Below are 56759 nucleotides of genomic sequence, written 5' to 3'. Positions count from 1 at the left end.
AATTCCTGGGAACCCAATCAAATCGGAAACGCGAAATTCGAAGAAGGCGATCCGAAAATCAAAGGCGGCATGTTCGCCGTGTGGAACGACCACGTCGGCAACGGCATTTCCGAAAAGGATGTCCACCACCGCGTCTTCCCCGCCATGCAAACGCTTGCCGTCAAGATGTGGACGGGAGGAAGAGGACTGCGACCCTTTGAACAATTCGAATCACTCCGCCAAAATCTCAGCGAAGCCCCCGGTGTCAATATCATGGGCCGAGTCAGAAACGGCAAGGGTATCATCCTGCAAAAAGAAACCCTCGCTTCCGGGGAAAGCACCGGGATGAAGGAAATCGGTTATGGATACCGCGTAGACTTCACATTGAAAGCGGCAGACAATCCCAAGGGAACCATCCTCTTCCAGTCCCCGAATGCCATGGTTTACCTCAGTGACCCGAAGGAAGGAAAACTCGGTTTCGAGCGCGACGGTTATCTGTACACCTTTGACTATACGGTACCTCTGGACAAGGAGGTCCAACTGGGTATCGAAGGAGATAGCCGGAGCACCAAATTGTATGTAAACGGACAATTGAAGGAATCTCTCGACATCATCCGTGTTCCACGCGGAGGCAAAGACAAGGCGATCGCCTGTGTTCGCACCCTCGTCTTCCCGCTTGAGAAAACAGGAAACTTCAAGGGCGAGATCAAAAATCTTACAGTTATCGTTCCGTGAATCATTCAGGATTTCCGCTTGTCCCGGGAGCCGTCGATTAGTCCAGCTACGCCGGTTTCCGGGAAAACTTTCCTAGAAGAGGAGGAACAGAGGGAACCTTACTTCCAAAATGAGGAAGGAGATAAATCCGAGGGGATTTCCGTCCCTTCGTGCAAAAAAGCGGCCAGTGCCGCAGCTGTCCACGGCGCAGTCGTCACACCCTTGCTGCCCAGCCCCGAGAACACGTATTGCCCGGCCAATCCCGGGATAGGGCCGGCAACCGGCTGGCTGCGGCGGATAATCGGACGGACGGCGGCCCGAGCCCTCAAATAACCAAGATCGCTGCCTTTGTATCTGCGAACGATACTGAGCATTAGCTCTTGTATGGCTGGAGCCTCCGGAACGCCCGGATCATCCCAAGACCACGCATAGGTGGCACCGAAACGCCAGATACCGTCCCTGTGTACCAGCCAATGACCAAAATGCAGAATACCCGATTTCCACTCCAGTTCAGGCAGTGCCAAATCGAGAATCGTCCCCTTGGACGGTCTGCCCTTCAACGGAGCCATGGCTGGGTGAAGTCCGGCCTCCCAGCCCGTACACCAGACGACATGGGTATATCTGCCTCCATCCCACAGCCACGCATCGCCATCCGACACGACAGATTCTGGCGTTACCACACCTTCCTTCAATCTGCCTTCGGAAACCCACAAGGCACGAGCTGCATTCACAAATCCTTCCACATGGAGAACAGCAGCGCCGCGCGTATAAGCCGCGCTACCCTTGCCATTCCAACCTTCCGGCCACGGAAACAAGGGACCGGCATAAGCGGATGAAGCTTCGTCCATCTGGCGTTCTTTCCAGATTTCAAGCTGATCCTCCGTTTCCAATTCCCGGAAAATAGGGGTCTTCTGCCACCATGATCCGTGAAGTTCTCGTTCCGTTTCAGGATAAAATCCGGCAGCGGCAGACAAACACTCAGCCTGCCTCCAGCCCGGACGAAAAGCTCTACCCGTCATCGGATTGACAAGACCGGCAGCCACGCGGGAGGCCGTCTCGCCCAAGGGCTTGTCTACTACCATGAAGTTCACGCCTCGTCTCTGCAATTCCCATGCAAGACAGGTGCCGGCAATGCCTTGACCGATAATTAGAACATTCATGGAAGTAGACGGAATCATCATGAAAGGATCAGGCAAGAGCCGCAACGACGGCATCGCCCATGCCGGACGTATTGACGCGGATTTCCCCCGGAGCTCCTGTCGCGAGATCGCCCGTACGATATCCGGCGGAAATCACCGAACGCACGGCTTTGTCGATGGCATCGGCTGCTTCGGTCTCACCCAAAGAATAACGCAGCAACATGGACAGGGAAAGAATCTGGGCGATCGGGTTGGCAATGCCCTGACCAGCAATGTCGGGAGCAGAACCTCCGGAAGGCTCGTAGAGGCCGAAGAACCGCCCTTCTTCTCCACGTCCCTGGCAAAGGCTGGCACTCGGCAACATACCGAGGGAACCGCAGATGATAGCCATTTCATCGGAGAGAATGTCTCCGAACATGTTTTCCGTAACCAACACATCGAACTGGGATGGGTTCTTCACCAGTTGCATGGCCGCATTGTCTACATACATGTGGTTCAGGACAATATCAGGGTAGTCTTTTGCCACTTCAAGAATTGCATCACGCCACAACAGGGAGCTGGTCAACACATTCGCCTTGTCCACACTCGTCACTTTTTTCGAACGACCACGGGCAGCTTCAAAGGCGACTTTGGCAATACGAATCACTTCGCTTTTGCGGTACCGGAGCGTATCCACAGCCACTTCATCGTCGCCTTCCGCTTCACGAAAACGAGGAGTGCCGAAATAGAGGCCGCCAGTCAGTTCGCGGACGCAGAGTATATCGAATCCATGGGGAATAATCTCGTTCTTAATCGGAGAGGCATGCGTCAATTCCGGCAGGCATACACCGGGACGCAAGTTGGCGTACAAGCCGAAATGCTTGCGGAGAGGAAGCAAAGCGCCGCGTTCCGGTTGCTCGTTGGGGGGAAGATGTTCCCATTTAGGGCCACCGACGGAACCAAACAGGATGGCATCCGCTTGTTCACAGGCAGCCACCGTTTCATCCGGAAGGGCCTTACCGCAATTGTCGATGCCGGCACCTCCGACAAAATGTTCTTCATAACTCACGGAAAAACCGTAACGGGAACTCGCCGCCGCAAGGACTTTCAGAGCTTCAGCCATGACTTCCGGGCCAATGCCATCGCCAGCCAGCACGGCAATATGGTGCTTGTGATCGTTCATACGCCGACCAGATTGCTAGCAGCAGGACAGAAGGTCAAGTCCGTGAATCATAATCCTGGAAATAATGTTCACTTTGTCACAGACTGGAAAAAATGTTGCCATCTTAGCGCAAATGTCTATGCTGAACCATGTTCCGGCGGGAACGGAAGAGGTTTTACGGTTATCTTGCGAATGCTTACTCTTCGGCACATGTTCGATGTAGGATGACCGGCGCAGCTTCTGGGGCACGAGCCATTGTTCACGACCCCATGCAACGGAAACGAGCCTTTCGGCCCTTCACGTGTCCCGCCCGTTCTCAAACAAACCTATTCAATACTATGTCCGGACATAATAAATGGTCCAAGATCAAATATACGAAGGCTGCCGCCGACGCTAAAAAGGGGAAAATCTTCGCTCGCTACGCCCATGAAATTACGCTTGCCGTTAAACAGGGAGGCAGCGACCCGGATATGAACCCGCGTTTGCGGGCCGCAATCGACGGAGCCAAGTCGGTATCCACTCCCAAGGAAAACATCGAGCGCGCCATTAAAAAAGGTGCCGGAGATATGGGGGGAGCCGCAATCCAGGAAATCACCTACGAAGGCTATGGCCCGAACGGCACAGCTCTTCTCATTGAAATTGCCACGGACAACACCAACCGTTCCAATTCGGAAATCCGCACGATCTTCACCAAAAACGGCGGTTCCATCGCCACTCCCGGCTCGGTCGCCTACCAGTTCGACCGCAAGGGAGAAGTCCGTCTCCTCTCCGAAACTTTGGACGAAGATTCTTCAATGGAACTTGCCATGGACGCAGGTGCCGATGATGTGGAACCCGGCGAGAACGACAACGAATGGGTTTTCACCACTCCTCCCACGGAACTTGGCAATGTAGCCTCAGCCCTGCGCGCTGCCGGTCACATGTTGACATCCATGAAGCTCATCTACGTTCCTCAGAACGTCACAGTCATCACGGATCTGGAAGTCGCCAAAAAAGCAACCAGACTTTTCGAACTTCTGGACGATTATGACGATACGCTTAATGTCTTCTCCAATTTTGACATTGCTGAAGAACTCCTTGAGCAACTCGACGCTTAAAACGGGGACTTCCCCATTTCCCCCCACATTTTTTCATGTCTGATACTCTCCCTGAAGGGACGGCTGAAGGTTCCGAACCCATTCCCGCCCCTAAAAAGAGGGTTGTCCGCAAATCGGCAACTCCGGCATCCGTCCCGCGCAAAACAACCGGTCGTAAAAAAACGGCCGATACGGAAAAACAGGCCTCTGCAACAACAGTAAAGGCTACGGATTCCCTTGCCTTGGAAACAGCTTCAGCCGCCGAAGAGCCAACTGTTCCCCCCAAACCCAAGGCAGTCGACCGCCGCAAACGTACCGTTAAAGCCTCCAAGGAAGGAGATCAGGCTCAAACAACTGCGGATCTTCTCCCTGCCCCGGTTCATGAAATTCCGGCGGGAGAAGGAGAAGTCCCGGTCAAATCCGTCCGGAAACGCGTCGTCCGGAAAAAAACCGTAACGGTAGAAATCCCCGAACAACCGGATCAAACTGCCTCATCCGTGTCCGAAGATGCATCCCCGGAACCTAAACAGCCATCCAACGAACAAACGAAGGACGCAACCGTAGCCCGGGAACAAGAAGAATCGCAGGAAAACAGCCGCCAGGATCGAGATGGCTTTCCTAAACAGCAGGGGCAGGGCTTCAACCGCAATAACAAATTCCGGAACAACAATAACAACAAAAGAGGACGCCGCGACAACAACCGCAATTACCAGCAGGGTGATCGCCCCTCCGTCCGTGAAAATCTGCGTGACGCCCGTACCCGCAAGAACAACAACAACGACGACAACCGCGAACAGTTATCCCCCCGTCAGCCCATCGAATACGGCCCTCCGGAAGAAGTCGACGGTTTGCTGGAAATCACGCCCAAAGGATTTGGGTTCCTCCGTACTCAGGAAACGGGGTTCGAGCAGGCAAGGGATGCCGTGTATGTCTCCAACGAAATTATACGCACCCATGGCCTCCGCCATGCCGTCTGGCTTCACGGGATTGCCCGTCGCCATCCCAAAGGCATCCAACTCACGGAAATCACCTCTGTCAACGGTAAAAACTGGGAAGAAGCCCGCCTCCTGCCCCATTTTGACGAACTCAAAGCAGTCAATCCCAACAAACGCATCATCTTTGAAACGACGCCCGAGCGCTATACCACCCGGACACTCGACCTGATGGCCCCAGTCGGTCGCGGCCAGCGCGGACTGATCGTCGCCCCGCCCCGCACCGGGAAAACGACTTTCCTCCAACATATGGCGGAAGCTATCCGCGAGAATTACCGAGACTCGATGCATTTAATGATCCTTCTGGTTGACGAAAGACCGGAAGAAGTCACCGAATTCCAGCGCAACATCCAGGGAGCCGAAGTCTATGCATCCTCGAACGACGGCAAAGTCCGCGATCACTGTCGTCTGGCCGAACTTTGTATCGAACGTGCCAAACGCCTCGTCGAAGCCGGAGAACATGTCTTCCTCCTGATGGATTCCATCACCCGCTTGGCACGAGCCTACAACAATGCCGATAAAGGCAGTGGTCGGACGATGTCCGGCGGGATCGATGCCCGTGCCCTTGAAATGCCGCGCCGCCTTTTCGCTGCCGCCCGCAATACGCGGCAGGCAGGTTCTCTAACGATAATCGCCACTGCCCTGATCGAAACGAACAGTCGTATGGACGATCTGATCTTTCAGGAATTCAAAGGGACGGGCAACATGGAACTCGTTCTCAATCGCCGCATCGCGGAGCAGTACATCTATCCCGCTGTAGATATACTGAAGTCCGGCACGCGCCGGGAGGAACTCATCCTGCCGGAAAACTGGTTGTACAAGATCCATCTGATCCGTCGTGCCCTGGCTGGACACAAGCCTGTTGAAGCAATGGAGCGTTTCCTCTTTTTCCTGAGGAAATACCCCAGCAACACACAGATGCTCATCGATCTCAAGCAAAGGGCTTAAAAAACCTTACTCAAGTTCTTTATCGCCATCTCGACCACCGTGTCGGGATGGCGATTTTCGTTAAAAAGAACCTCCGGTAAAGATCCAGCAAGATCACCCGGCGGACGACGCCAAAGTCTCTCTCACATAATACTCTTGCGAGTCAAACGAGTCAGGCTCAACACCCAGACCAACGCCAGAGAGATAGCAAAAGCCACACAGGCAATCAGCGGAATCTTCACATAGGCAGCCAGGGGAATCCCGATCAGCAGGTCATAGGAACACTGTACCAGCACGAAGTGGCACAAATAAATACCGAATGTCAAAGCCGCCACTTTAGTCAGGAACGGATTGGGAAATATCCTGATCTTTTGCACGACGATAAACATGGCGTAAGTCATCATGAAAACATTGATGCCTGAAAAGTACCAGCAGATCTCCAATTTCGCAGCATCTCCGGGGAAATTCTTCTGGATTTCCAAAAAACCGAAAAGCGTAATGGCATAGCCTGCCAGAAACAAAGATCCGGCTACGGACAAAGTCTTCGTCCAACTCCATTTCAAAGGATATTTGACCAAATAATGGGCAAGAACCATGTAGCCAATGAAACCGGAGAAGTAATAGAATGTACCGTATGGGTTCCAGTCACACACCCCCAAAATTCCCATGTTGCCGAAGTTTCCCTCATAGCCCAGGAACGGAGCCAGCATCTGAACATAGGGAAGGCACATGCTACACACCCAAAGCTTCAGGAACAATTGAATGTCCTTGCGGCTCGCTTGGTTCAACCAACCTCCGATAATCGGCATAAACAGGTAGATGCCCGCAAGCATGTAAAGGTACCACAGAGGCGTTGTATCATAATTGAAGTTAAAGATGAACGTGTACAACTTCGATAACGTCGCTTGCCAGGTGTAAGTGGACATGTCGATATTGGGATTGCTCGTCTGAATACCGGTGGAAAAATAGCCATAGTACATCAGCGGCAGAGCCAATGACCAGACCACCAGCGGAATCAGTATCCTCTTCAAGCGTTTGGAGTAGAACGTCGCCGTATCGCCGGTTATCGGGAACAGGAGAACTCCCGAGATCATCGCAAAAAGAGGAACGCACGGTCTAACCATGCTGCCCCAAAAAGCTCCGCATTGAAAATCAAACATATCGTTGGAGGCATTGCCGACAAAAGGATCACAGCAATGAGCCAGCACAACAAGGAAACAGGCAAAGATACGCAGAACATCAACCCATGCCACGTGAGAGCCATGGGATTGCGGGAGAGGGGTATTATTCATAAATGGTCAAAGGTATATAGAACCACAGGAGACTTCTTTCTCTATACGAAATCTCCTGTGCCAATCTATCAATATTCATCCACAGACGGGAACAAAACTTTATGGCACCGCCACTTTTTTCAGGATAGGATATCTGGACTTATTGGTAGGTGACAAGGCGTAAAGCCGCTCTCCCACACGTACCATGTAAACCAACTCGTCCCCATCACCTGCAAATGTATGGACATGTCCACTCGGAGACGATGAACGGTAGGAAAGGAACTTGCGGACTCTGATATTACCGGGATCCCATGTTTCCAGCTGCTTCTTGTTTTTCAAGGAATACATCCAGTGCTTGCCTCCTTCCTCCTGCCAGACACCGGCAAGATCGGCGCCAACGGAAGAATGTGCATCAGAAACAGGTCCTCCGGAGGAAAGAGTATTAATGTACCGTCTCAACTTCTCGGCCGTATCAATTTCTCCTGCCTCCAAAACATCCCGAAGAACCTTGCCCAAGTAGTTTACATATTTGACCGTGTCGGCATTGCATGCTCGGACATAGCGGGTTTTGTACATCGCTCGGGCTTTTTGGAACTGATCCGCCAATGTTGATCCCTGCGTGCTCTCGGCCATCTTGAAAAGCATGAGATCCACCGCCTTGTTCGACGCCGTATATTGGACAAGCGTTGTCGGATCGACAAAAGCCCAAACTCTCTCCCCGCCCTCCAGAACAAGAACCTCCGGATTGGACAAGTTCATATCCACCTTGCCAAGCGTCTTCGTCCAACGTTTCTTGGAATCATGAGCATACATATACAACTGAGGATGGATATAATGTGACCAGAGATTGGGAGAAACCCAGGCCCCTTTCATAAAATAAGACATGGGAGAAACTCCGCCCTCCTCTCCCGCCGCTGGTTCGGGATTGTTCTTCAATGCCTCGCAATATGCCTGAATAGCCTTGGCAGTCTCAAAGTCGGACATCTCTATGCATTTCATCTGTAATCCCTTCATCTCAGTCACATGCGAAGCAATAAGCGGAGCACAGACAGTCCGTATCCGCTCCCGGTACTTGGCATCCATGCCACGGATGCGCTCGGGGAGCTCATCCGAAAAACAAATTCCTGAAAAAATGGCCGCAGCCAAAAGGAAAAATGAAACTATACGGAAATACATTCTACTCAGTATATAGGCTTTTCCTCCCCGAAGAACAATCACCTTTTCATCCATAGCGGAAAATCATTGCCTCCATACCCCGAATATGACAATTAATTACCAAACTACGGCAAACCAACCACACCTCTTCTCCCTCCTCCCCCCAAAAAACAGGGTAACCGACGCTCCATGCAATCGGCTACCCTGAAATTCAATAGTCAATCCTGCAAAAAAACGCAGACTTAACGATTAATACACATCGCGCTGATAACGCTTTTCCTTGCGCATGGCATCAACATAGGCAACAGCCTCCTCCGGAGACTTTCGGCCCCATACTTCCACCACCTTGACAAGGGCGGCGTCCACATCCTTCGCCATGCGGGAAGCATCGCCGCAAACGTAGAAACAGGCTCCGTCTTCTAGCCACTTCCAGAGGGTTTCCCCTTCGCGTTCCATCAAATGCTGGACATACACCTTCTCAGCCTGGTCGCGGGACCATGCCACCGAAAGCTTGAGCTTGCCGGCTTCCACCAGTGCCGTCAATTCGTCTTCATAGCAGAAATCCGTCGCCTTATACGGGTTTCCGAAGAAAAACCAGTTGCCGCCCGTTGCTCCGGATACGACCCGTTCCTCCAAAAAGGCACGGAAAGGCGCAATACCCGTTCCAGGCCCCACCATAACAACCGGCTTGGAAAGATCCTCCGGCAGACGGAAATTCTTGTTGCTGTGCACAAACACGCGAGCCGTATCGCCCGGATGCACGCGATCCGCCATAAAAGTAGAACACACACCGCCACGCTTGCGACCATGCGTCGTATAGCGCACCGCGCCCACGCACAGATGCACTTGGCCGGGATGAGCATTCGGACTGGAAGCAATCGAATACAACCGGGGCATCAGCTTCTTCAGACAGGCGACCAGAGCTGATCCGTCTTCAAAAGAAACCGGGTAATCGGATGCCAGATCCAACACGTCACGACCCCAGCAATAGTCGGCAATTTTCTCCTTGTCAGCAGAGTCGACCAACGCCTGTAAATCGGCATTGCCGGCAACTGCGGCCCATTTGCCAAGCAAAGATTTGTTAAGATTCGTAATGTCGTAGCCGGAAACAAGAGCATCGCGGAGAGAAGCAGCCCCTCCGTCGGGCATCGACACCTCGCAGCCGGGGCAAAGACCAAGCCGGGCAATCAGGGCATCAACCAACTCGGGATCATTCGTGGGGATCACGCCCAAAGCATCGCCCGTCACGTATTCCAGCCCGGAGCCGGTCAAGTCATATTCAATATGGATGGTTTCCTTAGGGCTGCCTTCACCCGTGATATGTTTGACAGCAAGGACGGGAGCCGGGAACGGATTCTTCTTTCCGTAAGGTTCGGTAGTCATATGTGGGAACAATAATAGATACTGTAAAGAGAGAGAAACAAAAAAAGAGATATATTACCAGCGAATCGCCGCAGCAGCCCAAGTCAACCCCGCGCCAAAGGTCACGATAATAATGTGATCCCCCTTCTTGAAACGTCCTTCGCGATGCGCCTCATCCAAGGCAATCGCACAGGCGGCGGCAGACGTATTGCCGTATTTCTGAAGGTTGACAAACACCCTTTCCTGAGGAATGCGGAGCCTTTGGGCAACGGCATCAATAATACGCAAATTGGCCTGATGGGGAATAATCAAAGCAATATCGTCCGGAGTCAACCCGGCTCGCTTAATCACCGTTTCCGCCGCAGCCTTCATATGCAATACAGCATGACGAAACGTCTCATTACCACGCATCGCCAGCGTCGCCAGGCGTTCATGAGCGTTTTCCGGCGTAATCGGACAAGCGGAACCGCCACCAGGAATACGAAGCAAATCGTGCAAGGAACCGTCCGTGCCGATATCCGTCGCCAGAATAGCGCCGTCATCCGGCTGGTCGCCAAGGCGCAGAATCGCCGCCCCGGAACCATCGCCAAAAAGCACGCACGTCGAACGATCCTCCCAATTAACCACAGTAGAAAGCTTTTCCGCGGCAATAATCAACGCCGTCTTCGCCTGCCCCGTACCGATAAACTGCACAGCCGTTTTCATCGCATACATAAACCCGGAACAGGCTGCGGAAATATCAAAAGCAATCGCATTCTTCGCTCCCAGATTATTCTGGATGTAGCACGCCGTTGCAGGAGTAAACGTATCGGGCGTCACCGTCGCCACAATGATCAAATCCAGATCTTCGGCCGTAATCCCCGCATTCTCCAGGGCACGTTCGGCCGCTTTCGTCCCCATATGGGACGTAAACTCACCCGGGGCGGCAATGCGGCGTTCCTGAATCCCGGTCCGTTCAATAATCCATTCATTTGACGTCTCAACCATCTTCTCCAAGTCGGCATTCGTCAAACGGCGTTCGGGAACATAGGAACCCGTACCGATAATGGTCACAGGCAATCTTTTGAATGGGGTGTCTGATGTGGCTTCCATAGCAGTAAACCTTGCTGAGAACACGTTACAGATATGCAACGTGAGCGGATTCTATGCCATCCGCCCCGTCAAGGCGAGCAGAAAAGACACCATCGCCCGGGCAGACACACTTGAACGTTCTCATTTCAACCAAATTTTCCAAGTCCAACCGGATATCCGACCCGAAAAACCACAACCGGACAACACAGCAGAAGAATAAAACGAATACGTGCAACCACCCCCAGTTCCTCTCTGTCGACAACCTAAAGCAGCCACGCTTGCTGGCCGTCGCGAGGAAGAGCCGCCCCCACCTTCTCATAGGCCGAAGGCATCGCCACACGACCGCGCGGCGTCCGGGAAATATATCCCTGCATAATCAAAAACGGTTCATGGACATCCTCCAGCGTCGATGCATCCTCACCCACAGCAACCGCAAGCGACGACAAACCGACCGGTCCTCCATTAAACTTATAGATCATCGCCTCCAAAAGGCGCTTATCCATCTCATCCAGACCATCGGCATCAATCTCAATCATACCCAATGCCGCCACGGCCACCTCCGAAGTAATCACCCCATTCCCCCTCACCTGCGCAAAATCGCGAACCCAGCGCAACAAAGAATTAGCCACGCGGGGAGTTCCGCGCGACCTCAACGCTATCTGACGAACCCCCTCATACTCCACCGGCACATCCAACAACCCCGCCGAACGAGTAATAATCGTACACAACTCCTCCGCCGTATAATAATCCAGGCGGTTCACCAACCCGAACCGGGAACGGAGGGGACTCGTCAACATCCCTGCACGAGTCGTCGCCCCGACCAACGTAAACTTCGGCAAATTCAATTGGATCGATCGAGCACTCGGGCCCTGGTCAATAATAATATCCAACCGGAAATCCTCCATCGCCGGGTATAAATACTCCTCAATCGCCGGATGCAAACGGTGAATCTCATCAATAAACAGAAGATCTCCCTTCTCCAAATTCGTCAGAATTCCGGCCAGATCACCCGCCTTTTCAATCTGAGGGCCGGACGTCGTATGAATCCGGTGCCCCACAGCATTCGCAATAATATTCGCAAGCGTCGTCTTCCCCAACCCCGGCGGTCCGCTCAACAAAACATGATCCAACACATCGCCGCGTTGCCGCGCCGCCTCCACCATCAACATCAAGCGATCCTTGATCTTCTCCTGGCCGCAGAACTCACTGAACGCAGGAGGTCTCAGCGACAGATCAAACGAAGTCGTCGGAGCCTCGGCCATCCGGGTATAAAGAGATTCGCCCATAACCGTTACAACCCAACCCCAAACACCCCTCCTCCGTCAAGGACGGACTGCCTCCCACTGAAAAAAAATGCAGTAACTACAAATTTGTCTTGTCATCCGCCCCCATCCCACCTAGACTCCGCCCACTTCCTACAAACGGGCAGGTGTCAGAGTGGTCGAATGAGCACGCCTGGAAAGTGTGTGTACTGGCAACAGTACCGAGGGTTCGAATCCCTCCCTGTCCGCCATCAATTTTCCATCGCAATATGTTGTATGTCAATATATTGCGGTTTTTGTTTACAGGGTTATGGGGAAGAAATGGGGAAAAACGCGTTCGTTCTATCATCCCCATAAGCGAATATCACTGTGTCATATAACCGTCGAATTCTCATTTACATTGTACAACATTTTTGTACAATTAAGTTATGACAACGATCACTTATTCGGCTGCTCGAAAAGAACTGGCCCAAACCATCAAAAACGTCCTGGACAACCGCGAACCAATCACTATTTCAAAGAAGGAAGGCAAAGTCATCATGATGCCCTTGGACGATTGGAACGCCTGGCAAGAAACATTCACACTTCTCTCCAATCCTCATATGGCCCAGAAACTGGAACAGGGCATTGAAGAGCTCAACAACAATCGCAACATCATTCGGAAGTCTCAGGAGGATCTCAAATCTCTGGAACAATGATCATTGGATTCAGTTCTTGTGCCTGGGAGGACTATCTATATTGGCAAAAGGAAGACAAGAAGCTTCTCAAGCGGATCAATCTTCTCATTGACGATGCTGTGAAGAACCCAACAGGAGGTATCGGCAATACCGAAGCCTTGAAGCACAACCTATCCGGATGGTATTCCAAGCGCATTACTCACGAACACAGGATGATCTACAGGGTTTCCGGTAATATGCTGGAAATCATTTCCTTGAAAACGCATTATGGGATTTAGGTTCATCCTTGACCGCCATCAATTTTCCGTCGTAATATATTCGTAATGAGTATATTGCGATTTTTTGTTTGTAAGGGTATAGGGAAAAATCAGTCCGATAGAGAAAAGGCTTTCGATTGTCAAATTGACGAAATCGTCAATTTGGCTATTGACTTCTGACTCTAAATCGGCAATATGTGCCATATTGCAATGCATATGGATCAAGACCTTCAACAATTCCAAACACCTGGACAATACATTCAGTTCTTACTGGAAGAAAAAGGATGGAGCCAAAAAGTGCTTGCTGTCGTTTTGCAAGTAGATGAGGCTATTGTAAACAAAATTATTTCTGGTAAAAAAAACTTGGATGCTAAAATGGCGATCGCTCTATCGGATACTTTTTCTATTCCGGCAGATGCATTTCTAACTTTACAAAAAAAATACGAACTTGCTTTAGCCCAAATATTGACAAAAGAGGATCCTGCGAGATTTCGGCGTGCACAATTATTTGCGTCTTTGCCAATACCTGAGATGATAAAACGTGGATGGCTTAATGTTTCTACATATAAAGATGTAGAAAAAGTAGAAAAAGAACTATTGAATTTTTTTCAAACAGACTCCTTTTCCGAAATTCAAAATCTCCCACATGCGAGTAAAAAAACAGATTCAGGGAAAGCAGCGACTCCTACACAAATTGCATGGATTTATAGAGTTAAGGCAATTGCCTCGGAAATGCTTGTTGGACGTTATTCTCTCGCTGCGGCAAAAGCCTCTCTGCCAAAACTAAAAGAATTATTAGTTTCTCCAGTCGCAACAAGAAAAGTATCTAGAATACTTGCGGAATGTGGGATTCGCTTCGTAATTGTTGAGACTTTAAAAGGTGCTAAAATTGATGGTGTATGCTTGTGGTTAGATGATAAAAGCCCTGTTATTGGCATGTCGCTTAGATTTGATCGAATAGACAATTTTTGGTTTGTTTTACGACATGAACTTGAACATGTTATCCAAGAACATGGGAAAACAAATCCTATGCTAGATGTAAATTTACAAATAGAAGAGCATGATCATGAGGGTGTTATTAATGAAGAAGAGTCAATAGCAAATGCTGCCGCAGCAGAATTTTGTGTTCCTCAAAAACAACTTAAAAGTTTCATCGTCCGTAAACGACCATTCTTTTATGATAGAGATATAATTGGTTTTTCAAAAACAATAGATAGACATCCTGGTCTAATTGCTGGACAATTAAGATTTCAATTAAAAACATATAATAGATTTAATTCTCATTTAGCTAAAATAAGATCTATTGTGACAAGAGAAAGCATTAGTGATGGCTGGGGAAATATTGTACCTTTGAATTAACAGCTTAATGAACTTGTAATTATGAAACAAAACAAGACAAAAGAAATAAGGTACCTTATAGAACTCTATAAGAAAGAGACAGGTAGGTTGGAAATAGATATGAAAGAATTAGCGTCTTTTGCTATTTCGAAAGGTTGGGATCCTCCTAAACCTATTACTGCAGAAGAAAGATTAGCCAAAGAATTAGCTAGAGCTGCTAGAGAAGTTACTCGTTCAGATAAAGAAACAGGACAACATTATAGAGTTTACCATGCTGTAAAATTTGATCAAAGTGGCCAAGGATCATTTTGGGTAGATATAGATGAAGCAAAGAGGCCTCATATGATCAAGTCTGCTTACGCTCGACGAGAACAAGTGGTAGGAGATATGTTACAACTCACCCTTGATTTAGATCATTGGAACCGAGTTAACCCTAATGAAGAACCCATCATTATTGAGACTGATGTAACTCCTGATATTGAAGAGAGATTAGCTTTCTCAGGGACTGTAATCATAAGATAAGGATTGAACTATGCACATAACTCACCATTTAAGAAAAATACCTTCTGAAATTCAAGGTCTCTTGAAGGAAGAAACGTATATTGGAATTGCCGTGAAAGAAATCCCAAAAGAATTGTTATCTAGGATTGGTTTTTCTGATAAATTAGAAAATGGTGAATGTGTGTTGCCATCACCTATTTTTGGAAAATACTCAAAATTCAATAGTTTTGGTAGAGATTTGGTATTAAGAGATCAGCCGAAAGAACTCTTTTCGTATGATGTTCTATGGAATCATACAGAATATCACGGTAGAGACAATCCAATCGATGTGTCATCTTTGATCACTATACAGCGGAAAAGATATCCACGAAAACATATCGAAGAACCCTGTGAATTTTTAACGCTCATTTATAAAGAAGATGACTTACATATAGTGAGTCGCCCTATTTCTCTTCAAAGAGAATCTGTGGATTCAATAATCCATTTGATAAATTTAATAGTCGAAATATTTGGATATTGTAATATTTTTGATGCAAGTTTAAATACAGTTTTTGATAAAATTTCTATTCGAAAAAAACAGTGGGAAATATTGCCATTAGGTAAAAAGCCATGGGTAGAAATTGAGAAAACTCTTTCAAAGAGCATTCAATCACATGTACCAAAGGCTCGGCGTAATGTGTTGCTCGAAAGATTACGTGTATTAAATTGCCATAATCCAGATGAATGTGTTATAGGGATAGGAGGATTTAACGGGTATTTTGTTCTATTGTATAAAGAAAAAGATTTAGCTATTTTTGAATCTCCATGGTCTGGCAATGCTACCTATATTTTTTCTATAAAAAATTGGGAAATTGCTTCCCGAAAAACTAAGAAAGAGATTTTGGAAGAGAGTCAAGCATTATTAAGAGTAATACATAAAGGAAAATCATGGTTTCATAATATAAATGATGTTTTAGGGACAAAATAAGGTGTTATTTTTCTTCAATATATCACTAAATTTCTCTCTATTTCTTCCTCTATACATACACTCCCCAAATTCATGGGGATCATCAGGGTTGTGAACTATTGTTATTGCAGCTCTAAATACGTTCAAATTTCCTCCTTTTCTTGTTATTCTCATTGATCTAATATTCTGAACTATTTTCATAGAAATCATTTCAGAATTAATTGTTTCCAATGATTTTTTTGAAAACAGCTTCGTACAAAACACATTGACCATGGTAATGCTTTCAAGGAATCAAACTACAGGTATACTGGGGCAAATCTCTCCATATTCCTTTTCTTCCATTGAACAAGACAGTTTTTCCCATAACATACTCATTTACATAAATTTATAATTTCCAAAGCCATTTCTTCGGTAATAAATTCCAGATATACTGCGGTATACATTTCAGTATCCTCCATATATTTTATATCGACCAAAATATTCATAACTTACTCATTTTAATATATTTTTGAATTCTATTTTCTGCTGTTTCAGCATTTCCATCCAATTTACAGGACCATTGATGACATCAGTATTTCTGCAAATGCCATTGGGTGACAACGGTAATCCGGTTATTTTATTCTGACTATCTCCAGAATCATTTGTGAGGATTTGCAGGCAACTCTCCTTGCCAATTACCTTGTTTCCAAAATAATTCCCATAGAAATCATTTTAGAATTAATTATTCTTTTATCTCTTTAACTCTCTTGATCCCAGCCAATTTATCCAAAGAGGAAATCGTTTTATTAAAAACGCCTTCGTATGAAACTAATTGACCTCGGAAATTATTCCAAAGGATTAAACAAAGGTATACGTGAGAAAAATCTCTCTCTTCCTCTTTACTTATACATTGTATGAGACCATATTTTTTACAACTGACTCATTATGATATATTAGTGAATGCGAAAACTCATTTTATTCCTTCTTTTACTCCTCCCATATCCCCATTGTATAAGACAGTCAGAGACTCCAGGTTAGATAATTGGGATATCAAAAATTGATGGATAATTTCAGTAAAATTGTTATCTTATTCTGAATGCTTCCAGAATTGTTTGTGAGGATTTTTTGATCCCTTACCTTGTGATTATCCTGCTTTCTAAAATAATTTCCGTAGAAATCAATTTAGAATTAATTTACCTATAACCCTTATGCTCCTTGGATTTCATGTGAGGGAGCAAGACGCATGGGATCGAGGGAAAATATTTTTTTGAAAACTGCTTCGTATAAAATCTTCATGGAGGAATTGTGCCATGATTTCAGGCGGTTGTAAGCGATTGGGTTCGACGTGATGAGGTAATTTGCCAATATTGCTTATGAGGACTTCAAACTGGGATGAGGAAAACGTGCGTGATTCTGAGAAATCACCTCAAAAGATATTTTTGCCAGGCGGGGGACTAAGTGGGTTTTCCTCCTTTTATTCCTGATACATTTCCTAATGGAGAAAAAGTCTTCCATTTTTCGGAAAAACAATTTTGAAGTGTTTGGCAAAGTACCCCCTTCATGTGGAAGCTTGTCCGTATATGTTAAGGAAAAATAGGGATAGGCTGCCAATTGGGGGATCGTGTTTGATTCGGAGGGGGTATGTTACCGTATGCCATACCCTGTATAGCAATAGACGCCATAAGGCATCTCTACCCTATAGCGTCTGATTTTGTATGATTGGGGTTATGGATTACTGTTTTCTAGTATTCTCTTCTATCCTAATGAGTGCAGGCATGATTATGGTGACAACGAAGGCCATCATGGAGAAAACGAGTAGTATCCACATCGCGGTTTTTTGAATCTGATCAGAAACTTGATTGGCTTCTTCCTTAGCTGCCTCCTGAGCAAAAGAACGGATATAGGTATTGATGCATTCCAGAAAATAGGACTCCTTATCTGTGGATATATTGTTCTTGATGTAATACTTTTCTGCATCAGCTAGATAGTCGTCCAATCCATCCAGGAAAATAGTACTATGTTCCTTATCCTTCAATGCTTTCGATACCGCTTCTGTGTATTTGGATAATTCGTATTTTCGTAAAATAGCTTCCAGCCGTTCCGTGTTCTTGTCAGCCTGGGGGGCCTGTTTTACGGCTTTCCCGCTGTCATCCTTGAAATCCAGAGTGTTTTCAATGTCCTGAAATCTAGGCACCTGCATTTTTTTCTCAAAAGCAATATTGTATGCGGAGAAAAGGAACAACAGTAGGAAGATAACTAGGAATATCGCTGAGGTAAATTTTCCTATATGAAACGAGAGATTTAGAAATCTATCGATTGTGCTTGATTGCTTGTTGTCGTTCATAGTTGTGAATGGTTTGTTGATGTCCGTCTTGCTTATCTGATTGTAAATGCCCCTTTTGCAGGGTAATAGCCGGAACCGTAAGTTTCAGACATTGTTCCTGACGCTGTAACGTTATTACCTGAAAATATGAGATTCAGATTGAAACTGACCGGATTTGTTGATGTTGACAATGTACCTGTCTGAGTTCCTGTCTTCTCGTATTGGTATGGACCAGCAACTTGTCGGGGTGTGGTATTGCCATTGGAATCATATTCGATTGCATCAAAAGTTACCGCTCCATTGGCAAAAACAAAATTCTTTGCTTCCAGCTCAAAGCCTTCTCCTTCTTTGTAATCAACATACATCTCACCCTCAAAAGTTAATCCATCCAGGGATTCTGGTGCTTCAGCGAGATTATGGGAATCTGATGAGGTGGAGTTTTCACATGACGTTATCAACGCCAATGTGACGAAAGGTAGTAATTTGAGTATTTGTTTCATGTTTTTATTAGAGATCGCTAATTGTAGACGTTTCGATAGATGGGGAATCATTCTGTCCCATCCAGGTTTTGAATTGATGATGGGCTAATAAGCCGCCAACTATGCAAATGATCCAAAAGAAAACCGACATCAGCCAGATACCGACATCCTTCCGTGTTCTTTTGGTGAATTCCCGTGTTGTTTCACCTACAGTCAGTTGACCATGCGAGCCTCCAAGGAGTTTGTACAGCCGATAGCCAGCTCCGATTTTGATCAACCAGCCGAAAAGCAGATAAAGGCTAAGAGTTCCCTTAGTCCAGGTTCGACGGGGTTTGCTTTCGTCGGCATCTACCAAATCATCATAAGCGGTTCTTCCTCCCTGGTATCTATTGGTGGATTGTGTGGTTCCTTTTGGATCGCAAGTGTAGACCGTATCGCCTCTTCTGAGAGTTACTGACATGCCGGTGAATCCAAGTAGTTCACCTTTTCTGGTAAACAGAGTTTGACCTGATGCCCCAATAACACGGACATACATCCCCTCTTGTATTGCAGAATTGATCATTACCATGCAGTAATTTTTATTTTTAGAATCTTGAAGGGAGGTTGAGGCATGTCTGGCGATCCATATATTCCATGCATAGTACCTTCATAAACATTTCCGTTCTTGCTGGTTATGGTGAAAACGGCAGCGGTATCCTGATAAAGATATTCAACGTATCCGTTATCCATGCTCTTACGGGCTGATTGACAGAGTTGATATTCATGCCGAGCGGTATATTTCAGAAATAACTGAGCTTGGCTTCCTTTTGCCGAATATCTAAATTTATCACAATTACCCCAGCCATTGCCCGATTGATCCACATATGTAGTTCTTTCATATCGGTCTTTTCCATTTTTCCTGATTTTCGGCTTTCCGTTCAGCTTAGGATTTTCTCCAGTTATATAGGTAACTTTGTTTTGGACGGTGAAGTATAGTGTATCGGATTCTCCGCTTTGCTGATCCTGATAGGTTATTTCTACTATTGCCCCCTCTAAGGAAGAAGGAACTTTAATACCTTCCAAGGTATTTGTCTGCGTTTGATTTTCTAATGCCTTTTCACAACTTGCACATGATGGTGACAATAGGCAAATTCCTGCTACGAGGACTGATAACAAAGTCTTCATGGTGTTTCTTAATTGAATGATTAGACAATTCTACTTTTTCAATTGGAATTGGATGTTTTTGTAGATGGCTTCTTCACCTGTATAAACAGCATAACCTGCATATGATGTATTGAATTTCAATAACATATGAATACTTTCATACAAGCAATCATCGTCAGCTTCTAATACGACATACAACTTGTCTTTTCCTAATTTTTCGCATGTATAGTTTCCACTATTCCTACCTATCTTCCACATGTTTTTAGAAAAATCGACCTGTGAAATGAGTCCTTCAGAAGAGCATGCATTCCATACCCTGTTCTTGTTGCTATCATAGTTTTCGAGCTTCTGTGCGATTACTTCATTCAAAGGTCCATTTCCAAGAATAGTAGACGTCGCACCTCTATTATTCATAATTAGCGTGTACCCATTCAAAGAAACAGGCACTTCTGCAGATTTTGCATATTGGGTTGCATTGGTCGTTGCTTCATTACCATCTGGGGTATTTGTGCCTGTACAGCTGCAGAATAAAGTGGAGCAAATACCTCCAAGTAACACTACCTTGTTCATGATTAGAATTCTATTGGATTGATTGTTGGAGTGAAAAGTTTCTGAATGATTCAGAGTGGTTTCTCTAGTTTGAATGCGGATAAAATTCAAAGCCCTAACCGCATTCATTGTGTAATTAGTTGCCTGTAACTGTTGTCGTGTATTTTGCTACTCCAAGAATGTTTTCTATTTTTGTGTCCACGGAAGAAACAGACGTTATACCCCCATTATTTTTAGCCGCCTCTACAGATGAGTCGCCTGTTGCGACCAAGGCAAAATATGATCTTGATTGAGACTTACCGACTTTTTTACCGGGGGCGGAGGAAATCCCCGAAGGCAAATTGATATCAGAATATACGAGTCCTACGGGAGCAACGCAGCTGGACAAAGCGCCTGTAGCAGCAACTAAAGGTAATATGAGTAACTTCTTCATGATTGTATTGGTTGATGTTCTATTGGTGGTCGCCAAGGCACATCCTCTGAAAATCACAGAGTCGTTCTCAGCTAACGACCTCATTATGTCTCTTTTTGCGATTCCTATAAACAATTTTTATCTCTAAAAGATAATTTACGAATGAGTTTTTTCGTGGCATCATGCGTCCATGTGCGAGTTTGAAAACATTCGAATGTCGATGAAAGCTAGGAATAAATTATTGGAATCAAAAGGGTTGACATGTTCTCATATTGCCTCTGAATGTAATATTCCGGAGTGCATTGTTCGCAAATGGATGTCGCAAAAGGAGATTCCAAAATCTTTTCAAGATGTTCTGGATAGCTATGTTCGGTGTTACAATAGGGTCTCTTTCCTTGGCGGTGATCAGGAGAAGGGACTCAAGATGGAATTGCCTCTGTCAGATTATTCGGCATTGAGCAAAAAAGCCATGGAGGCCGGTTGTTCTGTCGGGGAATTGATTGCAAGGAAACTGGACGCCCTTGGTAAGGAACCTTGATTGCTTTTGTATCTATTGGAGATAAGGCGGTCTTGTCTTTTCGGATTATGGTGGTACATTAGTAGCATGAGTCACGCAGGGGATCAGGCCGGTTTTAAAAACGAAGTCAAGCAATGGCTGAAAAGCCAGGGTCTTGATTATAAATGGATGGCTGAGCAATGTGGAGTCTCTGAAATCACGGTGAGGAATTGGATGTCCCAGAAGACAATTCCTCCTTTGAAGCAGCAGCTCATAGGAAGGGTAATGGCTCAATTGCCGGTTTCCATTCCTTCATTGAATCCTATTGATACGCCAGGCGTGGAAGTAGACGCCTCATTGACTTTGACGGTCAAGTTATCCCCTACTCTCTATAATAAGCTGGAATCCAAGGCGACCAAACAAGGTCAAACATTGGGAGAAATGGTGGCGAAGGCTATTTCCGGTTTGGTTACCGAAGAAAATCCTTCCTTGCCTTTGAAAAGTCAAAAGGTTGTTTTGCCTCCTCAATCCTGACGGGTAACACCATGCCTTTCCTTCCATGGAACCGTCTCTCTTCTCTCCCAATAATTATCTTCCTATAGATACCGAACTGGGGAATTACCAGATCAAGGGAGTCCTGGGTCAAGGCGGCTTCGGCATCACTTACTGGGCGATAGACCGGCAACTTGGCCGTGAAGTCGTCCTGAAAGAACATTTTCCATCCGGTTTATGCAAAAGGAATCAGGAAAACGCAGAAGTAATTCCCGTCGATGATTCTTGGGGAAAGGCCTATAACCGTTCCCTGGATTCATTTTGCAAGGAAGCCCGTATTGTGGCAGCGTTGGATCATCCCGGTATTGTCCGTATCCATGATATTTTCCAGGCATTGGGAACAGCTTATGCAGTAATGTCCCTGGTGGAAGGCTGTACTCTGGATCAATGGCTGGAACAACACGCCGATGACAGTAAAGTCGTACAGGATCTTCTGCTTCAGTTGTTGGATATTCTCGATTATCTGCATTCAAAGGAAGTCCTCCATAGGGATATCAAGCCCTCAAACATCATCGTCAAGGAGAGCGGAAAACCTGTCCTACTGGATTTCGGTGCAGCCTTGGATGGATTGCCTCAGGAAACCATTACTGTTATGGCCTCTCCTGCCTTTTCTCCTCCTGAACAATATTCGGGACATGGGAATATGGGACCTTGGTCTGATTTATTTGCCCTGGGAAGATCATTTATCAGTTGCTTAGGGGAAAAGCTGGACTCGTATCCCAAGCCCGCTAAAGAAAGCAACCAGACTGGACATTGAGGACAGGTTACAATCAGCGAAGGAATGGAAATCTCATCTTCTATCTTCTTCGGGGAAAAAATCCTTTCATTGGATCTTATGGACGGCTCTTGCCTGTTTTACCGTTGCCGTACTGGCGGGCATATTTCTCATGATTGGAAACGGGAATGCTCCAAGCGAAAAAAGCCCGCTTCTACCGCAAGTATTGTTTCCTGAGCAAGCGCCCAAAACACCTGATAACACAACCCGCGACAATCTACCTTCGGACTCTGTTTCATCCCCACAGCATCCTTCTTCCTATCAATCTGATAATCCCCATCCTATTCCAGAGGCTCCGCTTTCCTTGATGGGAACACGTTTAACCATGTCTTCGGAACATCCCGTTTCGACTTATCTTTCCCTGAGAGCGGAAAGCAACTATTCGATAGGACAGCAGTTATTGCACTACCAGAAACTTGCAGGATGGAGAAAAGGATCAGAAGGCGAAAATTTTATACATGGAACATTAAAATTTACGGCACCTTCAGCATGGAGCGCCGGATTGGGCAAATCGGGGGATTATGCCTACAAGAAACTAAGCAAGGACAAGGGGATGATTATTCTTCAAGGGTATGATGGCCCAGATGCCCCCAATCTTCATATCCTTCTCCACTTCACAACTCCCGATTCGGGAATGGCCGTTTATACGGACGGAGAAGAAAAACTGATCGGCAACGTCATGTTCATGCTGGAAACCGATAAGCCGCATCTCCGGAAGAAGGAACTTCCCGAAGTCAATTCCCTCCTTTTTCCCGATCTGGAAGATTCCAGCCAGGTTTCATCCAATCCTCCCCAATCCATTGTAGGAAAAACTCTGCAATTCAGTGCGGATCATATCCAATACCATTTGACGGAAGGAAAAACGGGATTGCCTGCTAACGAAGAACAACTTTTCATTGAGAAGAAATTGCAGGAATCCAATCAATTGAAGGACTGGCTGCAAGGAGCCTATCTTTCCATGAAAGGAGCAGTACTTTTTGTTTCTCCATACACATGCGAGTATCAAAATCAAGTAGGCAGCTACATTTACAAGATCATTGATAATCGGAACGCAATCGTAGAGTTTTCCGATCTTGAGAACAAAAAGGGGGAATCTTACTTCCTTCTTCATTTCACAAAGCCCAGTGCAGGCATCGCCACTCAATATGACGGAGGGGACAGAATCTTGAGGAATATAGAATTTAAATTTCTAGATGCTCGGGAAACCGGATCCGACAAAGGAATCATGCCTCAGTCTTTTTTTGAAAAGGTCATGAAATCCGAAGAATAATTTTGTCTCCAAGATCATCCGGGAACAGCAACTACCGGAACAACAAGGAAAGTTATTTTCTTAGAGAGAAATTTGTACAAACCAATTTTGCGAATGGCGCGCAGAATTCTCGTTTCTCTCCAAGAGTGAAAGAAGTACATAGCCTCGCGCGTATTAACGAGGAACATATCGGTATCATCCATTCAAGGAAACACATTTCCAAGATACCATTTTAGAATATCAGAATTTTATTCCATGCTAGAAGCACAAATCTCTACGGCTGCATTTGCGGATACAAAAAAGCATTACAATATTCTTGATGGGTTACGCGGGGTGGCGGCCATCACGGTCGTATGGTTCCATATATTCGAAGCTTTTGCCACCAGCCATGTCGACCAAAGAATCAACCATGGTTATCTGGCTGTCGACTTCTTCTTTATCTTGTCAGGATTCGTGGTCGGCTATGCTTATGATGATCGCTGGGGAAAAATGGGGATCAAGGAATTCCTCAAGCGCAGAGTCATACGCCTGCATCCGATGGTTGTCATGGGCGCCGTCATCGGAGCAATCATGTTCTATTTCCAGGGGTGTTCCGTATGGGACGTATCGGTAGTAAGCATTACGGCTCTGTTCATCGCTACATTTGTGAATACATTACTGATCCCTGCAACTCCTAGGACGGAAATTCGAGGATTGGGGGAAATGTATCCTTTGAACGGCCCAAGCTGGTCTCTGTTTTTCGAATACATAGGCAATATCCTCTATGCCCTGTTCATCCGCAAGCTTTCGACCAGAAATCTATCCTTGCTGGTTTTCGTTGCCGGATGTGGTTTGGCAACGTTTGCAATACTGGGACCTTACGGCGACATATGCGCCGGGTTCTCTCTAAACGGGACGGATTTTACCGGAGGATTCCTGCGGCTCATGTTTTCCTTCTCTGCGGGATTACTTCTCATCCGGCTCTTCAAACCTATTCACATTAAAGGAGCATTTTGGATCTGCAGCCTGGCTATCGTCGCCCTCCTGTCCGTTCCACGTATAGGCGGAGAAGAACATCTGTGGATGAACGGTGTGTATGATACCGCATGCTTCGCCGTCTTTTTCCCCATTCTCGTCTATCTCGGTGCCTCGGGCAAGACAACCGACAACTTTACGAGGCAAATATGCAACTTCCTGGGAAATATATCCTACCCTCTGTATATGGTACACTACCCTTTTATCTACCTGTATTATGCATGGGTAAAGAACGGAAATCTTACCTTCAGAGAATCGTTGCCCGGTGCGGTAGCAGTTGTAATCGGGAGCATCGTTTTAGCCTATGTCTGCTTAAGATGGTACGATATGCCTGTTCGAAAATACTTAACAGACAGATTCCTGAAGAAAAAAATCAGCGCAAAAAACTAACTCAGTATTGCTTCTTTGATGCGTTACTTGCATCCAGCCGCCCTAAGATTGGTTATTGACAACAATCCGTCATCCTTCAGGATTATGTGATCCGTCTTAGAATTTCCGTGCAAAAAAACGGCAGGACAATGAAGCTCTTGGGATAGATTCTCACGGACATACTAGAGGAGTTTCTCGTTGTCACGAGCTGGATGTTTCCCTCCTTTTCGTTCCTGGATATATCGTTCGAATCAGGCCTCCGTGATGGATCGCTATATCCATTAGTCTATGACATGCAATAAGAAGAGTAACTCAAGAACAATTAAGGAAAAGAAGATTCAGCAAAAAACCTACGGATGCAGGAATTTGGTCAACTATCGTCTCCGAGGTATATCCTCAAAAACAACGGTTTCCCCCCATTTTGACGTTGGATCAAGCTGCCTTAGACACGAAAAACCCTGCAAGCCGAAAGCTTGCAGGGTTTTTCAAATGGTTACGGGAACAGGATTTGAACCTGTGACCTTCAGGTTATGAGATTGAAGTATTTATTGAATTTCATAGAATTTTTATAAACGACTTACGTTTTGACTTACTTTTTCTGAAGCGTTTGTTACTATACCTTCATGGAAGGAGAATCGCTCATCCCGAACAAGCACGGTGGTCTTTACATCAAGGAAACCACTATCAACACCCGGGGCAAGAAGAGTCTTATGTTCCGGGTCAAAGGATGGTCTCTTAATGGGAAACCACAAGTCAAAACATTCGCAAACCGTAAAGATGCCGAAACGTTCAAGGCTAGAAAACAGGTTGAACTCATCAATGAGTCCGTCCCAATTCGTACAGTATTTACACCATTAACGGACGAACAACTTCAGGAAGCTCAGGCATGTATTCAACGTCTTCAACCCAATTTTACACTTACGGAAGCTGTCAATTTTTTCCTTGAGCAATACTCTCCCATTTTACTTGAAGGAGGTATTCTTCTCGATGATGCCATTAGGAAATTTCTTGAAAGAAAAAAAGAATCCGAGGCAATTCGCGCCAGATCACTCATGCAACTCAAGTCGACCTTATCGTTGTTTTGTGAATGGATCTACTTATCTTCACAAGAGGTCGCAATCAAGAGGCAGATGGAGCAAGTTCGTTACCAGCTTAAGGACGAGAACGCGCCATCTCTTCAAGCAGTGATCCGTCTTGCCTGTAAAACTCTGCCTGAAGAAAAAGCCCAACATTTCCTGTCTCTCGCGGCTCAATTGTCTCCACATGGCAGTATCCACCACCTAACGAGTATCGCAGATCGCCAGCTTCAAGCAGTTTTGATGGAACAATATGAAAACCTTATTTCCAAGAGAAGGATCGATCTTGAAGACTGGATTCATGAATGCCGAGCCCAACTACCTAATATGAAGGATATTCATGTTCATTATATTAAAACAGAACACGTTATAGATTTTTTAAACTCTGTCCGAAGTAAGTCAGGAACAAAGGCATCCCCTAAGACATTCAATAACTACCGAGCGGATTTGCATTCTTTCTTCGAATTGTCAGTACGAGAAGGCTGGTGCTCAACGAATCCTGTTACACCGATTTCGAAAAAAACAGTGACTAGAGGACGTCCAGCTATTCTTCTTCCTCAACAATGCCGGGAACTGATGGCTTATGTTGAGAACTACGATAATGGGAAGCTTTGTCGCTACTTCGCATTAGCTCTGTTCGCCGGTCTGCGTACGGGGCCAAGCGGAGAACTGCATAAACTTGCCCAGCGAGCAGAGGAATTGATCGACCTGAAGAATGGCATCATTCACATCCCGCCCGAAGTTGCCAAGACACACACGTATCGACAAGTCAAAATCCAGCCTAATCTCAGGAGATGGCTTGAGCGATACACCGGGCCGATTCTTCCGTCCAATCATGATCGTCTTATCAAGCATATCAGGAGACATTTTTCCCTTTCCCACGATCAGCTTCGGCATACTTTCTTCAGCGCGTGGGTCAGTGCGTTCCATTCCGTGGGCTCGGCCGCTATCGTCGGAGGCAACACGGAAGCTATTGTTAAACGCCACTATTTGAATCAGTTAACGGAAACAGATGGTATGGATATTTGGAGCATTGCCCCAACACATTAAATAACGGAAAAACTATTTTTAAATTATTTTTGTCAAACGCACGCTTGTGCGGAAATTAGGGGACATGGTTACCAATGAGAGCCATTCCCACGAAAAAAGCATTCCCCCTTCCAGAGTTCTGGTCGGGGCTGAAGAATGCATCCGCATTGTGTTTCCGACGCAGTCGCGTCCGCACAAGCGAACCTTCCTGGAATGGAAGGCAAGACGTCTGATTCCATTCTACAAGATTGGCAGACGGATTTTCTTTGATCCTGAAGAAGTAAGAACAGCTCTGGATCGTCATTTCCGTATCACAGACAAATGAAACAAATAAACCATCAACACACAATGAAGAATAATCATTCCGCATCATCTCATCAGTCTTTCCGTGATGGCCTTTTTCCGAGCCAAACAGAAATAACAGACATCTCCGCCGCACTCTGTGGCAGAGCACAAAACCTCGGCAGTTGCCTTGGTATCCCGTTCATCCCGCAGATAACCATCGACAAGCTAGAAGTCGTCATCGCCCTTCGATTCCCGGTTATCCAGGATACCGAAGGCATCTACGATCACATGAAAGCCCTTGCACGTAAAGCCAGCGGTTGTCGGACCTACGATCCTACCCGTAGTCTCCTTCACGGAGAAACGACTCCGAAAGGATTTCATGAAGACCTGGAACCGCCAAGGAATCCAGAATTCAGACGGATTCGAAAAGCCAAAACCTCCATGCACATTCAATGTTGCAAGCAGAACCGTAGCTTCTCTCCGTTGGTTAGCCCCATGCTCCCGGGACAGTTTGCCGGGTTCTGGCCTACTAATAGCAAAACAAGACTGCCTCAGATGCTCCATACTTGTCGGCATATCCAACTGGATTGGGTTAAAGAGATTCCTGTCGACAATTATTTCTCTCCCCGGACGTACCTCGAAGCAATCTTCGTTCTGGATATAAATGTCAACAGAGCTTTGGCCAATCATTCATTCCTGACGCAGCCAAGCCTCAGTGACGAGCAGATAGCAACGGCGTTCTTCCCTAATCCGAAAGTCAAGCAATCTACGGTCGACAATTTCTGTGATCCTAAACTTTCTCAGGAAGACATCATTCAGGCCCTGAAAAACACGATTCATGTCCAGATGTCCGTGCTATACGCCGATCTTGTACGAGCTCTTGCCGAAGTCCCGGACTTCCCTTTATTCAAAGCTCCTGCTTCAACATGGCAACAAGCCTTTGGTTGGGCACAATTAACCTACGCTGAGATAGATCGCCACCTCAAAGTCGATGATGCTCCACGTACTGCGCGAGCCATGGAGGGTTCTTTCAATGTAGCCGTACGAAAATTCCGAAGGCGCAATCACGCTCAAGAGCAGGAAGGCAATTTAAGGGAACCTGCCTATGATAAGGATGGCGTATCATTCGGGAGTGTTCTTCGGCAAGGCAGCAAAGGCCGGCAGGTTGCCAATGCCGCAGCCAAGGTCTACTCAAAAAGTAATAGGTTTATTCGGATCGAGCTAAAACTCAATAGATCTGAAGGCCTTACCAACGATATGCCTAAGGGATTGTCTAAAAGCATTATCACCTTTCTCCCGGAAGGCCTTGCCGATCTCGTCTTGAGAGTAGCCTTCTATTCTCAAAAAACTTTCGACAAGTTAATCAAAAATATGCCGGACATCAAAACTCCGAGGATGGAAGAACTTGTTGCCTTCTTTCAACGGCTCCGAGCAGAAGTCTCCAAGGAAAAGGATAAAGCCATTGTGGAACGTATCATATCCAGACTGGAATTCCACGTCTGTCTGAATATGGCCCTCATCGACGATCACGAAATGGCCAAAATGTTACGACGACTGAAAAAAAGAGGATTTTTCATTAGCAAAGGAACTTCATCTGCTCCTCGATATTTGCCAAACATCAACAAAATCCATTCGTGTTAAACGCATAATTTCTTAATCCCCCGGAAGGCTATGCCTTCCGGGGCAAGCAGCGAGCATACGCCTCAATGGTTCAATGCTACGATACGGGTTACATAGTTACAGCCGAGCGAAGCGAAGGCTGTAACTATGTGGACGTAAGGAGCAAGGCGAAACCGGTTGAATCGATGGAGAGGCGGCTCGCTGCGCCCCGAATGGCATTTTTCTTAAAAAACGCCGTCCAACCTTCCATTTACATTCAGGAAAGTCCGAAAGGCATATAACGGGGGAATTCTCGTTCCAGCTCTTCCGGTACCGTGATCCTGAAATCAGAAACGTACGTTCCCGGTGTTTGCAGAGAATATATGCTGTTCGACAGGGCTTTCCGGACAACCGAGTCCCGGGTACAAGCCCATGCCCAATCCTGCGACACCTTGGAGGCAAGGTAGAAGAACCAGCGCTTGACCTTTTCCCTCTGGCAGCATTCCAGGACCCGCCCCAGATCATCCATGTCCATTTCTTCCAGTTGCTCCATGGCCCGGATGATAATACGGCAATCATCAAGATTCCCGATCATGTCAATGCTCTCAAGCAATGCCCGGGCAGGAGTAGACCAGTACAGTCCGTCACGTTCGATGATACCGCAGCATTCATCAAAAAAGTATTCGTCGTTGAATATTCTGCATGGAACTGTCTGAATCCGCCCCGAATAATTAAAAGCATTCGGATACTTTCCTGCTTCCCGGTGATCAAACAATTGTATTCGTTCCGGTTTAGGCGCCCCGAGCAGAAGGTGCAGAATGGTTCGTCCACCTATGTGGCAACTCTGCGATTCTTTCTGGAATGTTTTCAGCGCTTCATACAGACAGAGAGGAACGTGACGAGCCCAAACTCCGTACCCGTAATGGACAAGAACACCTTCTTTCCCGGCACGGGTCAGATCCTGGTTGGTAAAGCCTCGCTGCCTGAGTTCCTTCGTCGTCATCACGGCATGGACAGGTAGCTGGTTCATTTTCTGCATTTTCGTCATCTTCATTATTGTTCGTGGTTGGAGGTGAGGGGAACCGGTTCCCGGGGGATGTCGTTCATGTTGCGGTTCAGGGCTTCCGCTTTGTTCCGGGCAAGTTGTTCCAGCTCCTGCTTCATCGTATCCCCGAGGCTGATCAGTTGACCAAATCCATCGGGCTTGACCTGATGCGCTGCATTGACGGCGACCTGTCTGATGACAGGACCCAGGGGATGCCGGGAGCTGTTAGCTATGCCCATTCCGGTTGCCATGGCAGCCCGTTCCAGCATGTCCCGGCAGATCCTGTCCGTTTTCTCGGTATTGTTTCCCTGGGCATAGGGGCTGGTCATTTGCAGCCCGGCAAGGAAGGCCGTCTGCCTGACGGTGCTGTTGAATCCAGTCCGGAGAAGCAATTCCCTGCTGCCCGCCGCGTCGAAATAATCGGGACGCAGTTCGTCGATCCTTCCATTGGGGTAGACAATGCCGGAGAGGTAGGTTTGTTCATCCCGGCGATCCCTGACATTGAAGAAGAGTTCTTCGTGAGCACGAACAATCTCCTGGGAGATGCCGCTGATGCGACTGATTTCATCGTAATCGCATCCGTCATTCAGGAGGAGGGCGTGAATAAGATTGCGTGCCCCTGCTGCCATCTCGCCTGAAAGAGCGATGGCTTCCATCAGGACGGCATTGTTTTCTTTACCCATGAGGAGTTTGATTGTTCTGCGTATTGTCTGTTCCTTGAACCAGGCAGGAGGCATGAGTTCTTCCCGGGCATATGACCTGGCGATGATCCAGCCGGCATCGGGACGTTTCAGCAAGGTCTGAATCCTCCTGATTTTGTTCGCCATCTCCGAAGGGATGACCCGGAGAACGGGATCATCACTATCCGGGAGAAGCCATGTATCGGGATGAGGAACCAGTGGGGCGATTCTTTCGATGATTGCGCGTTTCATGAAGGAATTTTAAATTCCACGCCTACAAAAAGCAACACATTGATATTCAGCTTGAACACAAAGGATTTTTCATGACTGACAGCTAAAAAACAGCCCGACTTCATCATGAAGAAGAGCTGCTGAATGGCGGCCTTATCCGTCCCTGGCTTCCAGCGTCCTGACGATCGCCTCGGCTCCCCGTTTGTACACGGTCACGGCTAACAGTTCTCCGTCGCGGAAGACAGCCCAGAAGCGGGTGCCCTTGTACTTCTCAATCGTCAGCATCAGGCAACTCCTCCTTTCCGGGATGATGGCGGGACTCGAGCAGATGTCTCAGTACGGCTCCGATATTGGCTTCATACATGTCCCTTGTATGTTTATTACAGGCTATGGCATACAGGCACCGTGCATCAAGGATGTCGATGCTTTCACCACAGAGCCGGATACAGCTTTCCAGGACATCCAGTTCCGTCTCCGGAATCGGCGAATCCAGCAGGATGCTTTCGTCTTCGTCCAGAGACTTCTGCTGTTCTTCCGTCAATTCCGGGAGGTTCACCAGAGCCGTCATGGACGGCCCGTGAATCGTCAATTTGCTTAATCTCAGTGAGGGATCATGCTGATGCCTGCCGTAAAGCGACACCGCCTTTTCGATCCGGTCCAACAGTTCTGTGTCCAATTCCAGATACACATACGGGGCGTCCGTATCGTATCCGCTCGTGGAACGCAGTTGCGCGATGATGGGCATCGTCTTCATGTCTCGTTCCTTTCCTGTCGGGGTTACTTGCGGAAGAAGGCGATAACGCCCAGGATCAACAGCACGGCAAGCAGGTAGGGAGCCACCGCCACCATGGCCGACAGGATGCCGACTACGACTGGCCCCAGCAGACACAGCAGTACGAGCGTCACCAGAGCAATGAGGAGGTCTTTCATGTTCATGGCTATGCTGATGCGTGAGCTCTTGTCCGGGATGATCGACGAGTCGGAACGATAGCGGCCACCCATTGCTTGAGCGCCTGCCGTCCGGCATAGGTAATCAGCCAGCAGTCGGGACGAAGCAGGAATTCTTCTTCCTTCGTACGGATGATGAACTCCCTGCCTGCCAAACCACGGATGGCATGCCTGACGCTCTCCTGTTCGATGCCATGGCATTCTGCCATGATTTCCTCGTCACTGCGTTCAAAGTCGCCGTGAAGGTACAGAAGAATGGATAGTTCCAGTCCGGTCAGGGACGGAGTCCGTCTCATACGTCTCAAGCTCAGATGATGTTTTCTTTTCATGGTCGTCTCAGGTCAGTTGTTCAGGGTGTAGCTGTCGGCCAGATCCCAGAGCTCCCGGTTCAGGCGCGTATTGCCGTCAATACCGTTGAGCGCCCGCAGGGAACGGCGGCGATAAGCACCTTCCTTCTGTGGCTTCAAGGGAACGCCTCCCCGGATCAGGTTTTCCTGAACCCGGTTGAAGCACTGCCAGACGGTAGCCGGGCCTCCCGCCGTAAAGCCGATATCGTTCCAGCGCCGGGGGGACAGGAGGGCTTCAGGACGTATCCTGTCTTCGTAGTCGTCTCCCATTCGCAGCCGGGCCGCTTCATGAACGAAGTCCGCCTGCCGCTTGTAGGGGAGTTCCACTCCCTGCATGCGGCGAATGTCGTCCATGATACGGGGCGTTTCGGAGGCCAGCCGGAGACTGGCCGCAATCACATCCTCCCCGGTATGTCCCATGTGACGGATGTTGATGGCGGCAATACGAGCCCCGACAATCAGACCATTAGTGCAGACCAGCCGGAAAATCCCGGCCATGAGCTGGTAGGAGCAGCTGCCGTTGTGACTGTTGATCATGACCACTTCGATGCGCTGCTCACGGTTGTGTTCCAGCACGTCCCGGTGGGCGAAGCGAATCAGGTGCTTGCGGGTGGGAGTGCCGTCAGGTTTTCGTGTGCGTTGTTCCTGGGCTCCAACGACGAGGAACCCGGCTTCTTCCATCTGGTCGAGTAGGGAGTCGGAAGAGACGAAGCGATATTTCTTCGAACGGCTGTCGTCCTCGCGGTCGGCAAAGACGGAGGGTGCGACACGCCGGACCTGGTTTCTATCCAGCGGGCTGTTGTCGCGGTTGCGATAGAGTTCGTGGGTGAATGTTTGATTATTCATATTCATTGATGATTGATTTGTTGCAACAAAAAGCCCACCTCCCGGAACAAGGCCGGGAGGTGGGCACAGGAAGGAAGCAGAGAAGCTGCTTCCTCAGGGATATATGACGCGGGGAGAGAGGGATTTTCAGATGAATGGCTCCATCCGAAAGACAGGCTTATTCAATCGTATAGCCTCTTTTGTGATAATGGTCATACATCTCATTCTATTTCCTCTTGCTCGGAATTAGGACTAGGCAAAAAGGAATATTCCTATAAATTAATCGCAGAAATTATGGCCAAAAATTCTTCCATTGAATGGACTCATCATACTTTCAATCCGTGGTGGGGTTGTACAAAAGTATCTCCTGCCTGTGCCAATTGTTACGCTGAAACTTGGGCCAAACGTGTCGGGTGTGATATTTGGGGGGCTAATGCCAAAAGACGGTTTTTCGGAGATAAACACTGGCATGAACCTGTCTTATGGGATAAAGCATCGAAAGTAAAAGGAATCAGACATCGAGTCTTTTGCGCTTCGATGTCTGATATTTTCGAACCCCGTTCTGAACTTTCGCCTTGGCGTGATAAATTATGGGAACTAATCCTAAAAACGCCTAATCTTGATTGGTTGTTGCTAACCAAGCATCCCGATCAAATCCAATATTTCTGTCCTTGGGTAAATAATTGGCCAGATAATGTATGGCTAGGTACTACCGTAGAAAATCAAGAATACGCCAATAAACGTATTCCACATCTATTACAACATTCAGCTAAAATACGTTTCTTAAGTTGTGAGCCTCTTCTAGGGCCCTTGGACATTACTTCATGGCAAAACGGCATTGATTGGGTTATTACAGGTGGTGAAAGTGGGCCAAAAGCACGTCCTATGCACCCGGATTGGGTCAGAAAACTTCGTGACCAATGCCAAGTTGCTGATATTCCGTTCCATTTCAAACAATGGGGACATTGGGCTCCTGAAGAAACTCTCACCGATATTCAAAAACGTCATACCGTGGAGTTACTTGGGCAGAGGATGGTAGGTCTTGGTAAAAAACGCGCAGGGAGAGAGCTAGATGGAGATGAATGGAATGGTTTTCCATATCGGCGTATTGTCACATGTTAATTATTTATATAAGTCATGGATAATAACGACTCCTTTAATTGGAAAAATGGGTATCCTGTTTTAGAAAAGCATAGTCAAAAGAAACTAGATTTACTTCATGGGTATCTTGTTTCATATCTCACTATATTACTTAAAAATATTCGAGGGAAACAAGAACAGGAAGTTACTTTCATTGACGGTTTTGCTGGAGGTGGTTTGTATAAAGGCGGAGAGCTAGGCTCTCCGTTTGTTTTTTTTAATGCCGTAAAAGAAGCCAATGCTATAATTAATCAGGAACGGAAAAGTAGTCTGACCATAAAACCAACATACTATTTTATAGAAAAAAATAAAGATCACTATAATCTTCTAAAAGAAAATTTGGCTAAATATGGATATACTGGCCTCGAAATTAAAATTAGAAATTCAAGTTTTTCTCAAAGTGTTGATGAAATTATTTCTGACATCAATCGCCGTCATCCACGAGGAGGTAATAGAACTATCTTTTTTCTAGACCAATGTGGTTATAGTCAAGTTCCTGCTACATTAATAAAAAGCATACATAATCGGTTGTATCGACGTGCCGAATTTATCATTAATTTTTCAAGTACATGGCTTGCTGATTTTTTCTCGGAAAAAAACAAATTACCTTTTGAAAAGAGTCTCCAATCAATTGGTATTGAGCCTTGTGTAAATATCGATGAATTTCTCGCATTGTGCAAGACGACTAAAGACTGGCGTTATCCTGTAGAAGCCCGCATAGCAACGGCATACCATTATGCTACAGGTATTAAATATTTTTCTCCCTTTTACATCATGCCGGAAAATAATCACCGTGGTTATTTGCTCATACATTTAGCTGATAGTAGTCGAGCACGCTATGCCATGGTTGGAGAACATTGGAAAGAACAGAACGGTTCTCGGCATTTTGGCAATTGTGGACTTGATATCTTTGCATATAGACCTCAAGCTGATGCAGATTTATACGAGGAAGGTCTTTTATTCACAGAAAAAAACAAAGATTTATGTCAAATAACCCTTCATGACGATCTTGGTAAATACATTCGTGACCATCATCAAGATGGTATTCAATTATCAAAATTACTTGACGATGTAGCAAATACAACTATAGCCGACCATGATATGATCTTAAAATCATTAAGAGTTCTAAAAACAGAAAAAGTAATCTCCTGTCCTCCCTATTCTCGATCATCATTTAGGTTAAACGACACGATTATTCCTTCTCTCCAAACCTATTTCTCTTTTAAATAACTCCGCCTGTCGTTTCCAGATATCAATTATCTAAAAAGAAGCCGGCCTTACGGCAGGCTTCTGAATGATTTCTGTACTACCTCTTTGCACCACCCGGAACATTCCTTCCTGTACTGGCACCAGGAACATTGCATCCCGGGCTGGGGATGGAAACGCTCGGAAGTGATGCCTTCGCAGGCGATCCTGTACAGGTCGGCGATGCGTTGCTTGCGTTGTTTGTTGGCTGGTGGGATCTTGACACGGATCATCTGAGGCGTCTTCGTTTTGACCAAGTAGATCAGATCCAGTGACGGAGGCGTGTCTCCCGTGTCTTCTTCGATCATCATCTGGTAGGTGACCAGCTGGAGTTCGTGGTCAAAGGCTGCATGGCCGGCATCCGGCTTGGCAGTAGCGGTTTTGTAGTCCACTGCCGTCAGGTCGTGCTGAATTTTCAGGAAATAAAAAACTACGGCGACAACTATATCGTGCGTCCTCATTCAGGAAACTTCGGTGTACGTCAAGAGAGAATCGTCGGACCGATGTAGCAGGCGGCGTATCGCTTGGAGGCCAATGCCCTAGTTTCGCCAGAACCGGTTGATTTCATCGCTGGCAGCGTTGTAAATGATCCAACTCTGTGTGTGCTTGATAAGAATGTTACGTCTTTCACCGAAGGAGACAGGGACTTCTTGTTGGCAGATTGCCTCCGAGATGGCCTATTCGGCTAGGTTGGTATCCAATATACCTCGTTTCCTACCTCCGTCAAACAGTGTTTGCATGATACCCTTCCCGATGTCGTAAAGGCGTGGGTGTGGCGTAGGATATTGTCAAGAATGTCCTATAAAATACACGTGTAGGTAATTCCATTATTGACAGCTCTCGATAGAGAATATATTTTTTTACTGTTTAAATAAATTTGTTCATGAAAACATTAATGCATATTCTTTTTTTATGTATTATAGGGGTTTCCATTGCCTCTTCTACGGCGTCTCTATCGATAGAGAACCTCGAAACTCAATGCTGGTCAGCCAATCCCAAAAGCATCTCGAAGTTCTGTACGCAATATCTACAACAAGAAGTAAATAAGAGGACGCTAAATGAATCTCGACTTGAGATGTTGCTAAATGACAAGGTGTTGGCAAAAATTTGTTACCTGTCTATTTTTTGTGATCGAATTTGCCCCAAAAGTCAATACACCATTCAAGCCTTGAAGGACAAGGGTTTTGTCAAATTCCTCCTGACCAATGATGATATCTTAAAAGGGTTGGCTTTTTCCGGCCAAGGTAATTTCATGACTCTGGATTTCATCCATCAAATCTGGAAACTTGAAAATCAAACACTTGACGGATCCAATTTAAAAATGGCTCTCGGTGCGGCATTATCCCTGTCATCCGAAGAACAGATTGAAGATAGAATGGTCAGATATCGATTTTATCAACAATCCCATTTAAAGGGGGAATTATTTTCACAGTTTGAAACATTACACCCATGGGAAATGTCCATCCTGTTTAGTTCTGGGCGTAACGTGGATGAACTTTCATGGGCACAAATGCATACAGCTAATAAAAAGAATTATACGGACCGAAATGCAGGTGACATCGCTTGTAGTTTCATTCCATATAGAATGAAAAATAAGGATGGGGTCAGTATACACGAAGGGAATAAATTTTATGATTTCAAGCCCCAGACTCTTCCTATATTAGTTGAATACGGTGGTGTCTGTGGAGCTGTTTCTACCTCAGCGTGCGGATTTATCGGAGCAAAGGGAATCCCTGCCTATACCGTCTCACAACCTGGACATTGTGCATTCGTCTGGAAAAGCACAGATGGCAACTGGAAGATCGGTAATAATATATATGGCTGGATTTGGACAGGAAATAGAAATCTCAGTCCATGGCCTGGACATCCTTACATGATCAGTGTTGTCTCTAAATTTCAGAGTCATAGCCAATTCGAACAATCCTGGTTATGTTATGAATTATCGCAATACGCTCGGAATGAACAGGATAAAAAGTTTTTACTAGATTGTGCAGTTAAGACAACCAAATGGAACTTGCCTGCATGGGAAGATTCTCTTCGCTTGATATCAAAAAAATTGGGGAAAAAAGAAAAAATAGCCCTAATTGGTGATATAGCAAAAAGCTTTAGGGATGAGCCGATCATCATGAGGAAGCTTGTCAATGACGGGTTAGGAATCCGACAGGGGAAATACGATGCTTTACAGTTAGCAGCATTAATGCTTGATTCCTCCACATCAAGAGACGCATCGGAAATGTACATGTTAACACTAGCTGAAGAAGCCAAAAAAGCTATTCCCTCATTGGCAGGAAAACTTGAATATAACGTAAAAACCAGAAAAAATTATTTCAAGAAATGGTCTGAAAATACTCAAGACAACAAATTTTCGGGTTCATCAAAAAAACAGATATGTAACTTCTTGGAAAAAGCTATTTCAGATTTACAAAAAAACCCGTCTATGACAGTAACCTTGATAGACGTTTATGTTGAGCAAATACTTCTATGGAAGGATTCCAAATATCAGGAAAGGGCAATATCCTTTCTGAAACGCGGAGTTCTGACAGCCGAGCATGCTGCTTCCGGTAAGGCTTTCTCAAATGCTGAAGAAAAACTAACCAGATCGCTAGGCAAATAGAACTTTGGATATTATTGTTTCAAATCGGAACACTTTAATTTTATCAATTCTTTTCATGAAATCATTACTATCGCTTGTCTTCTCTCTGTTTGTATGTGGCTCCTTTACAGTCCTTGGTCAAAGTATGCCCAATGCAGATCAAAACCAAAATTGCCCCGTCTTATATATTACCGACGGACTGATTTCCAAAGACGGTTCTATCTGGATTGTGGGTGAAAAATCCGGAATCTATCGAGGGTGGATCAGCGAAGATGGCAAGGAAAACTGGATGAACGCCAATTATTATGAAGGATGTCCTGAAACAGAAAATGTTTACTGTGTCGCAGAAGACAAGCAAGGACGCATTTGGATTGGGACTGGCGATCAGGGAGTATTTGTTTTTAACGGAGTATCCTGGAAGCAATACGACAGGGAAAGTGCTCTCCCGGGTGAGAGAATTTTTGATATTGTCGTTTCTCAGGAAACGGGACAGGTTGCCATAGCCACATCGGCAGGACTTGTCTTGTATAATCCTGAAGATGAGAAATGGTCTTACCTGTCCCGTGCGGAAGGTTTGATATCTGACCAGATTGAAGCGGCTTCTTTCGCCCAAGATGGAACTCTTTGGATCGCCTATGCCTGTGGTGGAGTTGCACAAGTGACCAAGGAAGGTCAGTACAAAGAGAAATCTCTCGTCCAGGCTCCTTGGTATCGAGATAAGGATCAGAAGTTAAGAAGCCCTGTCGAAGCTATGGGGGACGGGCTACCTTCAAATCTATGTAATTCCATTCTGTGTGGTCCAGGAGGATATGTTTGGGTGGCAACAGATACCGGTATAGCTTTATTTTCAAAAAGGCAAGGGTGGAAATTCATTCGTGGTGAGGATTACTGGGACAAAAATATGGGCATATCGGGACTCGTCCGAACCTCTCGGAAGCCTTTTCTATCGAGGAAGCTGCTCCCGGAAGATTACGTGACGTCAATGTCTCTGACATCCGATGGGTTATGGGTTGGTTTCAGAGATAGGGGAGCCGCCTTGGTAAAACCTAGTTCTCTTGATATCATTCGGCTTGCAGAATTTCCCAAAGAAGTCGTCACTCCCTGGGTAACAGGATTCATTCCTTTGCCTAATGGTTCCGTATACGCCATGACCTACGGCAACGGATTGATTAACATCTGTAAACCTAATCAAAAGACTCCATTAAGCAAGAATGGAGGAATGACTGGTGATATCAATCACCCTCAGCCTCCTCCTCCTCGGGAATGGGCTTCGTTGAAAAAGGAAGCCGATGAATTCCGTACAGACAACGGGGATCAAAATTCATCCTGTCCTGTCGTTTACTGGAAAGAAGATTGGGCGACAAAAGGATGGTGGTGTCACCGATATGGTAATTATCTGGGTATTTTATGCGGTGCCAACTTTGGATTTGGTTCACAGTCTTTCTCCCTATTTGATGGCAGTTCGGCGAAGGTAGGATGCCGTCTGGGAAATAACCGTCCTCATGAACGTGGAGTACAAACAGGACTGGGATGGATACATAACTCTGAAGACCCTAATTCGTTACATAATCCATTCAGGTGCACTAAATCATATGGCCTGTGGAGTGACGCCGGAGGAGGCAAATCCATTGATGGTCCAGATCTGTGGCTTGTGGTACAGGTTACGGAAGAGATCCCCTATGAGCTCACCATGTATTTTTATAACAATGAGGCGATGATTCTCCCCGAAATGGCAAGAAGGGATCTTCTGGTTGAAATCAGAAAGTACAAAAGTAAGATGCCAGACGAGATTTCTCTGGAATGCTACAGATTGGAAAAGGAAGATGGTTCCTGTGATCATTCTCTTGAACAGGAAACTGATCAGATTCTCAAGGAACCTGTGTTGGCCAGAACCAGAGTCAAAGACATTTCAGTTAACGGAGTTTACAAAACATTCCTTCTTAGGGGACCTGGTATGTACTATGTGAGAATAGCGAGGAATTATTCTCAAAGTGCAAGAATAAACGGAGTTTTCATTTCCCGGCTTCACAATAGTGGGCTACTCAGAAAATACTCAAAAGAAGATTTATTTCATGAATATCAAGGCATTGACCTATTCCCTCTAAAGAAGATACAGGAATTTTCACAAGAGGAGCACGAATTAGTCAATGCGTGGGATACCGTGAATAGAATAAGCCTAAATCCCTTAAATCTTGCTAAGGCACATCGTTGGTCTATAGATGCTTACCGAAGTCAGAACAAAAATTCTTTTCCATCTCAATTATCTTCATTAATGAGATGGAGCTTAAAATTATGGAATGAACGGGAAAGGGAATTATTTGACAAAACTCTTCTTCAATCTTGGTATAAATTACAAGAGTACAATGGAGGTGCCTTTTTAACGGAAGAGTATTTTCCGCAAAGCCCCAGAGTATTGCCTGTTACCGTGAAAGACCTTGAGGTTATGAATTATTTAAATCTCGAGTGGAAGGACTATTTTTCCAATAACCTCGTTGATGATACCAAAATCAAGGCACTCAGAGAGCGCCTGGAGAGTGTAACAGACGAAGAATTGGAACTTTGGAAAAATAATCCTCCAAAACTAGAAAACCATAGATAATATTATACACAATGAAAAAATATGCCTATATACTTGCCATTCTGATAACTTGTTCAACATCCTATGCTGGAACGATAGCCCCAGGAGCATCAGGAGGTGGAGCAATATCTGTTGGACCAAAAGGTAAAATCTTCTCCTATGTCCCTGCTTTTATAACGGGTAAAAATGGGCAAATAACCCCCGAAGAGCCAGCGAAAGCACATGATTGGTCGCTTTCTGGAACTCCGTTTTCCGGATCGGCAAATGCTGGAGGTCAATCATATACAGTCAAAACTGATGTTACAAAATTGGATCCTGAATCTATCATTAACAATCAAGGAACATTAACCTGTAAAGAAGCCTCAACTAATATTCAGGGTTCCTCTGTGGATTAATTGACCTCATATCATTCTTATGGAGGATTTCAACAGTCGTACATTACCATGTACGACTGTTGATTTATGTCTGCGATATAATCAAATATTTTATCTGGTAAAAGATATTCTGTCAAAAGAATAACAAGTTGCTAATTAGTTGATCTTGAAAAGCAAATAGATTTTTAATCATTCGGTAAGAAGATTAACTGTACAATATTGTGCGACACCGGTTTGGAATGGACGATTTCAGAAAGATTTCTCCATTCTGGAAATAGATCAATAATCTTCCATCCAGGTTTCCGATTTGCTGAATTCCTTATCGGCAAATAATTCTGCCAGTCCGGAAACCTGTTTCAGGCGCAACAATTCATCCTTGTCCATCCCTATATGATTCATGATCCACGCATCGGACATCCCTGCCTTGGCAAGTTCGGAAACAATATGGCTCATCAATTCTACGGAATGAGTACCTCGAGCTCTGTTATGGCGTATCGTAGAAGCCATACGTTCGGAAATGTCCTTATTAATGACGGAAACGGGAAGCAGCCCTTTTTCTCGCCGGTAGATTCTCTCCGAGGTTTTCATGACCAGATAACGATGATATCCGTCCACCAGTTCATACTGATCCCGGTCTTTCAGGTAATAGCATACGCAGGGCATGGTGTAGCCGTCCTCCCATATCGAGAGTTCCAATAGTTTCATTTCAGGCGGTGCCACGATATTGGGATTGTAGGTATTCGCCACAACCTTTTCTACCGGAACGGCAATAACTTGATAAACAGGGCTTACAAACGCTTTTTCCATTTTTCCAGGGATTTGTACTTTTCCATGATTTTCTCTCTCCTGTCTTTTTCTTCCTTGGTCGGAGAAAAACCCATATACTTGCACACGTGGTCATTCTTGATGATGCAAATGCACATTCGTTTGTACGTAGGAATTTCTTTGAACTCTGCAATATCAATGTCGTCAAGGTACTCCATTCTGACGGGTTTCTTATCCGTATGGTAGGCAGTTGAACGCCCCACCGTGAATTTTACTCCGGCATCTTTTAGCTTTCTAATCGTTGTCCGGCTCAGACATCCGCCACGTTTTTTCCAAAAACGCATGCTGACTTCCAGCTTCCTCAGATAATTACCACGTACTTTTTCAGGAAGCGTATCAAGAAGGAAATACATATACTGCTTCCAGGAGAACCCTTCGGGGCAAGTGATGGATTTCCACCCCATTGCCTTGGTTTTTCCGTAAATGCCTGCAAAATTCACGCCGTTGACCCGGCCAATCATTTTCCCCCACATATCCGGGTCAATGGCACGGTAAAGGGAGAGGGCGGAGATGGCTTGCGAGATAAACGGGCTTGCTACCCTTTGCCGATGGAGAGGAACTCCCGCCTGATAATAGAGATCGTACAACCGATTATAGTCCCAGCGGAATCTGCCATTGGCTATCCATACATCAGAAGTTTTCCAGTCATAAAGAGGATAGGCGTTATATATGTTGCAACCCAGTTTGTGAGTCCATTTATGGTCCTGGAAGCGCCTGTAATTCTTGCTGCTATGTATGGCTCTCCAGCGGTTGAAACTCTCCTGTGTGCGTATGCCTATCAGGGCACATACTCGATGACATTTTTTCCGGCTCTTCAGCCACGGAGCAAAAAGATACTGAAAATCATAGTCCCACAAATCATCCGAAAAAAAATCGAAATCATCCGCTTTCATGCAACCCTCCGGCATGTTGCGAACCCAAAGAGGCTGTTTGTTTTTCTCCCACGGCCTCCAATACGTCTGGAACATGGATGTGCAAGTAGAAACCTTGAACGGCACGCAGCAATGATAGACATCAAGGATATCTCTGTTTTTTTCCAAGGTCCTGAGCACATAATCCGTCGTTTGACGATACTGTACCTCATAATCCATATGAAAGACGCCAAGTTTTCGTCCCGGTACATTGCGGCGAATATAATCAATGCAAAGATTCAGCAACAAACCACTATCCTTGCCTCCGGAAAAAGAAACATACACATAATCGAAATGGTCGAAGATTACTTTCAACCTGCCTTGGACTGCTTCATAAACATTCGGTTGCCGGGTCATTACGCTTTCAATAACCTGCGATATTCCATCTTGTCGTAATTCTTCAATTCGACAACGGACAGAAAATAGAGATTGCGAAAAATTTCCACATGCCGCTTGAATACCATTGCCGCCAAAGTCCCCGAAGAACCAAAGTCGCATACTGTTTTTTCCACCAACCCGGTGATTATATTACTATCGTCGCCTCTTATGTAATAATTATCAATAAGCATGCCGGCAGAACCCTTTTTTAACGGCATAAAGCCAACGACGGAATCATCACTTACCGCTATATACCATACATGTTGCTGGGATGTTTTAAACGGATAACCATTATTCTGTCTGATAACGGCAGGGTTCATGGCCAGAGGTGCAACAAGATCATACAGAAGTTTATCTTTTCCATTCAATCGTATTATGTCCATAATCATTTATCTGCGTTACACTCATAAATATTCCTGTCTGGTTGATTGACTCGGCACAACCATGCAGGAAATGACAAAGTCTGTTAAACTCATTCATCGAACAACCGGATCAATATTAATCATCCGACCAGTTTATATAAACGATTTGATATGATTACAGCTTTATCCGCCTTAACTCCTTTCTATAACACTTGGAGAGGTTGCGCCACTCCCGGTCTCTCGAGTACATCCGAAGTATGAGGGAAAATCTGGATAATTGCAATAATATTAAAAATATTAGTTCTAAATCAAACACTTGTATATCTAACAAATATAGCAAAAAATCCGTGGGTTGCTTACCAAATCCTGCCACAACCTTGACCCGATCTATGCCATGTTGAGAGTTGATTGTAAATCACATAAATTGGAGTTAGATGCTTGATAGCTGCTTTTCATCTTTTATGCAAAGGCGGTATTTGCCCACCCGTAGAGTATTCCACTTGAATCAAATCCTGGCTGGTTTCAGAATGAATGAACAGTGGTCAACATGTTTGAATAAATCCTTCAACTGGTTCAGTTGTCCCACAAGTATGATATACTATCGCAACGAAACATGCTTTGGGAAGAGTCTGAAATATGGACAGCATGCGAAATTACTGCTTCAGATTATCCTGATGGATGACTGTCTAAGTTTTGCAGCCAATATGAAACATCGGGTAGGTCGAAAGCCCGAGACTGAATTTATTCAGGTATCCGATTCATTTTTTCGAATAAACAAGAGTTAAAAAGAAGCCATCCTAACGGCAGGCTTCTGAATAACCACTTCCTCTCACTTCTTACACCACCCGGAACATTCCTTTCTGTACTGACACCAGGAACATTGCATCCCAGGCTGGGGATAGAAACGCTCGGTGGTGATGCCTTCGTAGGCGATCCTGTACAGGTCGGCGATGCGCCGCTTGCGCTGTTCGTCAGCTGGGGGAGTCTTGACCCGGATCACCTGAGGGGTCTTCGTCTTGACCAGGTAGATCAGATCCAGCGACGGAGGCGTGTCTCCCGTGGCTTCTTCGATCATCATCTGGTAGGTGACCAGTTGAAGCTCGTGATCAAAGGCGGCATGCCCGTTGTCAGGTTTGGCGGAAGTGGATTTGTAGTCCACTGCCGTCAGATCGTGCTGGACGAGATCGATGACGCCTCGCACGGGAACCGACAAGCCGGGGATGGTAGCCGATAAACCGACTTCCACTCCCAGGGGCATCTGTGAAGCAACCTCGCCGGAGGTCATGTAGGCCTTGACCGTGTTCCAGGCGCAGGAACGTACCTTCTGTCTCGTTTCTTCGTCGGCGTAGTTCACCGGGCCTTCCGTCTTCTCCAGCTCCAGAAAGTGGGCGGAGAAGGCTTCTTCCATGGCCGTCTCACTACTGTCCTCTCCCCGCCATCGGGCGAGGTTGAAGGACTGGAGTGTGGTATGGATAGCCTTGCCGACATGTAGAGCGACCGTCGTCGGTTTCCGTATCTGCACTACCCTCTCGAAAAAGAAGCGCAGGGAACACGACAGATACGATTTGACCGAGGAGGGAGACAGGTAGTCCGGGCGTACGGCAGAGGGAGAAGAAGCCTCCGAAGGAACCTTCTTCACCAATGCGATAGCCGGGTGCAGGGAGGATGAACGTATGGAGCGGGGTACGGGAGCGATCATGGTCAGTACGGGTTGGAGTTACCGGCATAGGCCGTAGCGGGACGGCGGGTGTAGTTGTTCCTGCCTGATGCCGAACGTTTGGATGAAGAACCGGAGCGGTTCATCAGTTCATCGATCAGCCCGGAAGCTTCCATGCGGTTGAGCATGGCAACGGACTTGTTGAATCTCCGGGTAGCCAGTTCGTTCAGGGCAGAATCATCCAGCCCGGATTTTCCGGCCAGTTCCAGGATGAGAGACTGTTGCTTCTCCGAGCACTTCCATGCAGGAACAGTTGCAATAGAGCTCTCAGGAACGCTTGCAGGAGGTGTTTGCCTCACGGATGATGTGGATATCATCTGTGAGCAGGAAGCCCCAAGGGCAGGCCTTTGCGTGACCTGTGAGCCGTAATGTTCGTCAGGAACAAATCCTACCTGTTGGATCTGGGCATCGACGGCGGCCTGAAGGGAACCATAGAGCCGTTCTGTCTCGAATGGCAACTCTGATGTGTTGCTGATTTCGGTTTCGATGGATACCTCGAACTGGTGGGACGAATACCCCGGCAGTCCGAGGCGTTTGCTATAGTTGGCGATGAGTTTGATAGCCATGGTGGTGGTTCTTTCGTTGTTGATGGGTGGATGCAGTAAAGCCGCCATGCCCGGTATGGGACCATGACGGCTTTGTGAAGGATGACAGGCAGGTAAATCCCTGTGTCTGGTATATATGACGGTAGGGGAGGTGTTATTTCAGATGAGAATGTTTCTAATCTCTCGCTCTGTAATATCATTTTCCTTCGTCGATATATTTGTCATGAGTATATTGAGGTTCTTTGTTTGCAGAGACATGGAAAATTTTGGGGAATTAGGAGTATAAATAGGAGCGCATTTCTTTTCTACATTGACATTTTGTATCAAATGATTATAAAGGAGAAGTTATGGCTTTTGCATTCAGAATCAATAGTGAAGTTCTATTCTATCGTGAAGCAATAAAACAATATGAACTATATTTAAAATTATTAGAATCAAAGGCTATTCACGATTTAGATGATGATGGTTTAGATTTCACTCATGAAGAACAATTGCCATCACTATTTATAGGGATTAAGGCGGCAACATTATCAGTCATCCTTTTAGCATTATCCATTGAATCGGCATTAAATCTTTGCTTAATTCGTTTAGGGAAATCATCTAATAAAAATTTGAACAAGCACTATTACAATAAGATAAATATTGTAAATGACTTCTTAACAGAAAAAATAGAAGATGATCTAAAAGAAAAAATAATTTGTTTATTTAAAATTAGAAATAAATTCGTTCATTATAAAGATGATGTAACGTATACGGGTTCATCTCCAGAAATATTAAGCATTTTTTATTATCATAAAATGGAAAGTTATTTTCATACAGCAAAGAGTTTTTTCAAAAAAATATCTCCAATTCTAGATGATCTCTCTAATCCAATAAGTGTTTCTGCTAAGGAAGTAGAATCCGAAGAATTATACTGTGAAAATGATTGGTTAACATTTAAAGAAAAATTATGGTATGTATGCAAGCATCCTTATTGGTATGTAGAGCATAGGATTCCAGAAAAAATAAAATATTGGAAAATTAAACATAATTTTTAATACTTGAATTCCTTCAACGCAATATATCTTTGCTCAATAGGTCCTAAAGGATAGCCGTGGCATATGTCGTCTATGCACCTGTCTGCCTTTTCGGTACTACTTGGTCCTTTCATAATGGCCTCCTTTCTATGAGTTGTTCTGCACTATACTGTAATCTCTATCATAGGATCAGAGAGATCAGGATCTGTCTAGCCGTCCAACAGAAGTTTATTTGAACTCTTTAAGATCTGTGATTCCTGATACATGAGCCCTGCTGTAATGCGCTGAAAGCCGTAACGCCAAGAGCTTGTCGTTGCGTCATTATACCCTTGCAGGTATGCCTCCAGAAGGTCGGCTCCATTTTCTGTAAGAATCCTCCCGGCTTCCCATTTCTGAGAATATACATATGATCATCGTTAGGCCGCTGTCGAAAACGTGCATACGGTGGCGTCAACCTTTCATCATCAGGCCTGTCTACGAATATTTTTTCTCAAGTTCAGGACTCATGCGAGATAGGAACGCTACCGGGAATCCGGTAGTGTACGGTACTTCTGGCTCCTTCTCGGCAGATACTTCGACAGTATCTGCTGGCTTCGACTCTTCATTTAACGCATGAAGTAACCGGCTATCATATCATAGCATCAAGTGCAATATATGTACTAGCAAGAGAGAGCAAGATACACAGTACCCATACCATCACCTTGGCACTCCGGGGCCACGGTCGTTTATTCTTCATAATTTTCTTTCAGGGTTAATAGCTCAAGGCGTACCTTGATGACCCGAATCAGGAACAACTATGTATTGATGTCAGGCTATTGGAATATGGGCGCAATCCTAGGAAAGCAAAACACCGAGTAGAAACAAAACACGGAACGAGCCGGCCAATGACATATCTTTGAGCTTTGTTTTCATAATGGTCCCCTTTCTTTGAGTTGTTCTGAAAAGCAACATCCTGGTACAGAGGCTCTGTACCAGGGTGTTGGATGGTTAATATCCCACAGATTTCAGATACTCGACCGTATCGTCCGCATCCAGGATGTCTTTGATAAACTCCTCATCCTGTGTCTTAGGAGGAGGAAAATCCTTCGGATGCTTGGTCCTTTGGTCTTTTAGAGTATCTGCAAGCATCGCCGCCACGGGCACGCAACTTGGATTCGGTATCGGCCATGTGGTATGACTCTCTGCGTCCCTACGCATACATTCTTTGCATGGAGGAACATACGCAAATGCAAGAAACGTCACAAAGCTGAATACGATACCCAGCACCCACACCGTCATCTTTGCACTCCGGGACCAAGGTTGTTTGATTGGTTTGTCTTTCATAATAAAGAATCTCCTTCCTTAAATATACATGACAACCAGCAAGAGGATATTTCATCAAAGACAGCTTAAAGGAGTTATTCCAACGCTACTTTCTGGATACCGATTCCTGTAGTAACTTCTCGCAATTTGCGTTTTTATATCTAATAGCTTTCATAAGAGCCGTTTCCCCATCCTTATCCTTCACGGTTATGTCTGCCCCGGCTGCTAACAATACTTTCATGCAGTCCGCATGACCAAGAGCAGCAGCTATCATGAGCGCCGTTTCCCTATCCTTAGTCTTCGCGTTCGCATCTGCGCCAACTTCCAGCAGTACTTTTACTCTTTCAACATGCCCATCCTCAGTAGCATCCATGAGAGCCGTCCAACCCTCCTTATTCTTTGCGTTCACATTCGCCCCGGCAGATATCAGTATCTTCACACAGTCAGAATCAGCCATCCAGAGAGCCGTCATTCCATTTTTGTCCTTAGCGTTAACATCCGCTCCGGCATCTATCAATGTTTTCACACTTTCAGAATCCTTCTTACGAACTGCTATCATAAGAGCTGTTCGCTCCTTTTTGGCTTTCACATTCACATTCGCTCCAGCTTTCAGCAATGCTTTTACACAATCCGTATTGTCCTCACCAACAGCAAACATCAACGCCGTATACCCCTTCTTATCTTCTTTCGCATTGATATCCGCTCCGGCAGCTATCAATGCTTTTACGCAGTCCGTATGCCCCTTAAGAACAGCTACCATAAGAGCTGTACTACCATCCTTATCTTCTTTCGCATTGATATCCGCTCCGGCGGCTATCAATGCTTTCACGCAGTCCGCATGCCCAAGAGCAGCAGCCCACATGAGGGCAGTTATCCCTCCTTGCCCTTTCGCATCTACACGTGCTCCGTCTTTGATCAGTTCCGTCACCCAATCAACGTTCCCCTCTTTGACAGCCTTCATAAGAACCGTATTCCCATTCGAATCTCTTTTATTGGCTTCGGGGTTATCGGTTTTTCCACATGAGGAAAGGAGTACTGCGGAAATCAGCGCAAGAGCGACAACGTGACCTATTTGATATATCTTCGATTTCATATGTTTATGTGTTAGAGTCTTTTCTTTCTGGTTACCACTTCATAGGAGAAGGAGACGTTTCGTTATACTTTCTATGATAGTAAACCGGGTTTGCCAGCCACCATATCCCTTGAATGAGAGCAAGGATGAATTCGGAAATCCATAAAATTCCAAGATTCGGATTAGGGTTAACCCACGCAGCAACAATGATCACAATATATATGATCCCCCACCCCCAGCTTCCATTGTAGAATTTATGAGCGCCAACAGGCCACAGGAAGATAGCCAGCAAACCTGCAATGATACTGCTTTTATGTCGCCCATGAGTATGGACGGAACGAACAGGCGTAGCTTTTGTTTTTTCTCCTTTCGCCATGGAATGCTTCCGGAAAGATCCAAAGCCTTTGAATATAAAAACAAATCCCATTATTGCTAAAGGCCCTAGTTTAATTTTAGGCCAAAAAGCAGCGATAGTAAAAATAAGAATAATTATCCCAAATCCTATTGCCATATATAACCATGCATCCTGAAGGAAGGGAGATATTTTCCTTCCCCGACCATTGTTCAGTGCACCGGGCAACGGTGGAGGAGGCGCATACCAGGAGAACGCATCTTCACAAGCTTTCCACGTAGCCCAGCCGGGTGTCCATACCAGAGATCCTTGCGGAAGCTTCCTGTCCCGGTAAAGTTCCTCCAGCTCTTCCTCCGAGAACGGACCTTCCTGGGTGCCGTCTGGTCGTGTTATATGATAATCGTTCATGATTCCTGTCTGATTTACCAGCCGCTTCCCTGATAAGTACCGTCATTGAAACGTCCGATATTCCGGGATCGTGGTACTTCGCCAGCTCCGCCACATTGCGGACAAGGCATGCGGTATTGATTTGATTCCGCTCGATTCCAGAGAGCCCTTCCACTACCCGGCGTCACGACCCCGCTTCCTCCGCATCTTTTGCAGATTTCCATGGCATTGTTTTCATAAAATTTATTGGCCGCATGAACCATTTGTTGCAACTGATAGTCCGAATTGTCGCCTCCGCCCGTATTGTTCTGTATCCACGCATTTGATTCATACTGGGGAACAGCGGTTTTCTCCGAACCAAACGAAAGGATGACGACCATCAGCATCAGGCCAATAACACAGACCGTATAATGGTTTATCCCGTATGTTTGTCCTTTCACCTGTAATGCCCGCAATCCCCACTGATGAATCTGATTCAGAATTTCCTGGTTCTGAATCCAATCTGACAAGGTTTTGTATTCCCTTGTTGTCGATGCCTTCATTTCATCTGAAGACAAGGCTTTCTCGTGTTTTTCAGCATGAGCAGGCGATGTGTCTGAATGGGAGGCTGTACCTTCTGAACCGAAATGTGGAGGAAGAGGCGGCAACTTGGCGCTGGAAATAAACCATTCAAAGGCGTCTTCACAGGGGCGCCATTGATCCCATCCTTCTGTCCAAACGTAAGATCCGGGAGGCAGAGTCCGCTGATGATAGAACCCTTTTAGTTCATCTTCGGAAAAAGGTCCTTCCTGTGTGCTGTCCGGTCGGACAAGGTAATAGGAAATCATAAGCATCAAAGGCGTGGATTCATGAACCGAACGAGAGAAAACGCATCAGAAGAATAATGGCAACAGCCCTCCCAGAATGAGTATGGAGACAAGCATGAGTCCCAGGATAGTAAAGGAACGTTTCCATGAGCATTGGAAGTTTCGGACAACTACAAGGATGACCAGGATTTCAACGAAAAGAAAGAGCCATGATTGATTCACCCAATTGCCAAGCATATCGAAGACGGCTAGGCCAACACACCACGTGATCAATGTTTTCCGATTTATTCTAGCATCCTTGGGAGAAAGCAGCACAATATACCCGTATAACAACAGACCGGATATGATGCTGATCAGGAATGGAAACGAACCCGCAGAAGAAGAGCCTTCCACGGTTTTCATGAATGCGTAGTATTCATCCAGTTCTCTTCGTGCCTCAATATCTCCTGCGTCAGCCTTCTGTTGTAATGCAGCAATACTACGCTGATTTGAGCTCTGAACAGCCGCCAATTGCTGACGTAACACGTTAGCACGGCCAGTGTCGCCTTTACCTTCGGCTTCAGCAATAGCGTTCTCCATTCGGAGAGCTCCTATAGCATATTCCTTGGCCGTATTAGTGCCTCCCATATACTGCTCACGTAATTGATCCCCATAGCGCTTCTTCGCTAAAGCGACACCTTTAGCCATATCTGCGTCCAGACCATTCATCTGCGGTGGGGAGCTTGGTTCATCAGAGAACGCCTCAGGGGTATAAAAAAGGCAGCAAAATCCCATCAACAGAGCAGTAAGAATGCTCCTTTTTATCCCAAGTCTTTGTCTATGGCGTACTGTATTCATTGTTATGTTTGTATTTATGTTAATTTCATCCGAGCAGAATGTTGCCTGCATGATAAGATGCGAAAAGAGTTAGAGCCAAAATACTGAAAAGAGTAACGTAAGAACGTCCCCAGGACCATTTAAAGTCGCAAGCTGTCCGAAGTTCGACCAGAATTCCAAGGCTTATCATTAAGAATGAATACCACACACCCCAAGGGAAATTGAGTGATCTGTCAAGGATTCCCCAGAACCTGAATTCATGGATAAAATACGGTATCCAGCCACCAAATGTTAAATTGCAGCACATGTCAGCTACTGTTACCCCGGCACTCCATAGAATAAGTCTTTTGTATCCACCATTTTTCCCGACAGCTGAAAACACGGCAATAACTACAAACATTACCACTCCCAGGATTATGCTGTACAAAAGGCTTATCCATAGCCAGTCTCCTCTGGCGCCTGCTTTTTTCAATATTTTCACGATATTATCGTGATCTTTATCCGAAGCCAATTTGAGGGCAGTCTTGCCAAATTCATTTTGTGCTTCAAGATGAGCTCCCGCATCAATCAGTATTCGGACTACTTGTTCATGACCGTTTTCCGAAGCTATCATCAGGGGAGTTGTTTCTTCGAATCCTTTGACGTTAATGTCGGCTCCTGCATGAATAAGCATCTTTACAATTTCAGCATGACCTTTGAGCGAAGCTGCCAGAAGAGAAGTGATTTCATGTCCGCTACTTGTTGCGTTAACATCTGCCCCTGCCAGAATCAACATCTGAACGATGGTATCATATCCCCATGCGGCGGCCAGCATGAGAGCTGTTGCACCTTTTGCATCTTTCGCATGAACATCTGCCCCGGCATCAATCAATATCCTGGCAATTCTCTCATGTCCTCCCATCGAAGCCCATATAAGGAATGTTCTGCCTCCCTGGTCTCTGGCGTTAATATCAGCGCCTTCCTGTATCAGTCTTAGAACCTCTTTGTCCTGGCCTTTCGATACAGCAAGATACATGAATCTGGACAATTCATCGATCGTGTAGTGGGGGCCCAAAGTGTCTCCCCATCCTTCATTAACTCTTATATCCCCGCCTCCGCTGTATATCTGTGAGGAAGCATTGTAGGTACTGCAGAGACACAACAAGACTGCCATCAGAATAATGACCCGGGGAAATCGAATTTTTCGTCTGTGGACTCTTGCTCCCATTATCCCTTATCGCGTTTATATCTCGACACCCAAAATCACTGCTGCCAGAAAACCTCCGACAAGAGAAATCCCTATACTGATGCCCAATACGCCGAATGATTTGCCCAGTGTGAAATTCAAAACTTTATGAGCAACCAGGACAATGGCTGCCAATTCCAGCAAGGCGAGAAAACCGGAGTCTATCACGGCAAGGATGAGATCAACCACGGCGAATACAATGGCAATCGTCTTGAAGTCCTTGATTGCCGCCGGCTCTTTATGCTCGGACAACCAGTAGAGCGCCAGAAAGATTGCAAAACCAAACAATCCGGAGGAGAGCAATGTAAACAGAATCTCTCTTCCTGTTTCTGTTTTTTGCAATTCCTGCGCGCCTCTTATGAAAACATAAGGATTGATTTCTGCCAATATGGAAGTCATAGTCATAAAATAGATGTGTTGATTGATTGAAGAATATGCCTTTTGACCCGCTTCCAGTTGCGGCAGGACAATGTCCGGATACCGGAATCCGACTGGCTGATCAGGATGCCATGCGCTGCTCGTTCACGTTCCAGAACGGTGCGGCGTTCCTTCTCGGTGAGAGTTCCGGGATGAACGACCTCGACGATCACAGGCGTCATCTTCCCGTCGGGGAAACAAACCATGCACCTGTGCTCTACCGTTTCCATCCCGTCCGGCCAGACAATACCCCCGGCGCTTTGCACCTCCTCCAGAGAATGCCACTGAAACCCTTCCGATGAATCATGACCATGGCAATCCGGATGACGGCAGTCCGCACAGCGATACCCCAATGGTTCCCCGCACAAATCGTCCACCAGAACCTTGTGACCGACAGTCAATTCTCCCTGTCGGTCCGTTTCCAGAGTCTGGACGATAGAACGGTGCATGGCTCGTTCGACGAGCATCAGTTGATGGCCTCCGCATTGGGGACAGGTGAACTGGATGATACTTTTCATTGCCGGCATCTCGTTTACATTGCCTGTATATCTCCTTTTTACGATTTTAGTCAACATGAAAATCTCAGTTTAATCTCAAAAATAGGGATGCTGTATAACCGTATTGCCATTCCTGAGCGATAGTGCTACATTCCGAAACATGGCAGGAGTGAACCAGGATGAGCTGAAAATGAACGTCAAGCTGTGGCTCAAAGCCAACAACTTTGACTACGCATGGCTCGCCGAACGATGTTTCGTGACGGAAGCGACCGTCCGCAACTGGATGGCGAAAAAGCCCATTCCCGCCGCCAAGGAACACATCATCCGGGAACTCATCAAACAGCTCCCGATGACTCTCCCGAGCCGGGTGCAGGTGGAAGAAGAGACGTTGATTACCCTGAAGCTCGATCCGGATACTCGCAAGGTTCTTGAGAAAAAAGCCTTCTCCCAGGGTAAGACCCTGAAGGAGTTCCTGGCCGACGAAGTGCCGAGGCTCGGCAATCCCCCGCTTGCCTGATTGTATGGACGCCTCCGGCTTCGCATTGCCTCCGGGAACTCTGCTGGGCAATTACAAGTTGCTCAAGGTACTGGGACAGGGAGGTTTCGGCATCACCTACATTGCCTGGGACAGCCAGCTCAGGCGCAACATCGTTCTCAAGGAATGTTTTCCGTTGGGGCTATGTAGCCGCGATCCGGATACCAGCGCCATTATCCCCCTTCCGCACGCATCACAGCAGGTGTACCGGGCCGCGATGGATACTCTCCGCAAGGAGGCGCAGACGCTGGCTTTCCTGAACCATGAACGTATCGTCCGGGTCTACGACGTCTTCGAGTCCCATGGAAGCATCTTCTATGTGATGCCGTGGTTGGAAGGCGGTTCGCTGCGGGAACGCATGGACGAAGTAGCCAACGGGAACAGTACGATGACCACGGAACAAACCGTCGAGTGGCTCCTGCTCCTTCTGGATGGGCTGGACTATCTCCATGGCAAGGGGATTTCTCATCGCGACATCAAGCCCGGCAACATCCTTTTTGACGAACGGGGATTACCGGTTCTGATCGACTTCGGGGCGGCGCTCAACAAGCCGGAAGTGACCTGTACGATCACTCAGGGAGAATTCTCGTACGCCTACGCCTCCCCGGAACAAATCACTGGAAAAGGCAAAATCGGTTCATGGACGGACTTTTATGCATTGGCCGCAACCTGGTACGAGCTGATTACCGGAACACCCGCTGAACCGGCTGACAGGCGGTTGATGCAGGATGATGTCGTCCCACTCTCAGGCATGACATTTTCCCAACCATGGCCTCGGGAATTACTGGCATCTATTGACCGGAATCTGCGGCTCAAGCCTGAAGAGCGTTGCCAGACAGCGGGACAGTGGAAGGAATGGCTGGATCAGGGAAAACCCAGGGGGCTACGGAAAACGGGAGCTACCAGAAAAACCGTTTCCTCCGCAGTCACTGTTGCCGTCATCATTCTTGTACTTGCCGGCGTATGGCTATGGCAACAGTCGTCCCGGACTGACGTTCCTTCTTCTGCATCCCATCCGTCCGAACAATGGGCAGCCAGGCCATCTCAGGAATTCAAGGATGCTCTGTACAAAAAAATCCGAGCCTACTACAAACTGGAAGACTACCTTGGCAAAGTTAAGGAATACGAACGGAAGGCCGAGACAGCGCAACGCCAATGCCTCAAGGAGATGGATGAACTGAAACAGGAGCTGGAAAAGGAGATTCTGTCCCTTGCGACCTACAATGACGCCATGGATTACCTCGATATCATCGGGAAGAGATATGATGCATTGATGAAAAAATGGGGGGCAACCTGTGATGAACTGAATAAGGGGTATCTCAACGAAGTCCGACTGCCCCTGTCAAATATCACTGATGATGTCATTGCCACCTATCCGGCTGAAACCAGGGAGGAGGAACTATTGCTTCCTGCCATGGAAGACAGAATTCAGAAAGAATGCAATGATGCTCAACTCGCAGAATTTTTCTGGAAATTGAATGATGTTATCAGTAAGGACTCCACGGATCAAATGAGCTTCCTGATGAACATGGCCCAGAAACGGGCACAGAAATTACCCGTTTCTCAAGAATGACGATGTGTCAACAACCCATCATCAATAATGGGTGTCAGAAAATCAAAAAGTGCGGGGGGATAGAATACTGCTGCTTTCTTCAAAGAAAATACATCACCATATACCGAAGCGTTTAACGGCCTGGAAGTGAAAATTATTTGCGACCCTTCCTGTTCTCCAGCTTTTTGATATCCTGCTCCAGTTCTTTCACATAGTCCTGTTCCGCCTGATGTTCAGCCTCCAGCCTGCGGCGCTCCTCATAAAGCCGGTATTGTCCCCGGACATGCGCCTGGGCCTGCTTCTTTGACCGCTGCCCCTTGCCTTTCAGTACACGCCTTCCCATGAGACGAAGCAGTTCGTTAAGCTTGTCTTCCCACTCATGCAGGAATATCTCACGGCGGTTCTTTGCCTGATCCTCGACAAAGTCCAGGCACAGGGAAGTCAAACGATTGAAATCGCTGATTTCTTCCTCGTTAAGGTAGTTCTTTGCGACCGTAACATCACTGGCATGGATTCGGTCTCCAGCCCAGCTGGTCAACCCCATGTTGGGCACTGATGCGTCTGCCCGAATCATCATCAATTCCGCAGCACTGTGTCCGGTAATGGCATAGTGCAGTTTGTTCTGAATCGAGCTGAAAAACTCCGTCGTTTCCTTTCCGTACGGCATATAGTCAGCCGCCATGGCAAAAACGTCCTTGATGCGCAGGTACATGCGCCGTTCGCTGGCACGAATGTCCCGAATACGCTCGAGCAATTCATCAAAGTAGTCCGGCAGTGGTGTCGTTCCGGGAATCGGCGGGTTCTTCAAGCGTTCGTCATCAATGGCAAACCCCTTGATCATGTATTCCTTCAGGCGCTGGGTCGCCCATATGCGAAATTGAGTGCCCCGTATGCTATTCAC

At 46.3% G+C, this 56759-nt stretch carries 60 protein-coding genes and 1 tRNA gene (2 of these 61 running past the window's edge); 26 read left to right on the top strand and 35 right to left on the bottom strand.

The features are described 5' to 3' along the window. Positions 1 to 714: the final stretch of a family 20 glycosylhydrolase gene (locus QET93_RS04575; RefSeq protein WP_345786072.1), read on the top strand. The gene continues 1251 nt to the left of window position 1, outside the view; the window shows 714 of its 1965 coding nt (coding positions 1252-1965); its start codon lies beyond the left edge, outside the window; it ends in the stop codon at positions 712 to 714. Positions 715 to 812: 98 nt separating this feature from the next. Here QET93_RS04575 and QET93_RS04570 read toward each other — a convergent pair whose 3' ends face one another. Together QET93_RS04570 and leuB are read right to left on the bottom strand one after the other, a co-directional pair. After that, positions 813 to 1874, bottom strand: a complete 1062-nt coding sequence (locus QET93_RS04570; RefSeq protein ID WP_280132728.1) for an FAD-dependent oxidoreductase — start codon at positions 1872 to 1874, stop codon at positions 813 to 815. Between the two features lie 7 nt (positions 1875 to 1881). Further along, a complete protein-coding gene (gene leuB / locus QET93_RS04565; protein ID WP_280127057.1) occupies positions 1882 to 2994 on the bottom strand; it encodes a 3-isopropylmalate dehydrogenase in 1113 nt (370 codons plus the stop codon). Between the two features lie 317 nt (positions 2995 to 3311). On the opposite strand from leuB, the gene QET93_RS04560 reads away from it, so the two are divergent. Together QET93_RS04560 and rho are read left to right on the top strand one after the other, a co-directional pair. Then, positions 3312 to 4070, top strand: a complete 759-nt coding sequence (locus QET93_RS04560) for a YebC/PmpR family DNA-binding transcriptional regulator (RefSeq protein WP_280127056.1) — start codon at positions 3312 to 3314, stop codon at positions 4068 to 4070. Positions 4071 to 4105: 35 nt separating this feature from the next. After that, positions 4106 to 5989, top strand: coding sequence for a transcription termination factor Rho (gene rho, locus QET93_RS04555; RefSeq protein WP_280127055.1), 1884 nt, complete (start codon positions 4106 to 4108; stop codon positions 5987 to 5989). A 122-nt stretch (positions 5990 to 6111) separates the two neighbouring features. Here rho and QET93_RS04550 read toward each other — a convergent pair whose 3' ends face one another. The 4 genes from QET93_RS04550 to QET93_RS04535 form a co-directional block, all read right to left on the bottom strand. Then, entirely contained in the window at positions 6112 to 7260 is a 1149-nt protein-coding gene (locus tag QET93_RS04550) for an acyltransferase (RefSeq protein WP_280132727.1), read from the bottom strand. A 99-nt stretch (positions 7261 to 7359) separates the two neighbouring features. Further along, the gene (locus QET93_RS04545) at positions 7360 to 8238 is read right to left on the bottom strand and encodes a hypothetical protein (RefSeq protein WP_280132726.1); all 879 of its coding nucleotides are present in this window, start codon (positions 8236 to 8238) and stop codon (positions 7360 to 7362) included. Positions 8239 to 8643: 405 nt separating this feature from the next. Next, positions 8644 to 9777 (bottom strand): sulfite reductase subunit alpha, encoded by a 1134-nt coding sequence (locus QET93_RS04540; protein ID WP_280127052.1) that lies wholly within the window; start codon positions 9775 to 9777, stop codon positions 8644 to 8646. Between the two features lie 54 nt (positions 9778 to 9831). Beyond that, on the bottom strand, positions 9832 to 10848 hold the full coding sequence (locus QET93_RS04535) for a beta-ketoacyl-ACP synthase III (protein ID WP_280127051.1): 1017 nt from the start codon (positions 10846 to 10848) through the stop codon (positions 9832 to 9834). A gap of 40 nt (positions 10849 to 10888) precedes the next feature. On the opposite strand from QET93_RS04535, the gene QET93_RS04530 reads away from it, so the two are divergent. Continuing rightward, the gene (locus QET93_RS04530; RefSeq protein ID WP_280132725.1) at positions 10889 to 11047 is read left to right on the top strand and encodes a hypothetical protein; all 159 of its coding nucleotides are present in this window, start codon (positions 10889 to 10891) and stop codon (positions 11045 to 11047) included. A gap of 43 nt (positions 11048 to 11090) precedes the next feature. Here the strand turns inward: QET93_RS04530 and ruvB are convergent, their stop codons facing one another. After that, positions 11091 to 12113, bottom strand: coding sequence for a Holliday junction branch migration DNA helicase RuvB (gene ruvB, locus QET93_RS04525; RefSeq protein WP_280127050.1), 1023 nt, complete (start codon positions 12111 to 12113; stop codon positions 11091 to 11093). Between the two features lie 137 nt (positions 12114 to 12250). On the opposite strand from ruvB, the gene QET93_RS04520 reads away from it, so the two are divergent. From QET93_RS04520 to QET93_RS04495, 6 genes are all read left to right on the top strand, one after another. Beyond that, a tRNA-Ser gene (locus QET93_RS04520) sits at positions 12251 to 12340 on the top strand. Positions 12341 to 12517: 177 nt separating this feature from the next. Next, positions 12518 to 12787, top strand: a complete 270-nt coding sequence (locus tag QET93_RS04515) for a type II toxin-antitoxin system prevent-host-death family antitoxin (protein ID WP_280132724.1) — start codon at positions 12518 to 12520, stop codon at positions 12785 to 12787. Then, positions 12784 to 13044, top strand: a complete 261-nt coding sequence (locus QET93_RS04510; protein ID WP_280132723.1) for a Txe/YoeB family addiction module toxin — start codon at positions 12784 to 12786, stop codon at positions 13042 to 13044. Before QET93_RS04515 ends, QET93_RS04510 begins: the two co-directional genes overlap by 4 nt. 195 nt (positions 13045 to 13239) lie before the next feature. Next, positions 13240 to 14382, top strand: a complete 1143-nt coding sequence (locus QET93_RS04505; RefSeq protein WP_280132722.1) for a helix-turn-helix domain-containing protein — start codon at positions 13240 to 13242, stop codon at positions 14380 to 14382. Positions 14383 to 14403: 21 nt separating this feature from the next. Then, the gene (locus QET93_RS04500) at positions 14404 to 14883 is read left to right on the top strand and encodes a hypothetical protein (protein ID WP_280132721.1); all 480 of its coding nucleotides are present in this window, start codon (positions 14404 to 14406) and stop codon (positions 14881 to 14883) included. A 10-nt stretch (positions 14884 to 14893) separates the two neighbouring features. Beyond that, complete coding sequence (locus QET93_RS04495) at positions 14894 to 15829, top strand: hypothetical protein (RefSeq protein WP_280132720.1); 936 nt, start codon at positions 14894 to 14896, stop codon at positions 15827 to 15829. Positions 15830 to 17519: 1690 nt separating this feature from the next. On the opposite strand, the gene QET93_RS04490 is transcribed toward QET93_RS04495, so the two are convergent. The 6 genes from QET93_RS04490 to QET93_RS04465 all read right to left on the bottom strand — a co-directional run bounded on the left by QET93_RS04490 (position 17520) and on the right by QET93_RS04465 (position 20714). Next, positions 17520 to 18131, bottom strand: a complete 612-nt coding sequence (locus QET93_RS04490; protein ID WP_280132719.1) for a hypothetical protein — start codon at positions 18129 to 18131, stop codon at positions 17520 to 17522. Positions 18132 to 18163: 32 nt separating this feature from the next. Beyond that, positions 18164 to 18610 carry a hypothetical protein gene (locus QET93_RS04485; protein ID WP_280132718.1) on the bottom strand — a complete coding sequence of 149 codons (447 nt, stop codon included), beginning with the start codon at positions 18608 to 18610 and terminating at the stop codon, positions 18164 to 18166. 7 nt (positions 18611 to 18617) lie between these two features. After that, positions 18618 to 19157 (bottom strand): hypothetical protein, encoded by a 540-nt coding sequence (locus tag QET93_RS04480; RefSeq protein WP_280132717.1) that lies wholly within the window; start codon positions 19155 to 19157, stop codon positions 18618 to 18620. Then, positions 19151 to 19753 carry a hypothetical protein gene (locus QET93_RS04475; RefSeq protein ID WP_280132716.1) on the bottom strand — a complete coding sequence of 201 codons (603 nt, stop codon included), beginning with the start codon at positions 19751 to 19753 and terminating at the stop codon, positions 19151 to 19153. The genes QET93_RS04480 and QET93_RS04475 overlap by 7 nt, the downstream gene beginning before the upstream one ends. Positions 19754 to 19783: 30 nt before the next feature. Beyond that, positions 19784 to 20302 (bottom strand): hypothetical protein, encoded by a 519-nt coding sequence (locus tag QET93_RS04470; RefSeq protein WP_280132715.1) that lies wholly within the window; start codon positions 20300 to 20302, stop codon positions 19784 to 19786. Positions 20303 to 20417: 115 nt separating this feature from the next. Beyond that, positions 20418 to 20714, bottom strand: a complete 297-nt coding sequence (locus tag QET93_RS04465; RefSeq protein ID WP_280132714.1) for a TRL-like family protein — start codon at positions 20712 to 20714, stop codon at positions 20418 to 20420. Between the two features lie 169 nt (positions 20715 to 20883). Here QET93_RS04465 and QET93_RS04460 point away from each other — a divergent pair, with 169 nt between their 5' ends. The 8 genes from QET93_RS04460 to QET93_RS04425 all read left to right on the top strand — a co-directional run bounded on the left by QET93_RS04460 (position 20884) and on the right by QET93_RS04425 (position 29179). Beyond that, positions 20884 to 21231: a hypothetical protein gene (locus tag QET93_RS04460; protein ID WP_280132713.1), complete on the top strand. Its 348-nt coding sequence runs from the start codon at positions 20884 to 20886 to the stop codon at positions 21229 to 21231. A gap of 66 nt (positions 21232 to 21297) precedes the next feature. Next, positions 21298 to 21723, top strand: a complete 426-nt coding sequence (locus QET93_RS04455) for a hypothetical protein (protein WP_280132712.1) — start codon at positions 21298 to 21300, stop codon at positions 21721 to 21723. A gap of 25 nt (positions 21724 to 21748) precedes the next feature. Then, positions 21749 to 22498 carry a serine/threonine-protein kinase gene (locus tag QET93_RS04450; RefSeq protein WP_280132711.1) on the top strand — a complete coding sequence of 250 codons (750 nt, stop codon included), beginning with the start codon at positions 21749 to 21751 and terminating at the stop codon, positions 22496 to 22498. A gap of 343 nt (positions 22499 to 22841) precedes the next feature. Beyond that, positions 22842 to 23786 carry a hypothetical protein gene (locus QET93_RS04445; RefSeq protein WP_280132710.1) on the top strand — a complete coding sequence of 315 codons (945 nt, stop codon included), beginning with the start codon at positions 22842 to 22844 and terminating at the stop codon, positions 23784 to 23786. Positions 23787 to 24020: 234 nt separating this feature from the next. After that, the gene (locus QET93_RS04440) at positions 24021 to 25169 is read left to right on the top strand and encodes an acyltransferase (RefSeq protein ID WP_280132709.1); all 1149 of its coding nucleotides are present in this window, start codon (positions 24021 to 24023) and stop codon (positions 25167 to 25169) included. Positions 25170 to 25771: 602 nt separating this feature from the next. Then, the gene (locus QET93_RS04435; protein ID WP_280132708.1) at positions 25772 to 27274 is read left to right on the top strand and encodes a hypothetical protein; all 1503 of its coding nucleotides are present in this window, start codon (positions 25772 to 25774) and stop codon (positions 27272 to 27274) included. Between the two features lie 64 nt (positions 27275 to 27338). After that, the gene (locus tag QET93_RS04430) at positions 27339 to 27578 is read left to right on the top strand and encodes a hypothetical protein (RefSeq protein ID WP_280132707.1); all 240 of its coding nucleotides are present in this window, start codon (positions 27339 to 27341) and stop codon (positions 27576 to 27578) included. 455 nt (positions 27579 to 28033) lie between these two features. Continuing rightward, positions 28034 to 29179, top strand: coding sequence for a hypothetical protein (locus QET93_RS04425; RefSeq protein WP_280132706.1), 1146 nt, complete (start codon positions 28034 to 28036; stop codon positions 29177 to 29179). Positions 29180 to 29414: 235 nt separating this feature from the next. Here the strand turns inward: QET93_RS04425 and QET93_RS04420 are convergent, their stop codons facing one another. The 7 genes from QET93_RS04420 to QET93_RS04390 all read right to left on the bottom strand — a co-directional run bounded on the left by QET93_RS04420 (position 29415) and on the right by QET93_RS04390 (position 33234). Further along, complete coding sequence (locus QET93_RS04420) at positions 29415 to 30185, bottom strand: type IV toxin-antitoxin system AbiEi family antitoxin domain-containing protein (RefSeq protein WP_322190122.1); 771 nt, start codon at positions 30183 to 30185, stop codon at positions 29415 to 29417. A gap of 5 nt (positions 30186 to 30190) precedes the next feature. Further along, positions 30191 to 31114 (bottom strand): hypothetical protein, encoded by a 924-nt coding sequence (locus QET93_RS04415; protein ID WP_280132704.1) that lies wholly within the window; start codon positions 31112 to 31114, stop codon positions 30191 to 30193. Positions 31115 to 31246: 132 nt separating this feature from the next. Then, the gene (locus tag QET93_RS04410) at positions 31247 to 31378 is read right to left on the bottom strand and encodes a hypothetical protein (protein WP_256151000.1); all 132 of its coding nucleotides are present in this window, start codon (positions 31376 to 31378) and stop codon (positions 31247 to 31249) included. Beyond that, on the bottom strand, positions 31365 to 31847 hold the full coding sequence (locus QET93_RS04405; RefSeq protein WP_280132703.1) for a hypothetical protein: 483 nt from the start codon (positions 31845 to 31847) through the stop codon (positions 31365 to 31367). The genes QET93_RS04410 and QET93_RS04405 overlap by 14 nt, the downstream gene beginning before the upstream one ends. Before the next feature lie 23 nt (positions 31848 to 31870). Next, the gene (locus tag QET93_RS04400; protein WP_322190121.1) at positions 31871 to 32023 is read right to left on the bottom strand and encodes a hypothetical protein; all 153 of its coding nucleotides are present in this window, start codon (positions 32021 to 32023) and stop codon (positions 31871 to 31873) included. Between the two features lie 8 nt (positions 32024 to 32031). After that, the gene (locus QET93_RS04395; protein ID WP_322190120.1) at positions 32032 to 32337 is read right to left on the bottom strand and encodes a hypothetical protein; all 306 of its coding nucleotides are present in this window, start codon (positions 32335 to 32337) and stop codon (positions 32032 to 32034) included. 45 nt (positions 32338 to 32382) lie between these two features. Continuing rightward, on the bottom strand, positions 32383 to 33234 hold the full coding sequence (locus QET93_RS04390) for a DUF932 domain-containing protein (RefSeq protein WP_280132700.1): 852 nt from the start codon (positions 33232 to 33234) through the stop codon (positions 32383 to 32385). A gap of 273 nt (positions 33235 to 33507) precedes the next feature. Here QET93_RS04390 and QET93_RS04385 point away from each other — a divergent pair, with 273 nt between their 5' ends. Continuing rightward, positions 33508 to 34335, top strand: a complete 828-nt coding sequence (locus tag QET93_RS04385; protein ID WP_280132699.1) for a phage Gp37/Gp68 family protein — start codon at positions 33508 to 33510, stop codon at positions 34333 to 34335. Between the two features lie 15 nt (positions 34336 to 34350). Then, positions 34351 to 35583: a three-Cys-motif partner protein TcmP gene (locus QET93_RS04380; protein WP_280132698.1), complete on the top strand. Its 1233-nt coding sequence runs from the start codon at positions 34351 to 34353 to the stop codon at positions 35581 to 35583. 47 nt (positions 35584 to 35630) lie between these two features. On the opposite strand, the gene QET93_RS04375 is transcribed toward QET93_RS04380, so the two are convergent. Continuing rightward, entirely contained in the window at positions 35631 to 36059 is a 429-nt protein-coding gene (locus QET93_RS04375) for a PD-(D/E)XK nuclease family protein (protein WP_280132697.1), read from the bottom strand. Positions 36060 to 36481: 422 nt separating this feature from the next. On the opposite strand from QET93_RS04375, the gene QET93_RS04370 reads away from it, so the two are divergent. From QET93_RS04370 to QET93_RS04360, 3 genes are read left to right on the top strand one after another with little or no spacing between them, the layout of a single operon-like run. After that, on the top strand, positions 36482 to 38212 hold the full coding sequence (locus QET93_RS04370; protein ID WP_280132696.1) for a hypothetical protein: 1731 nt from the start codon (positions 36482 to 36484) through the stop codon (positions 38210 to 38212). Positions 38213 to 38267: 55 nt separating this feature from the next. After that, on the top strand, positions 38268 to 40790 hold the full coding sequence (locus tag QET93_RS04365) for a two-component regulator propeller domain-containing protein (RefSeq protein ID WP_280132695.1): 2523 nt from the start codon (positions 38268 to 38270) through the stop codon (positions 40788 to 40790). An 11-nt stretch (positions 40791 to 40801) separates the two neighbouring features. After that, the gene (locus tag QET93_RS04360) at positions 40802 to 41164 is read left to right on the top strand and encodes a hypothetical protein (RefSeq protein WP_280132694.1); all 363 of its coding nucleotides are present in this window, start codon (positions 40802 to 40804) and stop codon (positions 41162 to 41164) included. Positions 41165 to 41422: 258 nt separating this feature from the next. Here the strand turns inward: QET93_RS04360 and QET93_RS04355 are convergent, their stop codons facing one another. The 5 genes from QET93_RS04355 to QET93_RS04335 form a co-directional block, all read right to left on the bottom strand. Next, positions 41423 to 41950: a ParB/RepB/Spo0J family partition protein gene (locus tag QET93_RS04355; protein WP_280132693.1), complete on the bottom strand. Its 528-nt coding sequence runs from the start codon at positions 41948 to 41950 to the stop codon at positions 41423 to 41425. Continuing rightward, a complete protein-coding gene (locus QET93_RS04350) occupies positions 41932 to 43236 on the bottom strand; it encodes a DUF3440 domain-containing protein (protein ID WP_280132692.1) in 1305 nt (434 codons plus the stop codon). The genes QET93_RS04355 and QET93_RS04350 overlap by 19 nt, the downstream gene beginning before the upstream one ends. Next, a complete protein-coding gene (locus QET93_RS04345) occupies positions 43236 to 43640 on the bottom strand; it encodes a hypothetical protein (RefSeq protein ID WP_280132691.1) in 405 nt (134 codons plus the stop codon). The genes QET93_RS04350 and QET93_RS04345 overlap by 1 nt, the downstream gene beginning before the upstream one ends. An 808-nt stretch (positions 43641 to 44448) precedes the next feature. After that, positions 44449 to 45318: a PD-(D/E)XK nuclease family protein gene (locus QET93_RS04340; protein WP_280132690.1), complete on the bottom strand. Its 870-nt coding sequence runs from the start codon at positions 45316 to 45318 to the stop codon at positions 44449 to 44451. A 2-nt stretch (positions 45319 to 45320) separates the two neighbouring features. After that, positions 45321 to 45950 carry a hypothetical protein gene (locus tag QET93_RS04335; RefSeq protein ID WP_280132689.1) on the bottom strand — a complete coding sequence of 210 codons (630 nt, stop codon included), beginning with the start codon at positions 45948 to 45950 and terminating at the stop codon, positions 45321 to 45323. A 278-nt stretch (positions 45951 to 46228) separates the two neighbouring features. Here QET93_RS04335 and QET93_RS04330 point away from each other — a divergent pair, with 278 nt between their 5' ends. Next, positions 46229 to 46918 carry a hypothetical protein gene (locus QET93_RS04330; protein WP_280132688.1) on the top strand — a complete coding sequence of 230 codons (690 nt, stop codon included), beginning with the start codon at positions 46229 to 46231 and terminating at the stop codon, positions 46916 to 46918. A gap of 966 nt (positions 46919 to 47884) precedes the next feature. Here QET93_RS04330 and QET93_RS04325 read toward each other — a convergent pair. The 8 genes from QET93_RS04325 to QET93_RS04290 all read right to left on the bottom strand — a co-directional run bounded on the left by QET93_RS04325 (position 47885) and on the right by QET93_RS04290 (position 53792). Then, entirely contained in the window at positions 47885 to 48220 is a 336-nt protein-coding gene (locus tag QET93_RS04325) for a hypothetical protein (protein ID WP_280132687.1), read from the bottom strand. 85 nt (positions 48221 to 48305) lie between these two features. Next, the gene (locus QET93_RS04320; protein ID WP_280132686.1) at positions 48306 to 49292 is read right to left on the bottom strand and encodes an ankyrin repeat domain-containing protein; all 987 of its coding nucleotides are present in this window, start codon (positions 49290 to 49292) and stop codon (positions 48306 to 48308) included. Positions 49293 to 49323: 31 nt separating this feature from the next. Then, entirely contained in the window at positions 49324 to 50031 is a 708-nt protein-coding gene (locus tag QET93_RS04315; RefSeq protein WP_322190119.1) for a GYF domain-containing protein, read from the bottom strand. Between the two features lie 14 nt (positions 50032 to 50045). After that, positions 50046 to 50837 (bottom strand): GYF domain-containing protein, encoded by a 792-nt coding sequence (locus tag QET93_RS04310; RefSeq protein ID WP_322190118.1) that lies wholly within the window; start codon positions 50835 to 50837, stop codon positions 50046 to 50048. 45 nt (positions 50838 to 50882) lie between these two features. Beyond that, positions 50883 to 51653 carry a hypothetical protein gene (locus tag QET93_RS04305; protein ID WP_280131981.1) on the bottom strand — a complete coding sequence of 257 codons (771 nt, stop codon included), beginning with the start codon at positions 51651 to 51653 and terminating at the stop codon, positions 50883 to 50885. A gap of 25 nt (positions 51654 to 51678) precedes the next feature. Further along, on the bottom strand, positions 51679 to 52785 hold the full coding sequence (locus QET93_RS04300; protein ID WP_280131982.1) for an ankyrin repeat domain-containing protein: 1107 nt from the start codon (positions 52783 to 52785) through the stop codon (positions 51679 to 51681). A 69-nt stretch (positions 52786 to 52854) separates the two neighbouring features. Beyond that, positions 52855 to 53256 carry a hypothetical protein gene (locus tag QET93_RS04295; RefSeq protein WP_280131983.1) on the bottom strand — a complete coding sequence of 134 codons (402 nt, stop codon included), beginning with the start codon at positions 53254 to 53256 and terminating at the stop codon, positions 52855 to 52857. 2 nt (positions 53257 to 53258) lie between these two features. Continuing rightward, the gene (locus QET93_RS04290) at positions 53259 to 53792 is read right to left on the bottom strand and encodes a hypothetical protein (protein ID WP_280131984.1); all 534 of its coding nucleotides are present in this window, start codon (positions 53790 to 53792) and stop codon (positions 53259 to 53261) included. Positions 53793 to 53931: 139 nt separating this feature from the next. Between QET93_RS04290 and QET93_RS04285 the strand changes: the two genes are divergently transcribed. Both QET93_RS04285 and QET93_RS04280 read left to right on the top strand, forming a co-directional pair. Continuing rightward, positions 53932 to 54288 (top strand): hypothetical protein, encoded by a 357-nt coding sequence (locus QET93_RS04285; RefSeq protein ID WP_067570283.1) that lies wholly within the window; start codon positions 53932 to 53934, stop codon positions 54286 to 54288. A gap of 4 nt (positions 54289 to 54292) precedes the next feature. Next, entirely contained in the window at positions 54293 to 55879 is a 1587-nt protein-coding gene (locus QET93_RS04280; RefSeq protein ID WP_280131985.1) for a serine/threonine-protein kinase, read from the top strand. Positions 55880 to 56012: 133 nt separating this feature from the next. Here the strand turns inward: QET93_RS04280 and QET93_RS04275 are convergent, their stop codons facing one another. Next, positions 56013 to 56759, bottom strand: partial view of a virulence RhuM family protein gene (locus QET93_RS04275; RefSeq protein WP_280131986.1) — the 3' portion only. Its footprint extends 318 nt past the window's final position; 747 of the gene's 1065 nt are visible here — the last part of the coding sequence; its start codon lies off the right edge, out of view; its stop codon occupies positions 56013 to 56015.

The organism is Akkermansia sp. N21116, from assembly GCF_029854705.2.
In the GTDB taxonomy this organism is placed as follows: domain Bacteria; phylum Verrucomicrobiota; class Verrucomicrobiia; order Verrucomicrobiales; family Akkermansiaceae; genus Akkermansia.
The sequence above is the reverse complement of the archived record's forward strand: the minus strand, read 5'-3'. Positions and strand labels throughout refer to the sequence as shown.

What these genes read in the sequence shown, in the direction of transcription:
- leuB (WP_280127057.1), bottom strand. Translation starts at nt 2,994, where the DNA reads ATGAACGATCACAAGCACCATATTGCCGTGCTGGCTGGCGATGGCATT.
- QET93_RS04460 (WP_280132713.1), top strand. Translation starts at nt 20,884, where the DNA reads ATGTGCGAGTTTGAAAACATTCGAATGTCGATGAAAGCTAGGAATAAA.
- QET93_RS04350 (WP_280132692.1), bottom strand. Translation starts at nt 43,236, where the DNA reads ATGACCCGGCAACCGAATGTTTATGAAGCAGTCCAAGGCAGGTTGAAA.
- QET93_RS04320 (WP_280132686.1), bottom strand. Translation starts at nt 49,292, where the DNA reads ATGAAATCGAAGATATATCAAATAGGTCACGTTGTCGCTCTTGCGCTG.
- QET93_RS04445 (WP_280132710.1), top strand. Translation starts at nt 22,842, where the DNA reads ATGTCTTCGGAACATCCCGTTTCGACTTATCTTTCCCTGAGAGCGGAA.
- QET93_RS04400 (WP_322190121.1), bottom strand. Translation starts at nt 32,023, where the DNA reads ATGAAAGACCTCCTCATTGCTCTGGTGACGCTCGTACTGCTGTGTCTG.
- QET93_RS04440 (WP_280132709.1), top strand. Translation starts at nt 24,021, where the DNA reads ATGCTAGAAGCACAAATCTCTACGGCTGCATTTGCGGATACAAAAAAG.
- QET93_RS04510 (WP_280132723.1), top strand. Translation starts at nt 12,784, where the DNA reads ATGATCATTGGATTCAGTTCTTGTGCCTGGGAGGACTATCTATATTGG.
- QET93_RS04570 (WP_280132728.1), bottom strand. Translation starts at nt 1,874, where the DNA reads ATGATGATTCCGTCTACTTCCATGAATGTTCTAATTATCGGTCAAGGC.
- QET93_RS04365 (WP_280132695.1), top strand. Translation starts at nt 38,268, where the DNA reads ATGAAATCATTACTATCGCTTGTCTTCTCTCTGTTTGTATGTGGCTCC.
- QET93_RS04430 (WP_280132707.1), top strand. Translation starts at nt 27,339, where the DNA reads ATGGTTACCAATGAGAGCCATTCCCACGAAAAAAGCATTCCCCCTTCC.
- QET93_RS04355 (WP_280132693.1), bottom strand. Translation starts at nt 41,950, where the DNA reads ATGGAAAAAGCGTTTGTAAGCCCTGTTTATCAAGTTATTGCCGTTCCG.
- QET93_RS04285 (WP_067570283.1), top strand. Translation starts at nt 53,932, where the DNA reads ATGGCAGGAGTGAACCAGGATGAGCTGAAAATGAACGTCAAGCTGTGG.
- QET93_RS04330 (WP_280132688.1), top strand. Translation starts at nt 46,229, where the DNA reads ATGGCTTTTGCATTCAGAATCAATAGTGAAGTTCTATTCTATCGTGAA.
- QET93_RS04315 (WP_322190119.1), bottom strand. Translation starts at nt 50,031, where the DNA reads ATGAACGATTATCATATAACACGACCAGACGGCACCCAGGAAGGTCCG.
- QET93_RS04455 (WP_280132712.1), top strand. Translation starts at nt 21,298, where the DNA reads ATGAGTCACGCAGGGGATCAGGCCGGTTTTAAAAACGAAGTCAAGCAA.
- QET93_RS04385 (WP_280132699.1), top strand. Translation starts at nt 33,508, where the DNA reads ATGGCCAAAAATTCTTCCATTGAATGGACTCATCATACTTTCAATCCG.
- QET93_RS04550 (WP_280132727.1), bottom strand. Translation starts at nt 7,260, where the DNA reads ATGAATAATACCCCTCTCCCGCAATCCCATGGCTCTCACGTGGCATGG.
- ruvB (WP_280127050.1), bottom strand. Translation starts at nt 12,113, where the DNA reads ATGGGCGAATCTCTTTATACCCGGATGGCCGAGGCTCCGACGACTTCG.
- QET93_RS04335 (WP_280132689.1), bottom strand. Translation starts at nt 45,950, where the DNA reads ATGGCGGCTTTACTGCATCCACCCATCAACAACGAAAGAACCACCACC.
- QET93_RS04435 (WP_280132708.1), top strand. Translation starts at nt 25,772, where the DNA reads ATGGAAGGAGAATCGCTCATCCCGAACAAGCACGGTGGTCTTTACATC.
- QET93_RS04475 (WP_280132716.1), bottom strand. Translation starts at nt 19,753, where the DNA reads ATGAAGACTTTGTTATCAGTCCTCGTAGCAGGAATTTGCCTATTGTCA.
- QET93_RS04480 (WP_280132717.1), bottom strand. Translation starts at nt 19,157, where the DNA reads ATGGTAATGATCAATTCTGCAATACAAGAGGGGATGTATGTCCGTGTT.
- QET93_RS04540 (WP_280127052.1), bottom strand. Translation starts at nt 9,777, where the DNA reads ATGACTACCGAACCTTACGGAAAGAAGAATCCGTTCCCGGCTCCCGTC.
- QET93_RS04490 (WP_280132719.1), bottom strand. Translation starts at nt 18,131, where the DNA reads ATGAACGACAACAAGCAATCAAGCACAATCGATAGATTTCTAAATCTC.
- QET93_RS04380 (WP_280132698.1), top strand. Translation starts at nt 34,351, where the DNA reads ATGGATAATAACGACTCCTTTAATTGGAAAAATGGGTATCCTGTTTTA.
- QET93_RS04375 (WP_280132697.1), bottom strand. Translation starts at nt 36,059, where the DNA reads ATGAGGACGCACGATATAGTTGTCGCCGTAGTTTTTTATTTCCTGAAA.
- QET93_RS04290 (WP_280131984.1), bottom strand. Translation starts at nt 53,792, where the DNA reads ATGAAAAGTATCATCCAGTTCACCTGTCCCCAATGCGGAGGCCATCAA.
- QET93_RS04280 (WP_280131985.1), top strand. Translation starts at nt 54,293, where the DNA reads ATGGACGCCTCCGGCTTCGCATTGCCTCCGGGAACTCTGCTGGGCAAT.
- QET93_RS04325 (WP_280132687.1), bottom strand. Translation starts at nt 48,220, where the DNA reads ATGAAAGACAAACCAATCAAACAACCTTGGTCCCGGAGTGCAAAGATG.
- QET93_RS04305 (WP_280131981.1), bottom strand. Translation starts at nt 51,653, where the DNA reads ATGAATACAGTACGCCATAGACAAAGACTTGGGATAAAAAGGAGCATT.
- QET93_RS04425 (WP_280132706.1), top strand. Translation starts at nt 28,034, where the DNA reads ATGCTCCCGGGACAGTTTGCCGGGTTCTGGCCTACTAATAGCAAAACA.
- QET93_RS04360 (WP_280132694.1), top strand. Translation starts at nt 40,802, where the DNA reads ATGAAAAAATATGCCTATATACTTGCCATTCTGATAACTTGTTCAACA.
- QET93_RS04370 (WP_280132696.1), top strand. Translation starts at nt 36,482, where the DNA reads ATGAAAACATTAATGCATATTCTTTTTTTATGTATTATAGGGGTTTCC.
- QET93_RS04415 (WP_280132704.1), bottom strand. Translation starts at nt 31,114, where the DNA reads ATGAAACGCGCAATCATCGAAAGAATCGCCCCACTGGTTCCTCATCCC.
- QET93_RS04395 (WP_322190120.1), bottom strand. Translation starts at nt 32,337, where the DNA reads ATGAGACGGACTCCGTCCCTGACCGGACTGGAACTATCCATTCTTCTG.
- QET93_RS04500 (WP_280132721.1), top strand. Translation starts at nt 14,404, where the DNA reads ATGAAACAAAACAAGACAAAAGAAATAAGGTACCTTATAGAACTCTAT.
- QET93_RS04545 (WP_280132726.1), bottom strand. Translation starts at nt 8,238, where the DNA reads ATGAAATGCATAGAGATGTCCGACTTTGAGACTGCCAAGGCTATTCAG.
- QET93_RS04300 (WP_280131982.1), bottom strand. Translation starts at nt 52,785, where the DNA reads ATGGCAGTCTTGTTGTGTCTCTGCAGTACCTACAATGCTTCCTCACAG.
- QET93_RS04390 (WP_280132700.1), bottom strand. Translation starts at nt 33,234, where the DNA reads ATGAATAATCAAACATTCACCCACGAACTCTATCGCAACCGCGACAAC.
- QET93_RS04310 (WP_322190118.1), bottom strand. Translation starts at nt 50,837, where the DNA reads ATGATTTCCTATTACCTTGTCCGACCGGACAGCACACAGGAAGGACCT.
- QET93_RS04495 (WP_280132720.1), top strand. Translation starts at nt 14,894, where the DNA reads ATGCACATAACTCACCATTTAAGAAAAATACCTTCTGAAATTCAAGGT.
- QET93_RS04465 (WP_280132714.1), bottom strand. Translation starts at nt 20,714, where the DNA reads ATGAAGAAGTTACTCATATTACCTTTAGTTGCTGCTACAGGCGCTTTG.
- QET93_RS04485 (WP_280132718.1), bottom strand. Translation starts at nt 18,610, where the DNA reads ATGAAACAAATACTCAAATTACTACCTTTCGTCACATTGGCGTTGATA.
- QET93_RS04450 (WP_280132711.1), top strand. Translation starts at nt 21,749, where the DNA reads ATGGAACCGTCTCTCTTCTCTCCCAATAATTATCTTCCTATAGATACC.
- QET93_RS04515 (WP_280132724.1), top strand. Translation starts at nt 12,518, where the DNA reads ATGACAACGATCACTTATTCGGCTGCTCGAAAAGAACTGGCCCAAACC.
- QET93_RS04505 (WP_280132722.1), top strand. Translation starts at nt 13,240, where the DNA reads ATGGATCAAGACCTTCAACAATTCCAAACACCTGGACAATACATTCAG.
- QET93_RS04410 (WP_256151000.1), bottom strand. Translation starts at nt 31,378, where the DNA reads ATGCTGACGATTGAGAAGTACAAGGGCACCCGCTTCTGGGCTGTCTTC.
- QET93_RS04420 (WP_322190122.1), bottom strand. Translation starts at nt 30,185, where the DNA reads ATGACGAAAATGCAGAAAATGAACCAGCTACCTGTCCATGCCGTGATG.
- QET93_RS04405 (WP_280132703.1), bottom strand. Translation starts at nt 31,847, where the DNA reads ATGAAGACGATGCCCATCATCGCGCAACTGCGTTCCACGAGCGGATAC.
- QET93_RS04535 (WP_280127051.1), bottom strand. Translation starts at nt 10,848, where the DNA reads ATGGAAGCCACATCAGACACCCCATTCAAAAGATTGCCTGTGACCATT.
- QET93_RS04560 (WP_280127056.1), top strand. Translation starts at nt 3,312, where the DNA reads ATGTCCGGACATAATAAATGGTCCAAGATCAAATATACGAAGGCTGCC.
- QET93_RS04470 (WP_280132715.1), bottom strand. Translation starts at nt 20,302, where the DNA reads ATGAACAAGGTAGTGTTACTTGGAGGTATTTGCTCCACTTTATTCTGC.
- rho (WP_280127055.1), top strand. Translation starts at nt 4,106, where the DNA reads ATGTCTGATACTCTCCCTGAAGGGACGGCTGAAGGTTCCGAACCCATT.
- QET93_RS04340 (WP_280132690.1), bottom strand. Translation starts at nt 45,318, where the DNA reads ATGATCGCTCCCGTACCCCGCTCCATACGTTCATCCTCCCTGCACCCG.
- QET93_RS04295 (WP_280131983.1), bottom strand. Translation starts at nt 53,256, where the DNA reads ATGACTTCCATATTGGCAGAAATCAATCCTTATGTTTTCATAAGAGGC.
- QET93_RS04345 (WP_280132691.1), bottom strand. Translation starts at nt 43,640, where the DNA reads ATGGACATAATACGATTGAATGGAAAAGATAAACTTCTGTATGATCTT.